The following is a 57671-nucleotide window of genomic DNA, read 5'->3' as shown; positions in this document are numbered from 1 at the left end:
CCCAGGCTGCAGATCTACCTTCGCGAAGCCCTTTAACTCCTTCTCTGGCCGCACCACATTACTGAGTACGTCTTTGACATATAGCTGTACAACTTCTTTGCCTTGCATAGCGCCAGTATTGGTAACTTTCACGCTTACTTGCAGCGTGTCAGTATCTTTCAAAGAGTGCGAACTTACCGAAAGATCAGAGTATGCAAATGTTGTATAGCTGAGACCATAACCAAACGGGAATAAAGGTGAAATTCGCTTAGCATCGTAGTAGCGGTATCCTACAAACAATCCTTCCTTGTATTCAACGGTATCTCCTTCGCCAGAGAAATTTAAGTAGGAAGGATTATGTTCCAGCTGCAAAGGGAAGGTCTCTGCCAGCTTACCTGATGGGCTTACGTTTCCGAATAACAGATCGGAGATGGCACCACCAAGCGCTTGCCCACCTAGATAACCCTCAAGCACAGCTTTGACGTTGCTGATCCAAGGCATTTCAATGGCCGATCCGTTACTCAGCACAACGACAGTGTTAGGCTGAACATCAGCGACTGCTTCGATCAAGCGGATCTGACTCTCTGGAATACGAAGATGAGTCCGGTCGTAGCCTTCAGACTCATAGCGCTCTGGCAATCCGACGAACACAATCGCCGTATCTGCTTGTGAAGCGGCTTCTATGGCTTGCCCAATAAGTTCCAGACTCGGCTCATCGCTATCAGAAACGTAACCTTGAGAATAACTCAATTTCGCATATGAACCCGCTTCTTCTAGAAGGCTGTAATATATATCATCCAACCTAGTTGGCTTGATATGTGAGCTTCCACCACCTTGGTAACGTGGATTACGGGCAAAATCACCGATCACAGCATAGGAGCCTTCACGTTTCAGAGGAAGAAGACCATCCTCATTTTTGAGTAGCACCATACTTTCTCTGGCAGCAACTCTAGCTAATTGGTGATGTGCCTCAGGATCATAAGAAGCATTTTCTTTGTCATTCTCAACAGCTTTGAAAATAATAGAAAGCAAGCGACCCACCGCACGATCCAGTGCTGCTTCAGATAATGTTCCGCTCTGAACCGCATCGATAATCTTCTGATCACCTGCACCATTACTTGATGGCATTTCTAGCTCCAAACCTGCAGCTAAGCCTTTAGCTCGCTCATTCACCGCACCCCAGTCAGAAACTACGAACCCTTCATGTCCCCATTCTTCTTTTAATATATCCGTGAGTAAATACGGATTCTCTGAAGCATACTCACCGTTCACCTGATTGTAGGAGCACATAACGGTCCATGGCTGCGCTTTTTTCACCACGCTTTCGAAGCTCGCCAAATAGATTTCCCTTAGTGTACGCTCATCTACAATTGCATCTACAGACATACGCCGATGCTCTTGATTATTTGCAGCAAAGTGTTTTAACGAAGTTCCTACGCCTTGGCTCTGAACGCCTTCAATATGGCCTATTGCCATCTCGGAGGATAAATACGGATCTTCAGAGAAATATTCAAAATTGCGGCCGCATAAGGGTGAACGTTTAATATTAGCTCCAGGCCCCAGTAAAATAGAGACATCTTCTGCCTGACACTCTTCCCCAATGGCTGCGCCTACCTGCTTGATTAGCTCCCGGTCCCAAGAGCAAGCCATTCCAGCTCCTGCCGGAAAACAAGTAGAAGGGACACTATCGAATATACCCAAATGATCATTCCCAGCTTTTTGCTTACGCAGACCATGTGGACCATCTGTCATCATGATGGATGGAATACCTAGTCGTTCGACGGCTTTTGTCTGCCAGAAATCTAGTCCTGAGCAAAGACCTGCTTTTTCCTCTAAAGTCATTTGTGCAATAATTTCTTGAATGTTAAGTACCATGTTCATTTCACTCCTTATGAATGACTAGTTTCTTTACATAGCGATAGAAGAATTGCGACGTTCCTCGAGTTCACGCATCATAACGGGTTGATCCTTGTCAAGACGATAGAACAACAGCAAAGTAATCATAATAATTTGGCCAATAATCGGTGCCCACAAATAGTTAAATGAAATCGCAGCTAATGCGGATTCTGACTGCGCCGTGGAGTTAGCTACATAACCACCCATCGACAATATCACCCCACCAAGTGCTCCACCGAGTCCCATCCCCACCTTAACACCAAAACTAGCAGCTGAATAAAGTAGGCCTTGTGCCCGAACACCTGATTTCCACTCCCCATAATCAACCGTGTCGGCCATCATTGCAAAAATCAGACCTGCTCCTACTCCCATGCCAAGCCCGCTTATAAGAAGCCCTGCCAACAGCACCGGAACAGAAAGGGCATTCCCCCCAGTAATTGCAATAAGGTAGCCAATGATAGAAACCACTGATCCCATAATAATTGTGTTCCTTTTCCCAATTTTCTTCACTACAAAAGGAGCGATCACCATCGAAAATATCATCAATAATTGCATGGAATTCACGATAGGAATGAGTTCAGGCTTTTTCATATAATAGGTCATATAATAAATGCTGGTCTGTCCTTGTATCGATGTTGTGATCCACAAGAACAAGCTCATCAGAAGCATGATCAACCAAGGTACATTGCCTTTGAGCGCTTTAACACCTTCTCGCATCGGAAGCGGTTTTTCATCAATGGCTTTTACGCGTTCTTTAGTGTTCGCAAACATGTTTAGAAACAGCAGCAGTGCAATGCTTGAGAACAAGATCATGGTGACCAGAAAACCCTTTGCTTGATCGCCACCACCAAAAGCTTTCACAAGCGGCATCGTTCCAGCACTAACTGTAACAACCCCAATCACGGCGAATATCATACGAACCGTATTGATCACTGTACGTTCATTAGAATTACTAGTCAGACTTGGCAGGATTGCAGACAGTGGTAGATTAATACCGGAATACATAATACCGAGCACGGTGTACGAAATGTATGCGTATACAAGTTTGCCCGTATCACCAAAATCCGGCGTCAAAAACATAAGTACTGCAGTCAAGCTGAAAGGAACAGCAAGCCAAAGAAAATAGGGTCTGCATTTCCCCCACTTTGTTTGCGTGCGGTCAATCATGACACCAATGAACGGCTCGACGATCGCGTCGATTACCCGTGCAACAAGAAATACCACAGCTACCGCACCAGGGTTCAGACCAAACACATCCGTATAGAAGTACATGAGGTAAAGTGTTGTCATCTGGAAAATCAGATTTGACGCGGTATCGCCTAGCCCATAACTAATTCGCTCTCTCCATGGCATTTGATTTTCATTCATACTACCATCTCCCCTGCGCCGCATTTTGTTAGCGCTTTCTTAATTGCATTGTACTGAAGCTGATTCTTTTAAACTGTCCGTATTTTAACGAAAATAGGGGGCATTTTTATCTTTTAACAGAGCGGTAGCGTTAGGCTGACTATTAGGATACAGATCAACCTTAAAGAGCTTACAGAACAGCAGCATACAAGTAATTGTAATAAACGCTCCAAATAATACATCCGTTGCAAAATGATCTCCCATAATGACGCGGCTAGTCGAGGTGCTGATTCCCCACACTACCGCACAGACAAGCATGATATTGCGCCATTTATTAGCGAAAGGCATAAACATCATCCACAGCATCATGGTCCAGCCATTGGCAGAGTGACCCGAAGGAAAGGATTTGTATGCTTCCGTTGTGACGCCGTTCTCTTGAATGCCTTGGGGGAGAAACCAGCTTGTAAATAGAGAATAATCGCCCTCCATATTACGAAAACGCATCCTGCCCCAAAAGATTTTGAGGACATTTACAAGCAGAATCTCCGCGAATACGATCACGATAGCTGCCCAAGCAGCACGATTATACTGTCTTAGCGTTTGAACAGTTATACGGTTCAATAGCCATTGACACAACGTTGCAAATAGTACGGTTATAATTAAACTGTTGATCATAACATGATCTCCATCCAGCCCATACCCACGAGTTAAAGTAATCGTTATAATACCAAATCCACTAAGTAGGATGAATAATCCGGACACCAGACGGACCATAATCTTCTTTATCAACCGTTCATTTCTAACCGTACTAAATAGAATACTTCCAGCTGCGAATAACACTAGAAAAGCTGGATGTTCTCCATATACCTCAAAAAACCAACCAAACCGCGATTCATGTTCGTTATACAGAGCTTTGGATAGATTCAGATCATTAAACGTAAAGATCGTCATTAACATGACCCATACTATAAGAAATCCCCATATAAAACGTTTTGTCCCTTTTGTCGTCATCTCCTCATCCCCTTTATAGCCATTTAGGAAACGCTTACATTTGAGATTATAAAGCTCCATTCATGAATTCGGATAGGCGAATAATAACTAAAACTAGGGTAGATTTTAACCCTCCTCTTATGTGAAAAAGTGATCAATACATCAAAAGGATCGTTTATCCTACAATAAGCAAAAAAAGCCTAATCCCTTGTGCACGCTGACAGGAGATTAGGCTTTATGGTACAAACGATTAGAAAAGGAAATAAACTAACACCACACCTTCAACTAACAAAATCAGTGAAACGATATGTTGTTTCGTATGCTTTAAAAATTTCCAATCAATAAATGACTGAAATCCTAGGGAAATAATTATGAATACAATCCAAAACCACTTCATTCCCATCCCCTGTACGCCATCAGCTATCATTATGACAATTACCGAAATTAATCCAATAAGTCCGAGTATTAATTTACCTTTTATATTTAGCTCATTACCGTCGTCAGAAAGTTTTTCTTTATCCGGGCCAACAATCCATATCCTTAGAAAAAAACCAGAAAAAGCAATAATTAATAATAAAAATGGAATGATCAATCCTGTTGCCCTCCTTCTAAGAAGTTATTCATATTTATTTCTTATCATTAGTTCTTTGATTTCTCTTAACTCATTTAATATTTCTTTTGATATTTGCGTACTTCTAGAGTTATCGATGCCTAATTTAATCACGAATACTCCAAGCAAACAATAGATGACTAGCATTACGATAATACTCAACTTATCTCCACTCCCCTCTTTATCGTTTGATTCTTAAAAGATGTAGTTAGTGATAGCGTAATTATCCCTATGATACCATAATAAGGGTGTTTGATTAACGCATGAGAACTTGTTGCTAACTTGACAAAAGATCTGCATTTTCGATAGTATAGATAATATCTCGATTATCAAGATATTCGATTTGCGAGGGTATTTTGAAACTTGAACAATTTAAACTGAAAAGAGGGACCACAATGGCAGTACTTATTCTATACGCTACAAAATCAGGGGCAACAGAGCAATGCGCAAAGGTATTATCAGAAGAGCTTCCTCAGAGTAAGATCTGTAATATTGAAATAGAGAAGCCAAGTCTTGAGGCATTTGATAGCATTATTTTAGGTGCTGGAGTAAGAGACGAGAAAATATATAAAGCGATTCGTGATTTTATCAAAAAAAATAAAGATGAGTTACTAAATAAGAAGATGGGCTACTATATTTGTAACGAAAAACCAAAGACTACTGAGGAGTTAATTGAGAAGAATTTTCCGAATGATCTAAAACAAGCTGCGGTTTGCATCGAATCCTTTGGCGGTTATAAAGCCTATAAGGCTCCCAAAGAGGGTACTGATCAGCTCAAGGGGATTTTTGTAGATAAAATAAAAGAGTTTTCTAAGAATTTTAAATAGGGAATATAGAATTTTCTAATAAAGATCCTGTTATCCAGATATATTATCTGGATAACAGGATCTTTTTTAATAAAATATACTTAAATGGTTTATTACTACTTGATTGTCAATTCAAACTTCGCACCCACATCGCTTACAAATACAATCTTCCCGTTATTCGGAAGTTTAACTTGCGTAAGACCACTGACAGTAGAGAAATTTACACACACACCATTCGCATCATAGACAGCAAAGGAACCTTTAGGTGGTAGCCCTACTGTCATCAACTTGCCTGATGCTGTCTCAGGTACTTCATACCATCTCGCATATCCATCTGCTTGAATGGTTACCAATGATTGCGGGCCGGCATAGATAGGTTTAATGGCATCCTGCGTTATAAATAATTGGTTTCCAATCTTGAGATACTCCACGCCCTCTTTATTTTCAAAAACAATATCCGCAAGATCGCGCCCACCTAAAGTTGGAATTTGCACGGTCATTTCAGCTTTATTCGGCCCAGTTATTTTATTTGAGCCCATATAGCCCGGTGCATCAGGGAACATAGCAATTCCAGCTACTGGCATACTCATGTAAAATTGTGAGCTATACTTCTCACTGACATCAAAATACAATTTCCCTTGACGCTGCTGCCAAGCTGACAAGACCTCATTGGATAAAGCGTTTGCCTCTAGCTTTTCAGCTGAATATTGAGAAAGAGCAGTCTCACCAAGCCCTGGAATGACCCCGTACCCTTGAATCCAAAGGTAGACACGACCATTGCTTTCCTTCACAAAGCTGACTTTATTAGTACCCGTTGCATCTAAGAATTCACCGTTTGTATTATACGAAAATTTCTGAGCTGGAAATGTAGGTGCCATAATCGAAGATATACTCAATTCCCCAGCTTTACTAATCTCAATCTTCATCAGTTGTGTAGAATCAGCATAGACACCAGCATAATCCAGCAATTCCTGCGGCATAACCTCTTTGTTCGAAGCTTTAAATGTAGGTGTAGGTTTTAATTCCTTGATAACTCCCTTTTCTTGTAGCGCACTGAGCAATATTTCGTTAGCAAGCATCTGATCGGTTGTGCTATCCCCACCAGAAGATACCACAGCTGCTGCCATCTGCTGATCAGGCAATACAACAAGTGAAGTATGATACAGAGTTGTATCCCCACCCTTTGTCAGAGCTTTGATCTCGTACTGATTGAATGGATATAAATTTACACTGTCCCAGCCCAATCCATACGCAAACGAATTATCTTTTCCTTTTGGCCACATTCCACGCTTGTACTCCTCTTGCTCCATCGCTTTTACTGATTTTTCTGACAGAAGTTCTTTCGATCCTCCAGTGAAAATAGTTGCAAATCGCACCAAATCTTCAGCCGTAGAATAGATGCCCCCTGTTCCAATCACGTTAATCGTCTCTTGGGGTAAAGCGGCAGGGTAGGTAGCATTGTATACACTTGCCAGTTGTCTAGAATCCACAGAATCTACTGGCGTTTTCGTATGCCCAAGCCCTAAAGGACCTGTAAAATTCTGATGGATGAATGTAGTGAAGTCCATTCCACTGACTTTCTCAACAATCAACTCCGCCAGCGTAAATCCATCATTACAATATACTGAGTAGGCTCCTGGATCTGCCTTTAGGCGTTGAGTTGTCAAAGTCGCCAGCAAATTATCTTTGGCGATAGAATCAGAATCATTGAATAAGAAAGAGTTTGATAAGTTCGAACCCCCAAGACCTGATGAATGATTCAGCAGCATTCGTACGGTGATTTGCTTATAGCGTGAATCTTCCATCGTAAAATTATTCAGATACGATACGACAGGTGCATCCAAATCTACCTTTCCTTGATCAACGAGCTTCATAATAGAAGCGGTCGTATACATTTTACTCGTCGAGCCAATTCCATACATCGTTGTAGTGCTTGGTGCTGTCTTGCTCTCCACATGGCTGTATCCAGCTGTGCCGCTCATAACGATATTATCGCCATCGATAAGAGCATATTGGAGACTTGTCGTTCCTATCTTTTCCGTTAAGAATGCTGCCTTCTCTGCCGCGACCTTCTGAGTGTTCACATATGTTTGCGTTTTGCTGCTATCCGCTGCTAATGCATTCGTAGGAAGATAAACTACTAAAAGTAAAGATACCATCAACAGGGATATTATTTTCTTCTTCATACATTCCCTCCCGCTATGAATTTTCCATTCCTTTAAAGGGTAAATTATCCATATGAGAATGTAAAGGACGTTTATATCATTATCTAATCCATTAATTCTACTTTGTCTCCGATTCTGATTTCCCCTGTCTTAACTACAGAAGCGTACACTCCGAAGTGTAGTTCAAATTCTTGGTTTAGTTTTTTCAATAATTTAGGGTCTCTTTCCTGACTATCCGGGTCCATCGTGATAACCATACATCTCTCACAAAAACTATCTACCTGTAGCTGAACATCTCCTATGGAGAGCTGCCGGCCGATCCAATCCCCTTCGAAAAGAGATTCATCGCTTAGAGCTATAACAAAGTTCCCACGAAACCGGCGCTGATCTAAGGAATGTCCCCACGCAGCCTCTAGCTTCTTCAAACTAGCATCCGTAATGAGTAAAATACTGGCGCCATCCACCGATAACAATTGCGGGTGCTCTGGCTGTGGATGTGAAGCTTTTATACTAGACATGGTAATTCGCGTTTTAGTTTGGCTTTGGATTTCTTCCAATAAATGCTCATCCCACCCAAAGGTTCGTCCATCCGAAGCCCTTACATGAATTTCTCCATTGATAAATTGCGCTTGGTAGGTAAGCATTTTAGGATTATTTCTAGCCGTAAAATACCGCCACCAGCCCTCTTTTGACTCATCATAAAAGGCACAGAAGCGATCCCCTAACATTCCATACGGTTCTATTACACAGGTTTCCAATCGTTCACCTGCAAATGACTTGACTGGATAGCGATTAATTTCTCTGATTTCACCAACGACTGATTGCACGGCACAACGCCTCCACTTTCTAAAAATACAACATATCCTTTAATTCTAACTGAAATCGTTTGACTCTTGCACCCTTATTTTCACAACAACACATAGTTATTTCGAACGATTCTCGATCACATAAAAATTTATATATTTTATTTGATTATATGTTTTATACTATGATTATTACATATAGTGGAAACAATATGAGAGGTGAATAGCAGTGCGGTCCAATGAATTCCAAAGTTTTGATTTTTCTTTTACACATGCTGTAATTGGAATGGCTCTAGTTTCGTTAGATGGAACGTTCCTAAAATGGAATTCAGCCCTAAGTACCCTATTGGGATATGATCATAACGAGTTAATAACACCTTCACCATCCGTCCGAACCCTTCTAAGTCAGATCCATGAAATTGCTGAGCTTGGAAGGTCTCTTTCCTCTATGAACATCCATCCGCATCGATTCCAACACGACTACTACCTACCAACCGGACAGCTGTTATCAATAGAGATCTCCATATCTATCGTTTCGGATGCTAATGGTGCACCCCTATATTATTTTACTCAATTTGAGAACAAGACCTTGATCAGGCATATAGAAACTCAGCTGCAAGAAGCGGAAAGCAGTCTACTAGAAAAAGATAAAGCATTCCTGCAACTCCTGGAGGGATTACCTCTGACCGTTGTTATTACAGCAAAAGGGATTATTCAGTATGTGAATTCAGCGGGCTTACAGTTAATCCATGCGGAGAGCCTGAATCAATTGATGGGTACATCTACTACTAATATTGTAGACCTTACCAATCATGCAATCCTCCAAGAACGAAGGGAAAGATATTATAGTGGTGACACGATTGGCTCTGTTTGCTATTTAATTAATTGCTTAAATGGTCAGCAGAAATTTGTGGATGGATTCACATTACCGATTATCTTCAATGGAAACATGGCATTTATCGGAATATTTAAAGATGTCTCTCAGCAAATGCTGGAAGAAGAACGGCTAATCCAATCCGAGAAATTATCTACCGCAGGGCAATTAGCAGCTGGAATCGCGCATGAAATCAGAAATCCGCTTACCGCCATTAACGGCTTTATGAAGCTGCTTCGCTCTTCCGAGCGCATGAATGATAAATTTTTTTTCATTATTGAGTCAGAATTGAAACGCATCGAATTTATCGTCAACGAGCTGCTGGTTTTATCCAAGCCACAAACGACGCATGTCAGTAAACCAGTGGATTTATTATCGTTACTAGAACAAGTCACCACATTAATGAATGGACAAGCTGCACTGAAAAACCTTCAGATCCTCCCTGTCTGTACAGATCACTCCATATGGATCCATGGTGAGGCTTATCAGCTGAAACAGGTATTTATTAATTTACTTAAAAATGCGATGGAAGCCATGAATAGTGGAGGAAATATATATATTCATGTGCTTACAAATGAAAGCGAAGCCCGAATCAGCGTGCAAGATGAAGGTTGCGGGATGACAGAGGAACAGATTAAAGCACTTGGTAAACCATTTTATACGACAAAAGAAACAGGAACAGGCCTTGGATTTATGATCACGCAGAATATTGTACATAATCATGGCGGAGCGATCACTGTAGAAAGTGTCCCTGAGCAAGGCACAACATTTACGGTAACCATTCCAAAAATTTTAGAGCCAGAGGAAGCTGTCATATAACATAAGAAGTTCCGGATCGCAACATCGTGCAAGAATGCACCTGATTTTCACATTATAATGCTTATACATAACTGGAAAAGAAGGTGCAGCAGTGACTCGTGAAGTTCGGACCATCGTCTTCGATAGCGGCTTGAATTTTGAGGCGTATCGCTTTGAAGGGATCATGCAGAAATTCCCTAACCATTTTCATGACTATTACGTTATAGGTTTTATTGAACAAGGCAAAAGACTTATGATTTGTAACAATGAAGAACATATCCTTAACAGCGGAGATGTTATCATCTTTAATCCGCAGGATACCCACACCTGTGAACCGATGGACGGAAACTCCTTTGATTACCGCGCCTTCAATATTCAGCCTGAGATAATGCGTAAGTATGTGCTTGAAATTACCGGCATGGACTACTTGCCTCGGTTCACACATAATGCGCTATACCAAAGTGAACTGGCAACCTCATTACATGATCTACATCTAATGATATTAGAGGATCAAACTGATTTTCAAAAAGAAGAATTGTTTCTGTTTCTCCTGGAGCAGCTTCTGAGGGAATATTCCGATGCAGAGCCCTTCTATTCTTCACAAGACCTTACCTCTGAAATCAAAACCATTTGCGAATACATAGAGACTCATTATGCGCAGAATATTACCCTCAATCAATTAAGTGAATTGACAAGCTTAAGCAAATATCATTTACTGCGTTTATTTACCAGACAAAAAGGGATATCTCCTTATCGATACTTGGAAACTATTCGGATTAATCAGGCCAAACGACTTTTAGAACAAGGAGTACTCCCCATAGAAGTGGCCTCACTAACCGGATTCAGCGATCAGAGCCATTTCACAAATTTTTTCAAAAAATTGATTGGCTTAACCCCTAAGCAATACATGCGTATATTTAATCAGCAGCCGGGACAAACGCGATCAACGGAACGCATGATATGATGGATCAACGCAAGACCAATACGGGACATCTGCTGGCACTAATTACGATTATCATCTGGGGAACAACCTTTATCTCTTCAAAAATACTATTAACGGATTTTACGCCTGTTGAAATTCTGTTCTTCCGCTTTCTTTTGGGTTACTTTGTATTGTTGCTGATCTATTCACGTCCAGTGCGAACGAAATCCTTTAAGGAAGAATTACTATTTATTTCAGCAGGATTATGTGGAATTACTTTATATTTTCTTCTAGAGAACATTGCCCTAGTCTACACCCTTGCTTCCAATGTAGGCGTGATTGTCTCAATTGCTCCATTCTTCACAGCTGTGATTGCTCACTTCTTTTTGGAGGAAGAGAAATTTCATCGTCAGTTTATACTAGGATTTGTAATTGCGCTGTCAGGAATTATTTTAATCGGGCTAAATGGAAGTTTTCTTCTAAAACTGAACCCGATCGGAGACCTCTTGGCTTTCATAGCCCCTATGGTTTGGGCCATTTACTCTGTATTAATGCGAAAAATAAGCGATTTACAGGTTCATACGATTGGGGCTACCCGTAAAGTATTTTTTTATGGAATCCTATTTATGCTGCCAGCTTTATTTATCTTTGATTTTCATTTAGATCTAAGTAGATTCAAAGACATCCAAAATATTACTAACATCCTCTTTTTAGGACTGGGAGCCTCTGCTTTATGTTTTGTCACCTGGAATCGGGCTGTAGGAATCTTAGGAGCCGTAAAAACAAGTGTGTACATATATATTGTGCCTGTAGTTACGGTGGCAGCCTCTGCCCTTATCCTGAATGAAAAGATCACCTGGGCAACTTTGCTGGGAACCTTTTTGACGCTAACCGGTTCATATATTTCTGAACGCAAACCGAAATAATCATTCATCTCCTAGGATTAAAATACGAAGCTATTCCAATATATGGAGTGGATCTAAAAACTAATTAGGGAAAATTCCCTAATTCATCCTAAACGCGAAAAAAGGGGCGTACCGGAGTAGCTTAATGCTACTTCGGTACGCCCCTTTCATTATGGACGCTGGTAAACGCTGCTGATCAAAAAAGCGAAACAGGAATGAGCTTTCTTCCTCCCTTGACTAGGGTGGATTCTAACATATCCCCTTTAACACCTCCGAAATAGAGCTGCCAGTACACACCAAAGCGAACGCTAACGTCATTCTTCACTAGCTCCGGTGGCGTTACAATCAGCCACTGAAATTTAAGAGCCTTAGAAATTTCAAATACGGGATCAAGCACGTTATTAGAAACCATTTCTCCAAAAGGATTGTCATATAAAAAGACCGTCCACCCTTTGTTCTCACGATTCACACGTTTATGCGTCATGATCATCATGGCTACCAGCAGCTGCACAGATTGGCGCTGTCCACCACTGCCGACAGCCTCATCCAGCGCACCCCGATTGATGATTTCCCAGTCGGAATAATGGTAGTCTTCCGGAGCGGCGTAGAGGAAGTAATTTTCCGTTACTGGTTTATATACCTGAAGAATCGGGAAGCGATTCTGAAGCGCCGCATAGACGATTCGTCCGTCATTAATAACCTCTTTGATTATAAGTGTTGGCACTTGTTCAATCTTTGGATATTTTGAGAGCAATTCATGGATACAACGATTGAAATAGTCGCTGACCATCGGCTCTACCTCATCGCTAGATCTCGGTATATTGATATTCTTATAATTCAGGCGTACCAGCGGGAAGGCATAATTATTCTCATTATGAATAATCATCCGACGTTCCATTCGCTTCATAATATCAATGATTTGTACTACACGATAAGAAGCCCGGGCTACCCACATCTTACGGGACAGATCCATATCCTCCTTATCGCTTTGAATGCTCTCAATCTGATCGCGTGAACTACGTAACATCGAATCTAGAACTTGCTGAGCAATAGCGAAGTTATCCCAATGAACCGTATTTAAACGATCTAGAATCTTGGTCTCCAGTTCAGAATTCCGTTCGTTTTTGGCAAGTTTTCCGGTTAATGAATTTTTCTCTTCCTTCACCTTTCTGGAAACCTCGTCCCGTCTAACTCGGCTATCCTTAATACGAAGAAGCCAGTCAGCAACCAGTGACTCACAGCCTTCTCTTACGCTCAGCATTAATTTTTCTGGCACAGTCCGTAGATTGACCCGATCCTCAATATGTGCATTCATGATCTTGATTTGATTGGATAACGTCTGAATAAGCGCATCCATTCGTTCCAAAGATCGTTTACACTGGTTAAGCATGAGCTCATTCTCTTGGAAACGCTCCTGAATGTCCGCCTCTTTTTGCTCGAGTTGCTCATTCCAAATTTCCACGGCACGCTCATGTTTCTCTTTGATTCCTTTTTCTACCTTACGCAATTCCTTCTGCAAATTCTCCAATTCGGTCTGGCAACGGATGAAAGAATCGTGAACCATCTGATAGTCTTCTTCCAGTGAAGCAGTTTCCGACTTTTGACGGTTTCTTGCAGCCATAATGGATTCAGTAGATTCAGCAGGCTCTGTTACCTTCCGCCAATTCTCATCCACTTGATTCAGGCTGGCTTCAAGCTCCGTTAGATTCTCGCTCGCCGCTTTAATCTGGGCGGCTCTTGTTCGAATTTCAAGCTCATTCTCCGTCAGCGATTGCTGCAGACTTTCAACGGTACTGAGCTGCTGCAACAGAAGGTTCTGCTCTACGGGATCTATTGGTGTGGGTTCCATATCATCCGAAAGTTGATGATATGTCGGAAATACAATTTCAGGGAACCAATGCTGCAGTCTAGGAAACAGAGCATACTTGGCATCTCCCATCCATTTCTCACGCTCTCCGCCAAGGCTTACCATTTGCGCTTCAAGATGCTCGAGTTCCTGGTCCTTACTCGCAAGCTCTTTGCTCACTAGACTCTTACGATCTGTATACTTTTTCTTCTCCTTTTGATCCTGCTCATGTTTCTTCGAACGTTCAATCCAACCTTGCAACGCTGCTGCTCTCTGCTCATGCTCTGCACTAAGCGCTTTATTCTCGATAAGTTCCCGACCGATCCGAGCAAGCGTGCTCTCGTTCTCATTAATCTCGCTGCTCAGACTGATAATGCTCTGCTGAAGTTCACTTTGCAGTTTCATAAGGGTATTGCGTTTGGCTGTAATCGTCACAGTGTTCTCTGTTTGATATAACCGCTCATATTCCTGACGCACAGATTTCAACTTCGATAAATAAGCCTCCGCGTCCTGAAGCACTTGTTCTTGCTCCTTAAGCTTCGCCTGAATACCGCTCTTAAAGTTTAAGAACCGATCTGGCTCCAGTACCATTTGTGGGCCTTGGTTAGCTAGAAGCTTAAAAGATACTGGATCTGAAGCTACCATCTCTTCACGGATAAAGATAGGCACCGCTGATTTGAGCAGTGTGTCCTTCAGCAAATCCGGTTTGATTTTATCAGCTTCGCGCCGGGTAACAATCAGACTATAAGGAAGGAGTGGATAGCGCTCTAGTTCTTCCTCACGTTCAAGGTATGGACGATCATTTAAATAGGAACTGCCCGGTGTAGATTGAATCTTGAGCGAATCGAGTGTATCCTTGACCGCGAGAATATCTGAATTCGGCAGCCAGTAGGATTGCTTCTGAAGTTCCACGTCCATAAGCTGATTGTAGTACTCTCGTCTGGAACGTTTTGTCTGCTGCTCCACTTCATCCATTTTTCGGATAAATCGTAGTTGAATCGTATCCTGCTCTTCAAAAAGGCCAGTAGCTCCCAACCGATTATGTTCATCAAACATTTCCAGTAGAACAACAATCTGTGACCATAATTGTGATTCTTTATAGGTCTGCGAATCAAGCAGTGCCCCGAGCTCGTCTACCTCTCGTTCATAAGAGCGATGCTTCTCGCTGAGCTCGGCATGATTCTTATGCAGTGCCAGCTTTCGGTTCTCTGCCTCTTTATGCTGTTCCTCTAGCACTTCCATATCCAGAAGTATCGTTTTGGCAGCTGAAATCGTACGTTGAAGCGCCGCCACCGGAGCATGTGCAGCGTCCTGACCATGCTGAGCTGCGAATGTTCCCAGTTCTTCTGTATATTGACGGATAGATAGCGTCAATTCATTAATCTGGATATCCAGGCCTGCTAACTCCAACAGGAAGCTTTCCCGCTCCTTGCGCAGACCTTTTTCTTCAGTCGCCAGTGCTCGCTCAGCGTTTCCAAATCCTCTGATCGTTTGTTGCCAGAGGCTTGAGACCACATCCCATTGTTTACGAAGCTTTTCTTTAGCCGTCTGAATGACCTCTTGACGTTCTTTCATCTCCAGAGATCCTTCGATCGCTTGAATTTCTTTCTGCCATTGCTCAATTTGTCGTGTGTGGAGCATACGTTTAGCTAAGAAATGAGCCACTTCAAGCTTTTTCTCCTGAGTCTTGGAATCGTCCAGCCGTCCACGTGCACGTCTCTGATCATCACTAAGCTTTTTGAACTCTTCTTGTTTCAGTTCCATTTCTTCCTTGCTGCGCAAATACTTTAGATTGTCTGTCTCAAATCGCAATTGCTTCGCATCCTGATAATGCCCCGCCAGTTCATTACCAACCTTACTTCGCTCTTCTTCCGCATTTCTCTGTTCTTCATGAATAACCGTAAAGATCTGACGCCCACGAAGTTCCGTTTCTTGAACAACACTCTCTGCCTCTACTCCTAGCTTCACCAGCTCGTATAAAGGTGCAGCCATGCCAAGAAACTCTGTATAGACCTGTTCCCGCTGTTCAAGCATCGGTAGACGTTGAGCTACTGTCGCCGTGTCAATAAACATCCGCTGCAGCGTATTGTCTTCTTCTTTGGGTCCCTCATTTAGACTGGAGCCGATCTCAGGGATAATTAGCTTTTCGAATAAGTTATGGTTGGTAAAGGCGTCATTCTTTTTAAAATAACCTTTAATACCACCCTCTTCCCCATTAATCCGCCGCATATTGCGCCACTCGGCGATATGGATATCCCGGGTAGCCAGGAAATCATAATATCTTTTTAAATCCGAGCTATGGCTACCGAAAGGTACAATTTCTCCCCGCCGATCTCGTATAAATTGCTGGATCGTTTCAAAACTCGTAGGTTCAGCAGTCTCTTCATCGAAGAGTGGCAACGTCGAAAGGGTGAGTTCAGACGCATCGCCATAATCGGTAAGTGCGTATAGAAGGTAATCCACTTTAATATCCTGCTGATCCAGTGAGTTATGTGCCGTCATAGCAATACCAGTCGTCATATATTCATTACGCTCATTGTTGTCCAGATGCCATTCGATAGCTACATGAAAGGTATAAGGTTTAAGTTGTTTTTTATGATTATGAAAAAATGCTTCCACCTGGTTCTCACTGTCTTTTCCCCATGGCGTTTTGGGCATTAATAACTGAAATATGGATTGCAGCAGTACGCCCTTCCCGCCACCATTCATAAGCGTAATAAGCGTATTGCTCGGCCCCTCTTCGTTACAGAGGTCCAGAATCATATCATCATATTTCTTGAGCATTTTCTCATATTTAAGTCCTGTAATCCGTATGCGTTCAATCCGCGGCATTAATAGCACCGTCTTTCTCAGCTAAAGTTCGTCCGATGAGTTTCTTCAATTCCTGATACCGGTCAACATCATGATATAAATACCGCATTCTCTCATAAAGCTCTTCCCGAGGGAATATCCGCTTCTCTGACTCCGAGATGAACACGAGCTTCTCCTCTTCCAGGAGCTTCATGCCTTCATGAATCAGCCCAATTCGTGAGCCTGCGCCTCTTGTCAGAAGATCGCTCTCTTCCTGACTCTTAGTTTGCATATAGAGGTTAGTCCACACCTTCGACATCGCTTGGATATCCAAGCGCCACTGCTGACTAAACCTACCTTCATCATCCATCTGCATCCATGCTTGGAAAAGTGAAGACACCTGATCGGATATCTGTATATAGGACATACTGTCCTGCCCGGACTTAAAGTGAGTCTCGTCCTGATCCATCTCGGCCAGAAACACAAGGATGATGATATTAATGATATGTAAATGAGTTTTGCGCTCAATTCGTGAGTATTTATTCTTCAACTGGGTAAAGTTGGTGGCGAACACTGACCCGAGTGGATTGACCAACAAATGGAGACGGTGTCCCGAATTCATCACTCGACAGCCTGCCTCCTTGGCAACATATTGAAGCGCATCATATGTTCCTGCATCCTGCAGGCATTCCGCTGCCGCAGGATCATCGAGAGGGATTACTTTTTTACGAAGTAATTCAAAAAATAGTCGTGAAGCTTGCTGTACCTGTTCTAATGTATAACTCATGCTAGTAACTTCTCACCTCTCCACGATCGTAATAGTATATGGGCTCATGTCTAGACCAGACCAGCGTACCCTTAGGGCTGATTCTTGCGCAATGCTCGTCCGCAACAGCTTGCCGTGCAAGCTCTCCAGTTGAGGATCATCCGCTAGTACGTACCTGATTAGCAGCTGGCATTCATCAGATCCGTTGCTGTTCTCCGGAGCCTGTTCCTGTACTACAATCTCTGAATGAAAAAACTGCACCCATAGATCAATAGCATCCGGTGTGAGTGCCCATCGAGTTAATTCCTCTGCGGTAAAAGCCTCCTCAGTAAACGTAAAGCTTCCCCGCTCGACTAGCGCACTGAACACAGGCTTCCACAGTTCAACGACTTCCCCCCATGGAATACCTTTAGGAATATATTGAGCATTCTCAGCATAGAGCTCATCTTCAAGTTCATCTATTACTATATCCGGGATAAAACCAACCTCTTGTTCCTCCCAAGCCCAAGGAAGTGGATAGACAAAATCCTGATTCGGAGCGAACAATCCACTTAACAGCAGATCAAGACTGTCACCGCTTGGCAGACCCTCTTCTTTAACCCATTCCTCCCATACATGCGTACGAAAATTAAAGCCGGCGGCTCCCCAGAATAGTTCAGGAAAGTTCAATCTTAAGTTGGTCTCCACCTCGAAAATATTCAAGACTATCTCAGCCAGCTCATCGTGTACACGCCGTGAGAGCTCAACTCGTTCAGAAAGAATACGGATCTCATTAAAGTCGATCACATCCTTCTCATCATTGGCTAGCCGGGCCAGAGAACGATGAATATTATCAAAATGCTTGCGTTCCTCATCGAACTGCAGATGAATTTCTTCGAGTCGCTGATGCCGAGCCACTCCGAATTCACTAAAAATATGCTTCGGGTTACGGCGCAATGCATTCCGGTATTCCTGCTGTTGCTGAGTCATCTTCCTAACCCGGGAGATAAGCTCATTCACATCCTGAAGCGCCCGAGTTACACGTCCATGCTTAATATGCATCTGAATCTCGAGCAGCTTGATGCTGATCTGGAACTCTTCAATAATCTCATGACTCATAAAAATAAGCTCCATGGCATATTCGGAGAGACGATAGATTGTTCTGCCGCTCTCTTCCCAGCTACTGCGGGTCGCATCCTCATCCACCATGAAATACTTATATTTCTGCACAGACATTTGCCGAGCTGCATCATCATAATAATAGGATTCGAAATCCCCACCATTTCCGCTCCAGAGCAGGCCGTCTACTAAACGTTCTACGGATTCGGTAGTCCCGAGATTCGCTATATTGAACCGTTCCAATGCAGTCCAAGCCAACGCTATTATATCTTCCTTGGATCTTCTCTCATTGGATTCTAGCTCCAAATAATAGACTTGCAACAAGATGCTTAAAGATACCATTTCTTTGTACGGTTGGATTTCGCCAAGGTTCATCCCAGCCCCCAGATTCCATAGGGGATTCAATCGTTTATTTCGTTCGCCAAAATCCGACCAATTCATCTTTCTGCCATCCTCACCAAATAAAAATAAAACCCGTATACATCCGTATAGGGTTCTGAAGTACGCGAATATATGTTTCTATTATATCAATTCATCGAAGGTTATGCTATTTATTGTTAAACAAAATAATAGATTCTATCCACGCATTTCTACTCTGCAGAATCTGGAGTACATGCCATGCAATACTGCTCTAATGTACTGTTGGGTAAGGGGATAACCTTAACTGTGCGGAACTGAAAATGCTCATAGATAGGTAGATTGCTTGGCGTCTGTGTCTCTAACGTGCATAATGCATTCTTCTCGCGGCACTCGGCGAGCAGCGGCATCATAATTTTTGATACATATCCTTGCCCACGGTAACGTTCTTGCACTACAAGCATATCCAAATGCATATACTTCTGATCACCAAACATCGATAGCCATAAGGAACTCATACTGCGCAAAGTAGTTAGTCCTCGAATAAATCCTCGCACACCAATGATTCGGCAAATCGGTAAACACTTGAGAATCGCTATCCCAATTTGTTTCATATAGTTGACGTTCGAAATTAATGTCCCGCTCTGACGCTCCGAATGGAACACCAAGGCGACAGCTTCATAATTTGTTGACGTCGTTAGTAAATCCGAATAAGGATACAACATCTCAATATAACGATGAAAAAAAATGTTTAATACGCGGAGTCTGGTTGTTTCATCAGGCAAAATATGCTGATACAATGGATCATCCTTTGCGAAGGCTTCTGCCAGAACGCTGGCGGCTTTCGGAATGCCCTGCCGATGAATTTTAATTAATGAACTACAAATAGTTCCACCTCATTTAGTTTACTTTCGCGATAGGCTCGGTTAGTGAACAAGCCATTCAAGAATATTATAACTGGTTCAGTCAAGCCCTCATTTAAGGCGATGAACTCGATATGGCACGATGGTTCTATTGTCAATTCTTCATTGAATGAGATATGATTAAAAAGATTACAAAAATACTGGGAGGAAAAATGGAAGATATTATACTGTGGCTTAAATACTTGTTTCTAGGGTTTGTTCAAGGGGCAACTGAGCCAATCCCCGTTTCCTCGAGCGGCCATTTAATCATCGCGCAGAAATTGCTAGGCTTAAAACAGAATGGGCTATCATTTGAAATCCTGACAAATACGGCTTCTCTAATTGCGATTTGCTTTATTTTCCGCAAAGATATCGGAAGATTGATCACTGGATTCGTTCAATTTATTCTGACCCGCAAAGAGGAATATAAGTCAGATTTTATGTTCTCTTTGTACATTATCATTGGCACCATGCCTGCGGTTATCGTAGCCTTGTTCTTTAAGGACCAAATTGAGGAGATCTTCTCGTCAGTACACACCGTGTCCATCGCCTTGCTGGTAACCGGGGTTGCTTTATGGTTAATTCGTAATCTTCGCGGTCGTAAACAAGATGGGGATTTAAAAGCGAAGGATGCAGTCATAGTCGGACTTGCCCAAGCTGTAGCTCTTATTCCTGGGATAAGTCGCTCAGGCGCAACGGTCATCTCTTCCATTGCTGTGGGAATGAAGCAAGAAACTGCTTTACGCTTTTCTTTTATGCTGTATATTCCAATCAGTCTGGGCGGACTTGTTATGGGGGCATCTGATATTGCCAGTGACCCGAACCGAGCGCAACTAGCAATTCCATACTTAATTGCATTTATCACTACACTAATCGTTACGTATTTTTCTATGCGCTGGTTTATGGGGATTATGGCTAAAGGTAATTTGAAGTACTTCTCTTATTACTGCTTCTTGGCTGGGATACTACTCCTTATCTTCATGTAAGTACATGATTTCAAACAAAAGCCCTCATGACAATCTCTGGGATTACAGAGAGCATGAGGGCTTTTCATCCTATTTTAACAGGGATATTACTTCACCACTCGACCGAATCTTGCCGATCCTAGGGAAAATGGTTTTACACACATAGTCATGCTCTTCTTTCGTCGAAGCAGTCATTGCATCTTCCACAAAAACTTGGTTGTAACCAAGCTGATAAGCTTCTCTAGCTGTCGTATCCACACCTATGGATGTAGAAATACCACACAAGACAATTGTATCTATACCACGACGCCGTAGCTGTAAATCAAGATCCGTTCCGAAGAATGCCCCCCACTGACGTTTAGATATCACATGTGCGTTTTTGAAGTCTGATAATTCAGGTACCAAGGTATCCCAACCTTCTGGAATGGATCCTGCATTCATCTTCAGATCTGTTTGAGGTCTTAACATATCCTGTCCATCTATCGAGGATACTCTTACAAGTACTACAAACGCCCCCTTTTCCGTGAAGGCTTGAACTAAACTGCATCCCTTCTGAACCACCTGCTCACCTGTATATGGAGCCTTATTCGGCATGTTAACAATTCCATTTTGCAAGTCGATTACAACCAGCGCCGTTTTCTTTGCATCAATACATTCAGTTTCTGATCTCTTTAAGTCTTCCATTGTCTTCTCTCCCATTTAAGCTTAGTTTTTTATATACTTTAAAATAAACCCAGCCTGCATTTATCAATAGCAAAACACTCGTAATAAAGAATACATCTCGGATCCCAAACCAGGCTGCCACTTGCCCACCTAGAACCGAACCCGCAAATGTGCCAAGATAACCTGCCGACATGTTAAATCCAAACACTCTGCCTGTAAGCGCATCTGGTGTTATTTTCTTAACGAGGATATTCACAGAAGGTATTAACCCACCTGCCGCTAATCCTAGTAGAAAACGCAGACCCATTAACTGCCAAGGATTCTGAACAAACGCTTGTGGGATAAACAGAAGTCCTGCCGCTATAAGCGCAACTAGTATAACTTTTTGAGCACCTATTCGGTCAGACAACTTGCCAAGCCTTGGAGCAGCAATGATGTTAGCCAGCCCTGAAGCTGAGAAGGTCATCCCTGCAAGCAGAGCCACATGACTAGCACTCTTGGAGAGCTGAGTAACATATACCGTAATGATTGGTTCTACAGAGTATAAAGCAACAGTTAGAATAAAGAAGGTTACAAACAAGGTTAGCGTTAGGCTTTTCTCTGGAACACTGCTCCAGACCTCCTTGATACTTAGCGTCTTTTTATCTTCACGATGAAAAGATTCCTTCACGAACAAAGCCGTTGTAATGAAGGCAACCAGCATCAGTCCACCCGTAACAAAAAATGAACTTTGTAAACCCATGCTCTCTGCAATGAAACCACCAATCGTTGGGCCAAGTAAAGCTCCAGCAATACTGGCTGTTGAAAGAGTTCCTAAAGCATATCCTGCATGTTCCTTATCCGTCTGAGTCGCGATTAATGTAGTACAAGCTGTACTATAACCCGTTATTGTGCCCTGTAATAATCTTAATGCAATTAATACATACACATTAGGCGCAAAACCCATACAGCTGATCACAATCGCCATCCCAAGACTTGCCCGCAAAAGCATTGGTTTCCGTCCGAACCTGTCTGCCGCCAGTCCCCAAATGGGTGAAAATATGGCTGAAACGATAAAGGTAATCCCAAAAGCAATGCCAGAAAACTGAGCAACGGAATCGGCATTATCCACGCCAAGATGCTTAATGTAAAGTGGCAATACTGGCGCAATCTGGCTCATACCTACACCCGTTACAAACATACCAAACCAGCAAACGATCAAATTCCTTTTCCACATGGACATAAAAAAGCCTTCTTTCTGCTAACAATAACAACCTCATATTAACAGTCAGATTGGCTCTATACCATGCATTATTCTAAACTCCATGGACATTTTTGCTCTGAAATTCCGAAGGGCTGATGCCTGTCATTCTTTTAAAAATTCTGCTGAAATAAAATTCATCCGTAAATCCAAGGGTTTGCGCAACCGCTTTGATTTTTATGTCCCCTTCAAGAATCAGCTCTTTCGCTTTATCGATTTTCATTTTATTAAAGAACACAATAATGGAATAACCTGTAATGTCTTTGAATGCTCTCGACAAATAAGCAGGTGATAGTTGCACCAAATCTGACAATTCGTTCAAGCTAACTTTCTCATTAATCTTTTGATGCATATAATTAATGATTTTTTCTACTTTTAATGAAGTGGAGTAATTTTGACTTTGTTTTTGTGTATTTTGAGCAATCGCAATGATTAACTGTTGTAACAAGGTCTTCGCTACAAATTCATATCCTGGCAGTTTAGTATTCCAGCTCTGAATCATCCTCCCGAAGATATCTTCCACCTGATAATAATCCTTCAATTCAGTTATAGCTTGAAGATGGAGTGTTTCTACCTTGCCATTAATTCCCCAATCCCCCTCGTTCATACTCACCTTTGCATAGTTGAAATGAACGGACAGAAAACATAAAGGATCTTCTGCATCTATTTCTATAGAATGCTTAACATCTGGACAAATGTAGAATAACATCCCAGCTTTAAACAAATGTCGTTTTCGATCGATCATAAAACTACTCTTCCCACCAGTCACTAAGAGGAGCTCATGATGCTGAAGGGTTCGAACGATCTTACTCGAATTTCTCCTGGGCTCATTGAAGTATCTGTAATTACAATACAGAATGTGAAAAAACAAATTACTTATATTCATAAAAGACCTGTCCAAATGTCCACCGAACGTTCGATCGGATCGTATTCTACATCATATCCGAACGTTTCGGATATAAATCGGAGGGGAACATAGGTCGCGTAGCCGTATAGATGAGGTGGGCTATTCATCTGCACAGCTTGTCCATTAATGTAGGCTGTATGATCGTCGATGGTCATCTTCAGAGAAAGTCCATTTTTTTCAGCGGTAATCGTGCGAGTTGCCTTGTTCCATTCTACCCTGGCTCCAAATAACTCAAAGAGATAACGCATAGGCACTTCTGAAATGCCATTCACAATGTTTAGCGGTGGTGCTGATAGAAGTGGCATATCATCAATGTTCAACTGATACAGGAATGGGCTTGTCTTAAAGGTCCACTTTTTCACTAGCGTTTCGCCACCAGATTGAAATGAAACCTCCGCCGTATACTCCCGATCCCCCCTCAATTGACGCTGCGCTGTTAGTACATACCCGTAACCAGAATTGAGTTTCTTAACCTTAAGCGGGATACTAATGTGCCTATTACCTGCTTGTGTGCTCAGTTCAGCCTTAATGTCCGCTACATCCCGTAGACTACTAAAAACCGTAAGTGTTGTAGCTTCTCCTTGAATTAACTGCTGTGCATTCATTTTGTAAATGTTGCCTGACCACACTCGCGTCATTCCATCATAAGGAAATACGCTCGCAGTCGCTGGTGTAGTCATTACGCCTTCTGACTTCAAAGCACCAACAATCACGGTAGACTTACCCACTCGTGCAATGCCAATAGAAGCAACTGCCGGGGTCAGCATCACTTCCCTGCGATCATGCATAACTGCTAGCTCGTTAATCTCTGAAGCCATATCAAATTCATCATAGGCCCGCTCTTTCATATATACGGTTTCCATAATTTCCGGTACTTCTCCGCTAAAACCCGAAGTTAACACTCTCTCTTTAGGCGTTTGTTGGGTAAAGAACTCACGACCTTTCACTTCTATAGATAAATCGCCTTCAGACTTTATCGTAAAATTAGCATTAGCGTAGCGAGCATGATTAATCGCCGCCTTAACGAGAGCAGGATCAAGTTTCACTTCATCCAACCCCATTTGTTGCCGAATTTTATTAATCGAAGCTAGTGCTTTTAGTTGCTCCGCACTACTAGTTCCGTCAAACAATACTTTTGCGGCTTGTACCTTTGTGACATCAATCAATGGAGTGATTGCCATAAGCAGCAAGACGCCTATAAGTATCCATTTTTTACGCATAGTTCCCCTCCTCAAAATTCCATATCTTGTTAGACGACATTCTTCCAGAAAGGTTTCTGTAAAGCAGTTCAAAAACACAAAACAAACCACCCCGTAAATGAACTTCACCTCAATGGTTAGACACACAATCAGAGGCGTATTTCATTATAGAGTGGCTTCTCTGTAATCTCTTATGGTTTCTGAATAAACAGTTGTGTCCAATAATGTTGATATTGACTAGTAGCAGTTCCCCCTACATAACCAACCCCAATATCCGTAAAGCGAGGATCCAAAATATTAGCTCTATGACCAGTACTGTTCATCCACGTTCTCATTACTGCTTCAGGTGTTGCTTGGCCCGCCGCGATATTTTCTGCATAAGCACGCCACTCCACTCCAAATCGATCTAGCATTTGAGAGGGGGTGCCATAAGTTGGAGAGGTATGACTAAAATAGTTATTATCCCTCATATCTCTTGATTTCAAAACCGCAAGATCAGTTAGCCGCGTATTTAGAGTTAAGGCAGCGATTCCTCTACTCGTCCGTTCTTCGTTGACTAATCTAAAAACTTGCAATTCAAATGCGTTAGCTTGTCTAATATGAATCCTTGACTTCCCTACTCTTTTCGTTACGGGACTACGTTTCGTTTTTATTCCTTTACTCAAAGAACTTTTGACTCTTCTTATTGAAGATATTCTTTGCTTCATGATTTGCCCTCCTACAATGTATTTACAACAATATATTGTGGAAGAGGTCTTCACGCTTGTACCAAAGTCTATAATTCTACTATAAATTTTGTTAACCCTATGTACTTGATTTCTCTTTGACTTGACATGCATGTGTTACTTTATGTTAATATAAACAAATCATGAACGTTGATATATCATCTATTTTTCTAATTAGGAGAGATCACATGGATTTCAAAGACCCGCTAGGGTTAGTTATTCGAGATTTACACTTAGAAATAGCCAATTATTTAACAAAATTGCTTGCACCCGTTCGGCTTGCGCCTGAACAACATTTACTTATGGCTTTGTTGCTTGAGAAAGAAGGTCTATCTCAGAACGAGATTGCTAATAAACTTGGGAAGGATAAAGCCAGTGTTGCCCGAATGATCGCTAGCTTAGAGAACAAGGGGTACATTCATAAAGTACCAAGTACGCAAGACCGTCGTTCGGTAAATGTTTTTGTCACAGACGAAGGCAGGAAATTAGAGACTACAATCAATGAGGTGACAATCAAATTAAACGAAATTATAGCGACAGGATTCTCTCCTGCGGAGTACTCAGCGCTAACAACTTTGTTAACTCGTGTGCAGAATAATGTAAGTGAGGCATAAATGCATATCCTCCGCTCTATAGTTGACATATCATCTATTCTTCAAAAATAACACGAATCAATTCTGAAAAGAGGTTTATCCCTATCATGGAATCAACAGCAGCTGTTCAAGTTAAACGTCCCGCCCTAATGGCCTTCTCCCTTATGCTAGGAGCATTCGTCGGACTATTTAGTGAAACCGCCTTAAATATGGCTTTTACCAACTTAATGGATGAATTTTCAATCAACGCCTCAACGGTTCAATGGCTAACCACAGGATATTTACTTGTATTAGGTATCCTCGTTCCGATATCCGCCCTATTAATGCAATGGTTTACCACTAGACAATTATTCACAGCATCCTTGTTATTATCTATCATTGGTACTTTAATTGCTGCCCTCTCCCCCAATTTCACCTCCTTATTAATTGCGCGTTTAGTGCAAGCCTTGGGAACTGGTTTATTGCTGCCCCTAATGACGAACATTATTCTAATAATTTTCCCTGCACATAAACGTGGAACTGTCATGGGGATGATGGGACTTGTTATTATGTGTGCACCGGCCATCGGGCCAACTTTGTCTGGTTTGATCGTGGATCATTTGGGCTGGGAGTTTATCTTTTGGACAAGTTTACCTTTATTATTATTTACATTTGGATTCGGATTAACATTTATCGAAAATGTAGCCAAAATCTCTAAACCTAAAATAGATATTTTATCCATTCTACTTTCTACTTTCGGATTTGGTGGCATCGTATTTGGATTTAGCAACATCGCTGATCATGCTTTAAGTGAAATCATTGTCTATCTGCCTCTTATCGTTGGTGTCATCAGCTTAATCCTGTTTGTATTAAGACAGTTTAAGTTGGAAACGCCGATGCTAAATTTACGAGTGTTTAAATATCCTATGTTTACAATAGGTCTGATAATGGTCTTTTTAGGAATGATGATCATCTTATCCTCTGCCATTTTATTACCGTTATATTTAAAAGGAGGTTTATTATTATCAGCTACAGCTGCAGGAATTCTACTCCTTCCAGGCAGTGTGATTAACGGAGCTATGGCTCCAGTTACGGGTAGAATATTTGATAAATTCGGTCCGAAATTATTGCTGCCGCTTGGATTCTCCATCGCAACCATTGCAGGTTTTCTATTTACAAGCAATTCTACTGAAACCAGTAACCTGACCTTTATTTTAATACACTGCGCTATGTTTATCGGATTAGCTATGGTCATTATGCCCGCTCAAACCAATGGCTTAAATCAGTTACCCGTGAAATACTATCCGGATGGGGCTGCTGTTATGAACACACTTCAACAAATCGCAGGTGCTCTTGGTACAACATTCGCTGTTACGCTAATGTCTAGCGGACAAACACGATTCGCTAATACACATCCAACTGCTGCACAGCCTGAAATTTTAACCGCAGGAATTACACATGCATACTTATTTATCGCAGCGATTGCAGTTATCGGATTAATTTTATCGTTATTTGTGAAGCGTATTAGAGTTTATTAATTTTAATCAAAAAAGACAGTGGACACGAGCTGTCCGCTGTCTATATTTTAATCAATAGTTTTTTCATAAAATACTAAAGTTAATTTATCGTTTATTCGCTTTGTTTCTTCTGTTCGTTTATATCCTACCTTTTCATATAAATAACAGTTCCTCTGCTCTTGCTCAATACTATCCAGCTCCCATTTTTTCGCGTCATTATATCTCTGTTCAATGATTGCAAAAACCTGCTGGGCGATCCCCATCCCCTGGTATTCTGGCATAATAAATATGGGGCTGACACGGTAAGTATTGTTTTCCTTTTTAACGATTCGGACACCGCCCACAGCAATATCAGAAGTCTTAATCATAAAATAATCTGTAAAAGACTGATTAATTCGATCTATCATTTTTTCTACGGACTCATTGGCAGGGCTGGTTTCATAATCCTTATATTTCTCCAGTAATGGCATAAAGGCTTTGACTTGCATTTAATGAATAAATTCCGCATCACTTACGTCTGCTTTATATAAAGAAATCCCCATAAAGATGTACCTCCATTAAAATATATTACTATCAATAAGGTTTATGGTTTGTTTTTAGGTATGATATAGAGTGATCCGTCTTCCTTGTATTCAGCATAAGCAATGTCCTCAACGCATTGATAGCCATGCTCCTTGATCCATTCCTGGATCTGTATCTTATTCATAGTTCTGCCACGCATCGAATCTTCTAGCAGCCTACCTTTATCAATAACTGTAATGGAAAAGGAGGAAGACTGCTCCGATTGCTCCTCTTCAGACTTGCGCATAATCGACAGTGAGCCATTCGTTTCGAGCAGAGCATACTTTACTTCACTTAGAGAAAAAATATTTTGCTGCCGCAGCATAAACAGCAGTTGGGTAAACTCAATATCGTATTTTTCCATCAAATCCTGATTCACTTTACCATCGTCAATAAGCAACACCGTCCGGCCTTCCGCCATGTTCCCGAACTTCACAAAATGGGTCGTTGCCTTTTCAAACAAATAAGACAAAGCGGTCCAGATGAAAAGCGCAAACAGCAGATGCCAGATCTTCACCTCATTATCATATATCGTATTCCCTACAATCTCACTTAAAATCAATGATGACAGGAAATCAAGTGGCGTCAATTGACTAAGCGTCTTGCGGCCAGTAATAAAGGTAATGATCCACAAACCAAAGAAACTAATGATCAGTTTGACACCTATAGTTACAAATATCTCCATTGCTGCACCTCCAGCTGGGACTTCGCACAGGGTCGTTGCCCTTATGACACGAAATCCATTCATGAAAGGTATTACACACTCCTAGTGGGGGATAAACAGCAAACGAGACGCTCTGCAACTTGCCCTTATGTTGGAATGGTGATAAGGAACGTTGTGCCTTTGCCTTTTTCACTATCAACTTCAACAATGCCTTTCACTTTATCAATGGTACTGTAGACCATAAGCATCCCCAGTCCCGTGCCTTCAGCTTTGGTCGAATAATACGGTTTACCGAGACGCGATATTTCTTCCTTTGTCATTCCAATGCCAGTATCGCGAATACTGATAATAATATTTTGTTTTTTTTCCGAAATATCGATGAACAGCGTACCACCGTCCTTTTCCTTCATGGCTTCGATTCCATTTTTATATAGATTAATAAGACATTGCTGTATTTGGTTCCGATCATAATTTTTGAATAGCGAATTATTAAAATTAAATTTGACCTCTACTTTGTGCATAGTGGCATAAGGCATGATGATATTCTTAGTATATTCTGACTCCTCCTGCATGTTGGAATAAACCATATTATCGGATTGCGGCTTAGCAAATGAAAGATAGTCACTCACGATTTTTTCAGCCCTCTGTAATTCTAATAGAGATAACTCTACGTACTGTTTCTCCTCCCTTGTGATCGTCTTAGATTTATTCAACAGCTGCAAAAAACCGCTGGTCACTGTAAGCGGGTTTCTGATTTCATGTGATACACTTGCCGCTAGCTCGCTCACGACATTTAATCTTTCAGATTGCATAATTCGGTCGCGATTCTTAATATTAGTAATAATCTTTTCTATTAAGATCATATTGATACACATCACCCCGACATGCGTCGTAAAGGCATTTAAGGTGAGAAACCAATATTCCCTATTTAAACTCCCCTGTGTAAAACCTAATATAATTAGGTAAAATCCCATCGTCAGAAAAGAAATTATTGTTGCCGCGATGATGCGACTTTTCGAATCTAGCTTTAAGAACCTTTTACTATATAGAGGAACCAGGATTAGGATTGAAGTGGCGAAAAGAAAGGATTGTAACGTACCCTCTCCCCCCACATAGAATCGATAGATATTTAAAAGGATATATAGCGGTAGAACGTTCTTGTATCCACCAAAAAGAGCCACAATGATAAACGGGATATATCTCAAATCAAAAATAAAGCCCATATCGAGTTTAAAAGGTTTGGCTATACAGAGACACATGGTCACTGCCGACAGTAGAACTAGAATCTTACTATTATAAGCAAAAGCACGATTCTCAAAGAAAAGTAGAAAAATTAAGATTGGAAACAATAAAAACAAAAAATTCAAAAGCAAAGTCTCAAACAAGGGATAACTTCCTTTCAGCCTAGTGTTGCTTAAAAGACAGCGTACTGGAAAAATACGCTAAAGTAATATTATAAGTAATGTTCCCCTTATTAACTATGTATTTCTCAACCATTTTTCAAATAATAAAAAAAAGCACCTGACGGCGTCCTTGGAGGTAAAGTTACAAGCTGAGTACATCCGTAATTCCATACTCGTATCCGTGTGAGGTTCCGCTTACCAACCGTATAGCCTTTATTTCGATGAAATAAGCACATATATTAGGGACGGACCATATTGCACTTATTCCCTAATAACAATCCCATTCCGGGTGAATCAGGGCGAATAACGGCACTGGCTCGTTTACGTTACCAGCGGCACATTGTATTCGGTTTTTCGCATACATTTGGCTCGTTTACGTTACCGGCGGCACATTGTATTCGGTTTTTCGCATACATTTAGATCGTTTACGTTACCAGCGGCACATTGTATTCGGTTTTTCGCATACATTTAGCTCGTTACGTTACCGGCGGCACATTGTATTCGATTTTTCGTATACATTTAGATCGTTTACGTTACCGGCGGCACATTGTATTCGGTTTTTCGTATACATTTGTCCGTAAGCTCGACTAAAACATGCATTTCGGAGGATAAAAGGTCCACTCGGTCGTTCTACATCCCAAAGAGGCGTGTGCTTAATAAAAAACAGGGCTCCCCATGGCCAACAGTTGAATATAGGACCATCCATTGAATTTGTTTCACATTTCTCCGCAGTCTCAAAATTTTACAAATTCTATTATTTCAAAAAACATCCAATGGATGCTTTAATGATGCGATGATATTCTTACTCGTAATTTATTTAACGAATCGAATTATGATTATTTTGTCTTTTGTAAACCTCTTATTACGATCGATACAAGCAATATTCCTAAACATCCCCCTGTAATAGGCGAAACCACAAGAATACCAATTATATTCCTGCTCGAACTAAAAAGTAACTTCATACTAGTTACTGCTATCGCTACAACAACTACTGATGTCCAGAAAATATTTTTTTGTATTGTTGTAACTGTTGGTATCATTGTTACCGTTTCTCGATGTCGATACAACGACCTAACTATGATCCAAGTTACCATGAGTAATCCGAATATGGAAAACGAATGCTGCAATATTTTATAAAGAGTGAAATTATAAATCACTATATCCCTTAATGGGGGAAATTGTTCTACAAAGTAACCATTGAAATGTGTAAAACCATCGATGAACACGTGAGTAAAGAAACCAATAATCACAGATATGATGAACACTATCCAGCCCTTAGAAGTCAATCTCCACTTGCTCAAGGTATTGTACGCTCGTTGATCTATATTATAGTTCGAAGGAAGATGTAATACTAATATCTCCTTAACTAAAAAATGGAAAATCAGTGCAATAATCACACATAGGGGAATTGCCTGTAAAAATAATCCTGTTATAGAATGCCCTATACTTTGATGGGGCTCAAGCATAATAAAATATTCAAAATCAGGTGACATACTTCCTAGAATCAAGCCGGTAGCACTAAAGTATTTTGGTTTCACATATTTAAAAGGAAGTGCAAAAATAGGATGAGCAAAAGTGAAAGGCATAACAATCTCCTAGTGTTTATTATATTTTTTTAGCAACAAAGGTTATACAATCTGTTGTCAGTTTTACGGGTTGGCCTTTTCTATCAATTTCATATTCTATTTGTTTTACAAATCGTTGTTTAACTTCCCATTCAGTGTACTGCTGAACTAATAAATCCATCATTCTTACTGTAGGTATATTCACTTCAAACATCGGGTCTAGTTCTTGTCCATTTTCAAGGTTTACCTCTTGTATGTTCGATCCGATAATAATGCAATTGATTCCATTTCTTTTAGTTCCAATAATCATTTCGTTAAGCTTACTTTCCAGAGCTTTTTCCGAACTTATATGTTCCAAGGCAGATACAGCTAAGATAATGTCATATTCCTCTTGATCGATAATGAAATATTCAATGTCAGATAGTCTTGTTACAATAAATGGTTCGACTCCAAATTTTCGACTATAACCTTCCAATTTTTCTATGGCCGACTCCAATAAATCAACACAAACTACCTTCCCATTTCTATTTTTCATGGATTCCGCTATGGGGATACTATTCCTACCAATCCCAGCTCCTAAATCTAATACACTTAAGTATTCTTGATCTCTGTATTCTTCTAATAGATCGATTACCGTCTTTACGGGTCTATGTAGCCAGGAACCTGGCTCGAACAAATTATAACTATCGTAACACAAGTTATGATATCTCTTCTCTTCAGTTCTTATATTCGCTACTCTGTCCATATCACACCTCGAGCTTTCCTTATTACATATTTTCAACTAAGCATTGTACTGCGTTCAAATAAAACCTAAAATACTACATATATAGGATTTTTTTAATATTACACACTATGAACTCCCTATGATAATGAAGGAGATGGTTAACGTAGAGCCTACTCATCTACCACATCATAGCTATATCCACGCGACGGAGCTAGCTATTCAATACATGAAGGAGCATCTTGATGAAGAAGTAACTTCAGAGCAACTCGCTCATCTAGTCGGTTATAGCGCCTATCACTTCACTAGAATATTTAAGAAGGCAACAGGAATTTCACCACGCCAATACTTGTCCGCCTTGCGGATAGAATCTGGTAAACAAGCTCTGCTGAAACAACCTTCGTTGCTAACGAAGATTATGCTCTCGATAGGCTTCCGAAGTGCCGGCTCCTTCCATCATCGGTTCAAGCAATTCGTCGGCCTATCACCTAAGAAGTTTGCAGCCACTTCGTCTGAATTATTCTCCCATATGAATCAATATGAACACACACCCTTAACATCTGATACATTGCCATCCTCACCACAAATGTGCATTCACTGTCAACTAGAGACACCACCGGATTTTCGCGGTCTATTATTTGTAGGTTTATTTCCACGCCCCATTCCCGATCAGAAACCCATCGTCGGTACTGCGCTCAATATGCGCAATCGCGAATGCATATTTACTGATATCTCACCTGGTACGTATTACATACTTGCAGCAGGTATTCCATGGAGTCGTAATCCTGTTGACTATTTTAAGTTAGATACATGTTTGCGAGGGAAATTTGATGAACCTGTTGAAGTGAATATTACAACGAAGTTGCACGTACATCTCCTCTTAAGAGATCCTCTCCCGTATGATCCACCAATCGTCGTTAATTTGCCGCTGTTATTGTTTGAGAAATTTAACCGAAAGCGAGCAAACTAGAAGACTTTACAAGCTGATTAATCACATATACTTAATCAAAATTGACAGTAATCTTCCTGATAAGAGGTGACCAGATGAGTCTAGTATCACAAATCGTCGTTAACAGTAATCTAGAATTGGTATGGAAGGCATGGACTGAAGCGGATCGTCTATCGGAATGGTTTGCACCAGAAGTATTAGTCGAATTGAAGGAAGGCGGGAAATACGAACTTTACTTCGATCCTATCAACAAGCGATCGATGAGTACTGCTGGCTGTAAAATACTTCGGATAGAAGCACCTCATACACTCGTCTTTGAATGGAAAGGTCCTGATCCGTTCACTGAAGTCATGAATAAGCCCGCAAATCTAACACAGATTGAGGTGAAATTGAAAGCTCTTTCCGATGGTACACTTGTTACGATATGTCATTCGGGATGGACAGAATCTGAACCGTCACAAACCGCTAGAAGCTGGCATGAGCAGGCTTGGGCACAGATGCTTTCAAGTCTTAAGAGCAAGTTAGAGGCAGGTCAAGGAATATTGTGCTGTCAATAAATGCTCCTATCCCTTGTTTGTGCATGTATTCTAACCTATTGGAGGAATAATTGTATGCCTAATATCAGTGTTATTTCTATTAACATAGCAGATATGACTGTTGCCATTGATTTCTATTGTAATAAATTAGGATTCGAAATCTCCACCCAATATGATGATTGCCTTGTTAGCTTGAAGCACGAACCTATCCCGATTGTACTCTGTCAAGTGGAGCTCAATACTCAAGTTCAGTATCCAAGAGAATCGCAAGTTGTAATTGGACTCCAAGTCGAGGACCTAGTCGCTTCTATTCAGCAATATAAGCTGCTTGGTATCAAAGTGCTATACGATGAACCTCGCGAGTGTCCTCCAGGCATCTATAACGCCATTGTAGATCCGTTTGGCAATGTAATTGAACTGTTGGAATATAGATAATTAGTATAAACCGTTACTTGCATTTTCGAGTAGCGGTTTCTCTCATTGCTATGAGACATCGATCAATACATGGGAGCCAGTTCCATCTCCGATACGTGAATTGTGATTTGATACTGCTTCAAAGTAACGATGATTTCACGAAACGGTTCGAAATCTCCAAGTATAAAGCAAATCAAAGTCGTAATACGGTTGTTAGCTCTTCTTCAATAATTTCGCCGCTGTCACGGAAACCGAAGCTTTCATAGAGCCTTTTAGCGGGCAAGTTATCAGCCTTATAAGAAATCCAGCAATATTGTGCGGGGCCTGCCGGTAAAGTGCGGATAAATTCTAAAATTTTTGTCATGGCTTCTCGGCCGTAGCCCTGATTCTGGTATCGTTTATCAATCATTAGTCGCAGGATACAATAGCTATCATTTACAAAGGATGGCACTTCATATCCAGTAATACCATAAGTCATCATCACAAAACCAATCGGCTCTTCATCCGCATAAATGGCAAACGGAAATGGATGACCACCATTGGTTACAAGGACATAACACGAAGCCATGCTTGATAAATTGGACGCTACGAAGCGACGTTGATCGTCTGAAACCTCCAAATTGAAAATGGCACGTCGGTTTTCTAGTGTGATCTTTCTGAGAGTAATCATGCTGGGCTTCTCCCTTCATATCTAAATTATTGAGTTTGGATATTATATCATCAATTTCCATGTTTTGTAGCGATAGTCTGCCCACTAGCTAAAAAAGGCTACCGTTCAATCGGTAGCCAGGATGAAGTACTTATGTCTTTTATTTCCCTAGAAATCCACCTTCAGACTTAATCACTTGCCCCGTAATCCACTGCGAATCATCACTCGCTAAGAAACTAATGCCTCTAGCTGCATCTTCTGGCAAACCGATTCTTCCCATTGGAAACATAGGTAAAAAATGAGTTTTCATCTCATCCGTTATCCACCCGGAATCCGTAGGACCCGGATCAAAACCATTAACTGTGATATGTAGCGGAGCTAAACCAACAGAAAGAGGTTCAATTAATCCAATTAATGCACCCTTTGTCAATATATAAGCCAGGTTATCAGGGTCAGGCCCTTTAGAAACCATAAAAATAATTCTACCTGGAGTCCCCTTTGAATGATTCTTTTCGAATCTTCTGGCAAATTCAGTACTGAGTAAAACCGTGCCACGATTGTTCACTACATAGTGTTGATCTAACGAAGTGATGCTCAGGTTCTGATAATTCGTGGGCACGCAATAAGCTGCATTGTTAATCAAAATGGAAGCATTTCCTAAAGTTTGTTCTACCTGATCCATAATCTTTATTGAGATTTCAGGATTGGAAAAATCTGCTTCCATGTGACTCGCCCTGACTCCCAAGCTTTTCAGTTCTGCACAAAGTTGCTCCGGCTATTCCTTTTCTCCACCATTCCCTTCCGTTTCATCAAAAGGATGCCAATGCGTAAAGAAAATATCTGCCCCCTGGCTTGCAAGTGAACGGCATATGGCTGTTCCGATTCCTGTGGATCTGCTTGCTCCAGTAACGATTGCTATTTTATTTTTCAATGAGTTCATCTATACCATCTCCGATCATAAATTAGAAGGATAGATAGGTAGAGATCCATAGACATAAGCAGATTCAGCATCACTAATCTATAAGGGAGATAGTGTACCGTCTTATTAATTATGTGAATTAGTGTAGGAACAGTTACTGTTCTATCCTTTAACAATAGTAGCTGAAATTCTGCTTCAAACATAGATAAACTTTCCAAAACTATTAATGAATTTACATCGCTTGTAAGTCATCCCTTCAGCTTCGTTCCTCTACAAGTTCTAACGCCCTGTTCTTCTCATCAAACTTACTGTTATGTGAGGAGACCTGCGCTCTTGTTGACGCATCCGGCTCGATATACAACTTGGCGCTGTTCACGGCTAACGCTGCATCCGTAAAAGCTCCGGCAATAAGATAAAGCTTGCTGCCGTAATTTGCCGTATCTCCAGCCACGAACACTCCCGGAAGATTGGTTGCCAGCTTCTCGTCCGCATTAAAATTCCAATCCTCTCTCACTAACCCCCAATCTACAATAGGGCCTAAATCCCCGCGTAGCCCATGATTAATTAGGACGGCATCCACCGCAAGACGCTCCTGTTCTGTTTCATCCGTCCATTCCCCGTCCGCATTTAATGGAGCGATTGAAACAGCATCAAGGCGATTGCCATTCCCATATAAATCCTTAATGGCATATGGCGTAAGAACTTGAACGCTCGATGCCTTCATCCGCCTCACATTCCGTTCCATACCACTGAATCGTTCCCGCCTGTGCACGAGCGTAACCGATGAAGCGATTCCTACTAGTTCATTAGCCCAATCGACAGCTGAATCACCGCCTCCGGAGATTAGCACTCTTTTACCGCGAAAGCTTGCCACATCCGTAACGTTATAATGGAGATTATCCTTTTCGTAATTTTCCGCTCCGGGCAGGTTAAGCTTAGCAAGCTTTAGCGCACCATGGCCTATGGCCAAAATCAGCGTCCGGCTCCAATGCTGCTCTCCGGTCGCAGATGTTATACGCATCGTGCCATCAACCAATCTTTCCAACCCGGTAATTTGTTGCCCCAGTACAATGGTCGGATCAAAAGTTTGAGCTTGCTGGATCATGAGCTTTGTCAGCTGTGCTGCGCGATTCGGGGCCATGCCGCCGACATCCCAGACGATCTTCTCCGGATACATTAATGTCCTTCCTCCGAGTTCCTCTCTCGCCTCAATCAGTTTCGTCTTCATGTCGCGCATTCCACTGTAAAAGGCAGCATACAACCCCGCCGGTCCTCCACCGATTATAGTTACGTCAAAAAGCTCCAATTTCTGAACCATTCTTTGCCTCCCTCTGTTCTCATCCTCTTGAAAGAAGATCTAAATCTTCTTGCGCTTAAACAGCAGATACATGAAAAAAGGAGCTCCAATGCCTGCTGTGAACACGCCTGCCGGAACATCTAGCGGTTGAAAAAGCATTCTTCCTGCCAAATCCGCCAACAGTAGAATGATTGCACCTATTAACGCGGATACCGGGATGATCAGCTTGTAAGAATTTCCAACAAGCATTCTGGCGATATGCGGTGCCATCAATCCGATGAACGATATCGTCCCGGCTACGCCAACTGCAGCACCGGCAAGTGCAACGCTATAAAATAAGAGAATCATCCGGCTTAACTGAAGCCTGCTTCCAAGCCCGCGAGCGACATCCTCACCTAAGGATTGCACATTTAATTCCTTCGCGAGTAGTAGCGATAAAGGAATGAATACCGCTACCCACGGCCACAGCACTTCAATATAACTCCAATTGGTGCCGTAGATGCTTCCCGTCATCCAATTCAGCACTTGTGCGGCCAAATAAGCCGGCCCGCTAATTAGCAGAAACGTAGTGAGCGCGCCCATTGCGGTAGAAATGCCAATACCGATCAGCACCAGCCGAAACGGCGAAACACCTTTTTTCCAAGCAAATACATAATTAATAGTTGTCGCAACCAACGCGCCGCCGATGGCAATGAACGGTACCCAGTGGATACTGTAGCCGGTCACGAAAGTCATGAAGGCAACCACAGCTACCGATGCCCCTCCGGTTACACCCAGCAGATCGGGCGAAGCGAGAGGATTGCGGATGACGCCCTGTAATAGCGCACCCGCTACTGCCAATGCTGCGCCAATGAGTATAGCGGCTACTATTCGAGGCAAACGGAACTGCATAATGATCAGGTTACTGGCTTCTGCGTTTCGCCCCGTAAGAGAAGCAAGTACCTCTTTTAATGGTACGCTAACTCCCCCAACGGATAAACTAAGGAGCGACAAGGCGGCAACGATACAAGTTAAACCTAAAAACAACAAGAACGAATGCTTCGCTATACGCGCTTTAAGCATGCTGTTTCCTCCTAGCCACATGGATCAGAAAGGGAACTCCGATAATCGCCGTTGCGACACCAACCGGAACTTCTCTGGATTCCAGAATAAAGCGCGATGCTAAATCCGCAGTCACCAAAAGAATCGCCCCAACTAATGCGGTATAAGGAAGCAGCCATCTAAAATCATGCCCAACGATGTATCTGCATAAGTGAGGGACAATAAGTCCTATGAAAGCAATTGGACCAGCTGCTGCTACCGAGCTTCCCGCCAATAGTACAATTGCCGTAGCCGACAGCACGCGGACCAGCGTTAGACGTTGTCCCAAGCTCTTCGCGCTATCGTCTCCAATCGCCATAATATTTAACGAGCCCGATAGTAATAATGAGATCGTCATTCCTATTGCCATATAAGGCAGAACCATCAGTAAATGCTCCAGATTTCTTCCTTCTACAGAGCCAATCATCCAGAATAGGGCAGATTCCAACGACTGCTTATTAATTAGAATAATGCCGGATGTAATAGAGGAAGCGAAAGCTGCCATACAAGCGCCGGCCAAGGTCAGCTTTACCGGCTCGAAACCGCCTCCTTGCAATCCAAGCGTATAGACGACCACCGATGTTGCGACCGCACCTGCGAAAGCAAGCCAGACCATGCCGCTCATCGTTAACGAGGAACCGAATACGAGTAGCCCGATGACAATAAATAGCACAGCGCCCGCATTTACACCGAAAACAGAGGGCGAAGCCAGCGGATTTCTTGTCAGAACCTGCATAATTGCCCCGGCTACTGCTAAACTTGCCCCCACCAGTGCCGCAATCAGGGTTCGGGGAACACGAACCTTCGTCAGAATAAGATGTTCGTTGGAACCGTTGAATTGACTGTAAGCCAGCCATAGATCTTTCAAGCTGAATTGATGAAGACCGTACAATACACTGCATAACATACTAATTAGAAGCAAAATTGCACCGACAACTAGGCCGGCGAGCTTTCGCTTGCTTCGGAAAGAACCATTCACGTCTGCACCGAGCCTCCTATTCATTGGCAGTCTTAACAACAAAACTGCCGGAATCGTCAACAAGCTGACGCGAATACAGCGCCAGCTTGTTGATTCGATCCGCCTTTATTATTTCACATCAAAGTATTTAACGAGTTCGTCCAGCAACAGATTGGCTGCTTCATATCCGCCTGCCGAGTTCCAGATCGCTTCATCGACTTGAATCACCTTGTTGTTCTTTGAAACGCTCAAATTTTGGAACAAAGGATCTTTTTTCCATTCCTCCACGACCTTCGATGCATCGTCCTTGCCCGGAGTCTCCGACACGAAATAGAAGAGCACATCACCATCCATGCTAGGAATCGTCTCTTTGGTCATAACTTCGATAAAGGAGTCTTTATCCTGCGACTCAGGCCGGGCAATTCCTAATTGGCTCAAGAGCACGCCGGAGAACGTTTGCTTCTGATAAATACGCACTTGTTTCGCGGAGAAGCGCACCACCGACACTTTCGTGTCTGCTTTGCTACCGAGCTTCGCCTTGACTTCCGCAACTCGTTTATCGAAGTCCGCCATCGCCTGCGCTCCTTCTTCCTGCTTGTTTAAAGCTTCGGAGTAGAGCTTGAAATTAATCTTCCAATCTCCTGCCAGGTCATCGGAGAATATCGTCGGAGCTATCTGCTTTAATTGGTCGTAGATTTTCTCTTGTCTGACCTTATTACCGATAATCAGATCCGGCTTGAGGCTCGCGATCAATTCAATATTCGGCTGAAGCTCGTCTCCCACAACCGTAACGCCTTCCATGTCTTTCTTGATATGGTCGTACCAAGGGTCACCAATCCAAGACTGAACGGCTCCGACCGGTTTGATGCCCAGTGCCAAAAGTGCCTCTGTTCCTTCATTGGTCAATATGACAACACGTTCAGGGGCGCCGGTAAGCGTTTCTTCCCCCATCGCATGCTTAATCACTCTTGTGTCATTGCTTACATCCGTCGACGGACTCGCAGCTGGACTTGCGGAAGTTGCAACATTATTAGTAGACGCACTGTTGCTTGTCGGTGTGACATTCGTTCCCCCTGTCGAGCATGCACTCAAAAAGAGAACAAAACAAAATAATAAGGTTGCTGCCATTGTTGTTCTTGACTTACGATACATCGGTATTTCCCCTTCTCTTTTATATTGATAATGATTCTCAAACTCATTACCAATATAACGTTGCTGCCTTCTAGCAACAATGGGAGATCTGAACACGAAGGATGGATTATTTCGACGTTGCTCCTGTTGCAACGCTGCTTCTTTAAAGCTGGTGGGAGAAACACCCTCGTATTTCTTGAAGATACGGCTGAAATAATAGCTGTCGGTATAGCCTACACTCTCGGCAATTTCCTTCAGCGTGAAATCTGTGGATAGAAGCAACTGCTTCGCTTTGCTCATCCGCAATTGAATCAAATAATCGATCGGGCTCGTTCTCACTTGCTTCTTAAAGGCGTGCAGTAGCTGTCTGGAGCTGCAACTAAGATGTTCAAGCAGCGTCTCAAGCGTTATCGGCTCCCGATAGCGTTCATGAATATAACGAACCGCTTGGGCCACCAAGTCAGGCTTAATGGCTATGATATTCTGGCGTTCCATCTGCTCTAGAATTTCATAAACCATATGATAAAATATCGCTTTAACTTGAAGCTTATTGAGTAGATCTGAACGATGCCACTCCTTGCTCATGGAGGTGACATGATGGAAAACGGAAATCGGATAATGGGGCTTAAATACATATTGCATTTGAAACGGATTGTGCTTCTCCATCAGCTTGATCGTTTCTTGACGGGATGGTAGTGCTAGTACCGCTTTATACAAAATAATATAGTATTCCAGCAGCTCATCTGCCGTAATATCAAGGTAGAGACCCTTGCCCCCATGGAGCAAGGAAAACCGGCTGATGCGGTGTGCTATGCCGTCCAGTTGGAGATGTGCGCTACCTCTAGTCACATATAAGAAGACGCTTGAGGGCATTCTGTACGCATGCAGCTCCTCGCCTTGTTCCATTCTTGTATGTCGTATATCTATGATCTTGATGAATGCCTGATTCCATAGCAAAGCTTGATCATTCAATGTCACCGTCTTGCGCTCCCCCTTCTCTATCACTCCATGTTGAGAGATTTATACCCCCATCATATATGATAATGATTATCATTTACAATGATATTCGCAGAACTATTTTCCAGCAGTGTTACTGACAATGGAACGTAAAAAAGACGAGCAACCGTTGATGGTTTGCTCGTCTTTCTATCAATTTAATAAATGTTTTATTTCCTCCCCATAGCTGATGTGTGTTGAAGGATTTTCGACACACATTCATCTAAGGAAAACTTGTCTGTCTCTACGATCACATCCGGGCTAACGGGCTCCTCATATGGAGAATCAATACCCGTAAAATGCTTGATTTGTCCGGCTCTTGCTTGTTTATATAGACCTTTCGGATCTCTCTCCTCACATACTTCCAAAGGACATTGAACATAAACTTCCTTGTAGGAATCCCCTATGAGAGAACGGACCTTATCGCGTGTAGAGCGGTAGGGAGAGATCGAGGCAACGATCACATTCAGGTTCGCATCAAGCAGAATCTTACCAATTTCACCAATTCTTCTACCAACTTCCAATCGATCTTCTTCGCTAAATTGAAGATCCTGATTAATACCTCTCCTCAATGTATCACCATCCAGAATGTAGCAATTCTCAATGTGATTTTTCAGTTCCTCTGCAAGCGTAGATTTACCTGAACCCGATAGTCCAGTTAGCCAGATCATTTGATTCATAGATACGTACCTCTTCCTGCTTGATTCTATTGTTAAAATACTTTGTATAGTTATTCTAGCTTAAACACAATTTCAGTACCTGTCCCATCCTTCTTTAAGGGTGAACTAAATTCCCTGAACTCTAATTTAATACCGGAGATATCGTCGGGGAGGGGCGGAGATACTACGTAGTTATAAGCTGCATGTCCTGATGAACTTCCGCCATTCGTCATTCTACTGTCATACGCTTCTCCTATATACAGCTCAAAATGGTTAAGTTTATTGGCATATAATTCAGAGGTAATATCCCAATCTATACTAAGCGTGACAACACTTGCATTACTGTATTGTCGTATAGAGGTCAGTGTATAGAAGAACTCATCTGCCTCAATAGATTGTAGAACAGCAATATGTTTTCTAAAACCCGTTGGCTCGACCATCGGCTTAAAATGATCTTCACTAAATAATGTCCCAAATACCGTTTTCAAAAAATCCTCGTAGAGTTCAAACTTCGCCGCCCAATCTGAAATATACTCAAAAGATGGGATTCCTGGATTATTATCCGAGCGTTCCTTACGTTGTTTTATCAATGCACAAATCTGCTCATCGATATCAGTTATTCTTTGATCGTAATGCTCGGTTGGGCGTATAAACTGCATCCGTTTCATCTTAGTCCTCCTTATTGCAATTCTTTTCATTCATATGCTCATTAGACTAGCGTTACTTCAACAAACTATTTTATACATTTAAACACGAGAAAAAGTGGGATTCTCATCCTTCTCTTATACTCGCCTTCACTATTAAAAAACTGAGGATTTGGTTTACATTCTCTAATATCCTCTATTTTAAATCCAACATGTTTCAGTGACTGAAAATACTCTTCAAAAGTTCTGTGGTACTTAACTACACTTTCTCCAATCCAAGACTCCATTCTCTTACCCATTTCAAAATAGTTATCGACGATCCAGTCCGACTTTCTTTCTGAAGTTGTTGCACTTTTCATGGATGATGTTAGAACCGGATGCTGTACACTAAAAATAAACTGACCATTAGGGATAAGCGCACTACGGCTACTATCAAAGATTGGTTCTAGGTCTTGTAAATAATGAACAGCCAACCGAGAGATTACCAAATCATATTTCTCTTTTGGGTAATTCCAACTCTCCATAGTAGCATGGTGAATCTCACTTTTAGATGTATTTAACAGTTCTTTTGCCGCTTTGACCATATTACTTGAACCTTCCACACCTTCGTAAAAGTTACATCCCTGCTCAAGCAACTCATATCCGAACTTAGCATCCCCGCATCCTAAATCGAGCACCTTTTTCCCAAGTACATCGCCCATAAGATCATATATAACCGGCTTTTCAATAATGTTATTTGGGCTATCCGCTCTGTTTCTTCTCAATAAATAGTTATAGAAAAAATCTTCATTGTCATACACCGATGACCCTTTGTAATCCAACAGAATACCTCCTTGCTGTAAGAAAATTCTTTTGGGTAATTTTAGCATTTAAAACAACCTTATACTACCGATAATTTCATTTACCTCTTAAACCTATCATTAAAAAAACACCCCAAAGAGTCTCTCTGAGGTGTCCAATTCTTAGTGTTTGATTGGCAACGTATAGTATCCAAAAGCAAGATCAAGTAATGCACTCGCTTCTTGGCGAAGCAAAGGCTTTTTAGAACGAAAATCGACAGTCCCGTCATCATTCACTTTTGTATCAGGATCTATAATGCCTTGTGACACTAATGCTATGATCGAATCCGTGGCCCATGAGTCTGTGTCACCTTTAAGCGTAATTTCTGAAGCTTGCTTAGCTTGTTTTAGATTTTGAATCATAACGGCTGCTACTTGTCTTGTGATGACAGCATTACGATCAAAACCAGGGATTCCTTTTTTCGTTAATTCTTTATTCCCCTCAATTAAATGAGGAAAGCCGTACCATCCATGGGCAAGAATTAGAGCATCCATAAACTCACCTTGCGTCATCGTTCCCTGTGGTTCGAAATTGTTGCCGGATTTAGCACTTATCACATCAAGCGAATACAGATTGTCGATGTAGGATTTATAAGCGCTCTCCTCAGATACATCAGCGAATGCTGGCTTCGTGTGAACCTTACGAGCATCTGAAACAAAGTCTGGGCTATTAGGATTCGTATAATAAAAGTATTCGATCTGATCTTTATGATCTTTTTTAAAAGCCAATTTGTTACCTAATTCATCTTCGAACAATAGCGGATTAATCATTCGTAACGTATGTGTACCGCTTGTTCCAGTCTCCATAATAAGATTGCCATCTGCATAGGTGAAGTTCGATTTCAAGAAATAGAATCTGGTGTTCAAATAAGTTCCAGTATATTTAGTAGCTTCTGATGCAGGCAATGGGAGATACGTTGGCGCCTCTGGTGCTTTCTTTTCAGGAAAATAGTGATCCATCAAGGCTTCATAAATGTCTAAGCTCATCATTGTGTCATTGTTATAGGACATGTAGAAAGCGGTATTCTCCTCAGGCAATAATACGATCAGTGATTGATGACCAGGCATATTTCCACCTTTGAGAACCACATGATAGCCATTCATCAGATCATTACGATACCCTTCAAATCCTCCAACCGTCGTCATCGGAAGCGATTCATTCGCAAATACAGAGTAGGTTTGCATCATCTTCGTGGTTTCTTTACTAATGATTTGCTTCCCATTCACACTACCTTGTTGTTGAAAAAGAGTTAAATATTTAGCCATATCTTCTCCTGTGGAAAGGATGCTGCCCTGGGGCCCATCGGTAGGAGCATGCCCAAAGGTTGGATGAGGTTTACCATCTGGTCCATAATGCGTGGCCATTCTAGATAAAAGCTCTGGGGTAAATCGAGCACTAGTAGAGTTCATTCCTAAAGGTTTAAACACCTGGTTCTCCATATACTTATAAAACGGGATGCCACTTACGTTCTCAATCGCATAGCCCGCAAGTAAAAACGCAAAATTATCATAGGTATACGCTTCACCAGGTGTCCGAACGACCGTCGGCATATGCTCCGTCATAAACTTTTTCATGGGAATGTCTTGATCTACATATTCCGGTGCAACAAAGTTAGCTTTATCCGGGTAATCAAAGCCCGTTGTGTAAGATAACATATTTCTTAAGGTTAACGGAGTTTCCGTTTCATTTGGTACTTTCATACCTCCAAGATACGCATTGATATCGTGATCAAGATCCATCTTTCCTTGTTCCACTAGCTGCAGAGCTGCTAGTGCGGTAAATGTCTTCGACACGGATGCGATCTGAAAGACGGTATTCTTATCGACAAGTGTTTTCTTTTCTTTGTCCGCATATCCGTACCCTTTATTCACGAGCACCTTTCCGTCTTTAACCACGACAAAATTGGATCCGTTCACATTGTATTCCTTCATTTTCTGCGCAAATATTGGGTCCGCGAAAGCCTCGATTTCTTTTCCATTAAAAGATCCTTTCGAACTTGTTGCGTTAGTGGAGACTGGAGCTGAACATGCTGTAAATACAGTTGTTGATAATAGTAGTGCGATGACGCTGAGCCTGCGTGTCTTTTTCTTCATAATCCAATCTCCTCAATTTGGTTATTTGTGATTAGTGAACCTGTTCTGAGTATCACAAACAGATTGTCATTCTAGCTAGAAACGTTCTGTCACCAATTAGCTTTGTTACATGTCATATGACATAACGGTTTAATCAAAAAAAAGACACCAACAAGGAGTCAGTGTCTTTCATTTCGTATATTAGTCTAGAAGAGCTTATAGCCATCTCGAAAAATTTTTATGAGTTACTTTGATCTGATTTCGTTCGGCCCAAGCTTTTAACTGTTTCATTATTTCATCTTCATCTTTTTGTGACAGAAAATTAAAGCATAATTTATAAGGAACAAATTTATTCACTTTAGGTCTAATCCCAACTACAGGACTAAAATATCCTTTTATATATATGTCATTAATCCGCTCTGCTTCTATTCCTAGATCTTCTATTAATATAGATTCCGGTTGAATCTGAATTTCAACAACTCTTCTGATCGTAAATATCCTGTAGACTAAAACAATTGCAACAATGAAACACAAAATAGCCTGACCATAAAGTAAACAAGAAAGCACTAAGTTGTCACTACTTGTATAGCGATAGTTTAGATTATAAATTTGAAATAATTGAATCCCCATTAGCAGACTGATATACACCAGAAGTGGTATTAACGACGGACGCCTCACTCTATAAACCTCTGTATTATCCATGTGCCCCTCCTTTTCTCACGTCCATATAGATTACCATATGTTATAAAAAATGGATATTGCACATTTCTTCACTTCACAGGAATCTCAATCACTTTATTGTATGTCTTCAAATAGTGCATCCCTTCTATTAGTAGTGACTCAGGCTCTGCTTGTGTATCAAATAATAAAGTTCGTTCTTTCATTAGTTTGCCGTCCACTTGCTTTGTCTCTTTTTGATTAATCGTTGTTTTTAAAGGTGTACTCTCGTTGTTCGTTACTATAGACACACCATCCAGCATTACATCATCGTCAGAAGCGATTGTTATTTCGATGCCTTGAGAGGTTTTGGAGACATCTTTTAACCATAATTCTTTATCACCCAACATAAATGGCTTATCACTAAGGGAAGTCAGGGAATACTTTGCGTCCAGCTTTTGATATCCAGGAAACTCTTTAACGACTAGTTGCATGGAATGTAGCTCCTTAGGCAATGTGTCGAAGCGAATATCAAATGTTCTTCCACCTAATGAGGTTTGATTACCACTACCCAGGATCTCAACAGGTGTTCCATCGACAATTAATTGTATCCCATGTAATCTAAGCTTCACTCGATCAAAATTATCGACATCCAGCTTCCCTTTTACTACAGTCATCGTTGGTGTAGCTGTGATTGATTTGAAGGTAATCGTACCTTTGTCGACTTTAATCTTTTTATTGATCGATTGTTTAATCTGAGTTTCCATGGCCTCATTAGGGTTATAAGGGAACGTAACTGTTCCTTCGCTCATCTGGCCGTTCTCTACTAGCTGCTGCCAAAAGTGTAACGTTAGTTTTTTTGAAAATGGATTTACGCTGTCAAACGACATCTGACCTTTAATCTCCGTATGACCTTCATTGATTAACGCAGTCCCACTTACTACGTTTGAATCGGTTAAAAAACCACTTATTTTTGAGGGTCTAAAAGCGTCTACAGACATATCCTCTAGTCCATTTGGGTTATTTAAGGTGTAATACATAATGAATTGATTGGCGTCCGCCATAATTCCGTTAATGGTAAGAGTTGTTCCGTCTAGTAACGTAGTTTTCTTGTTGATGTTTTGACCCAACCCTTTTTCATTTAGCTGTTGTAAAGTTGTGCCATTAAGCAATTCATCAAAGCCAAAAAGCTGTTTGCCATAATATGCAAAAGCATTGTAGTTTTGTCCAGAGATCACTGTTACCAATAAAACAACCGCCGCAACCTTCCAAATCGGTGCTATTCTTTTCGTTCTTTTTGCGGGAGCCGAATTCAAAGCCTTTCTTAATCTCATTTCTAATTCTTCAGGTGCGGTAATGGATGCTATGCGCGTCTTCTCATCAGCTAATTGTTGCTCGACATTATTGTTCATCAACATCACCTCTGTACTGATTTTTGAGCGTTTGTAATCCATGGTAAATTCTTGATTTAACCGTTCCTATCGAAACCTTTGTAATGTCAGCTATCGTTTGATAATCGAGATCATGAAAATACTTTAATTGAATCGCTTCTCTCTGATGTTCATTTACTTGTAACAACAAGGTCTCCATATCCATTTGCTGCTCACTTCTTCGATAAGGATCATTACTACTCACTACTTGGCCTATTTCCCTATCGTCAACCTTACTCCAATCCTCTAACAGCACCAGCTTGCCGCGCTTATGAAGGAGTCGCTTACAGCCATTCACCAAAATCGTCTTACTCCAGCTATAAAATGCTTCCTCTTTCTTTAGTTGACCAATCTTTTCATAAAGTGTGACGATCATTTCGTCCATGGCATCCATGGCATCATGCGCATTCCCCATATAGCTGAACGCTAGCCTATAATAAACGTCTTTTTCAGACATGATTAAGTGGAGCAATGCTTCTTTATTCCCCTTTTTGGCTTTTTTCACCCAACGAGCAACGTCCATGCCTTCACCTCTCTCCCCTATAAGAGTTAGGAGTAACTTAAAAAGTTCATTTCACATAAAAATAATTTTTTATATACTATGTATGGTTTCATTCACCTAAATGTAATATTAAGGAAAATAAGTCTCTTCTATACCCCAATCTAGTTGATTTTAAACACTTCAAGTAATAGAATGAACTAATCTAAAAGAAAAGGATGGGCATAAGAGATGCCGTTTAAAGAACCTCGTACACTCAGTAAAAGATCCCTATTATTTTTCTCTCTCATTATGCTAGTTAAAAGTTATTTTGCTTGGTATTTTCTCTTTGAAGACGGGCCTACGTGGACCACATGGCTTAAAGAAATCCCTTTTGTGCTTCTAGTCTTTTGCTTGATTGAATGGTTCGCAACGAAACGAAAAATTGCCATCTACATGCTGGTCAATGTGTTGATCACTACACTATTTTTCTCACTCATTGTATATCATAATCATTTTGGCATTATTGCTACTTCACAAGTATTAGATCAGGTCAAGCAAGTTGGAGCCGTTAAGAAAAGTATTTTCTCGGTCATGCGTCCGCAATATATGCTCATTTTTGTGGATATCATTGTCATTGGTTTGGTCATGTTGAGAAAACAGAAGGCACTTAATTGGAAAAAAGCCATGTCGCGTAAAAGTAACCGGAAAGCGGTTGCGATCTTATTCTGTATTTCCATCGTCATTTGCGCAATGAATATTTTTCCTAACCGAGCCAGTATGAACGAAACCGTTAAAGCCGAGCAAATGGGCATTCTCAATTATGAAGCTTACTCTCTATTAGCCAATCAAGAAGAAGAACAAATCGACGTCGCTAAGATTACACAAGCAGCGATTAACAAGACCAAAGGAATTCAAGCAACCTCAAATTCGGTTCAATTTGGAGCCGCCAAAGGAAAGAACCTGGTCATTCTTCAGATGGAGTCTTTCCAGAACTTCTTAATCAATCTAAAGATTGATGGAGTAGAAATTACGCCGAATATGAATAAGCTTGCGGCTAGCAGTTATTACTTTCCGCGTTTCTACCAGCAGGTTGGACAAGGAAATACTTCTGACGCCGAATTCATTGTAAATACTTCTTTCTATGTTCCACCTGATGGTCCAGCCACTCAAATGTATGCGCCAAAAGAGCTTCCAAGCTTACCTAAGCTGCTTCAAGCACAAGGTTATGATACGGCAACATTCCATACTAATGAAGTCGACTTTTGGAACCGTGGCGAGCTTTATACTGCCTTAGGATTTAATCGATATTACGATAAGGAATATTATGGTGAAGAGGATACGGTATTTTATGGAGCTTCTGATGAGGTGTTGTATGAGAAAACAGCTGCAGAGCTAGCAAGGATGGATCAGAAGGATCAGCCATTCTACTCCCATGTTATTTCGATGTCAGCGCATAATCCGTTCTCGATCCCTGAGGATAAATACAAAATGGCCCTTCCAGAACGATTCGAAGGAACATTAGTCGGGGATTATATTCGTGCTCAAAATTATGCTGACTATGCACTGGGACTTTTTATTGATGAGCTCAAACAAAATGGGGTATGGGATAACAGCTTGATTGCATTGTACGGAGATCACCGCGGACTTCCTATCTTCTCTCTAAAAGAGGACGATCACGTCTTATTACAGGAAATCCTTGGTCATGAATATACGGAGCGCGAATTAATTAATATTCCATTGATCCTATCAGCGACGGGGATTACAACGCCAAGTGTAAAAGAACAGTTGGGCGGTCAAGTGGATATTTTGCCTACTGTATCTAATTTATTAGGTGTTTCTCTTGCGGATCATATTCATTTCGGACAAGATTTATTGAATCAATCGACTTATAACCTACTTCCTCAGCGCTATTATTTGCCAACAGGATCGTTCGTAAATAATGAAGAGCTCTTCCTATCTGGCAGTGGCTTCGAGGATGGTCAGCATTATACCTTATCTGGCGATGGTAACCACACGCAACAAACGACCGAGGATGAGTTCGATCGTGCTTTAGAGCTTCTCCATCTATCAGATAGTTATGTAACACAGTTACCGGATAGAGTAATTGAGGAAAAATAAGCTTATATATATCAAAAACACTGCACTCACCAAATCGGCGAATGCAGTGTTTTTCTATAGTCATTTACTTATTCTTTTACGACCAGTTTTAGAGGTGCGGCAATCAGCTTCTCAACCGTCTTGCCATCTAATACGTCTTTCGCTGCTTGAATCGCTAACTGCCCAATTAATGCAGGCTGCTGAGCAACGGTTCCTGTGAGTTTACCCGCCTCAATGGATTTAAGTGCATCTTCATTTCCATCAAAACCGATGACAGGAATATTCTTACCTGAACTCTGAATCGCTTCTATAGCACCAAGAGCCATTTCATCATTATGAGCGAAAACCGCTTGTACATCTGGATTTCCTTGGAGAAGGTTCTCCATAACGGTCAACCCTTTCGTACGGTCAAAATCAGCAGTTTGCTTCGCAATCACCTCAAGCTGCGTGTCGGCAATTTCATGGAATCCTTTCCCGCGTTCACGGGTAGCTGATGCTCCCGGTGATCCTTCTAGTTCTATAACCTTTGCACCTTTTCCAAGCTGCTCTACAATATATTCAGCTGCCATTGATCCACCTTTTACATTATCAGAGGCAACAAGGGCTTTAATGTCTCCCTTATCTGCAGAACGGTCCAAAGTAACGACTGGAATATCTAGACTGTTAGCTGTCTGAACAACCGTCGAGATCGCTGAAGAGTCTACTGGATTGATTAACAGCGCATTTACACCTTTTTGCATTAAATCTTCAACGTCATTACTTTGCTTGGCTGAATCATTCTGCGCATCGATAACGAGAACCTCCATACCAAGCTTCTTAGCTTCTGCCAAAACTCCATCTTTAACAGATACAAAGAACGGATTGTTCAAGGTAGATATGGATAATCCAATCTTCATATTCCCTGGGCCCCCGCCGCTGTTCGGCTTTGCCCACTCTGGAGGCTCTAAGGAACAGCCCGTCATAAGAATCAAGAGTAAGGAAGTAAAAATTAATGTGAGCTTTTTCATGTGGAATCCCCCTTATACGGCTTTCTTACGGTCTATGAGTACAGCAATCGCAATAACGATCCCTTTAACTACCATTTGGTAAAATGATGATACGCCGAGCAAGTTCAAGCCATTGTTCAGAATCCCGATAATAAGAGCACCAATTAATGTGCCTACGATACGTCCACGGCCACCTGTTAAGCTCGTCCCCCCTAATACTACTGCCGCGATCGCATCCAACTCATAGGATGTACCTGCTGTTGGTTGCGCTGAGTTCAATCTAGAGGTCAAGATGGCACCAGCCAATGCTGATAACATACCGGTTAAGGAATAGATTATTATTTTGATGCGGTCTACTTTGATCCCTGAAATAATGGAAGCTTTCTCATTACCCCCAATAGCATACGTTTTACGGCCAAATGGCGTTTTATGCAGTACAATCCACAACACAGCGAATACTATAATCATCGTGATAGCAGGTACAGGTATTCCTAGTAAATATCCACGACCAAACAATTGGAACGTCATGCTGTCACCAAGACCTGTGATCGGATTACCGTCCGTGTATACAAGCGTTAATCCGCGGAAAATAGTCATGGTCGCCAGTGTAGCAATAAACGGCGCCATTCTGCCTTTCGTAATCATCAGTCCGTTGACCATCCCCATCAGTCCACCCGCTAAACAACCCACAACAATAGCTAAGATTGGATCCCAGCCTGACAACATCAAGTTGGCTGTGAAGGCACTGGATAAAGCTAGAATAGACCCTACTGATAAATCGATACCACCCGTTAGAATAACAAAAGTCATCCCAAAAGCGATAAGCGCATTAATTGCGACTTGTCTAAGCAAGTTCAGTATATTAAGGGGTTCCATAAAGCTTGGGTTCAGCACGGTTACGATAATAATTAGAATGATTAGCCCTAGTAATGGCCCTAATTTCTGCGTGATTTGCCCAATTTGGAAACCTTTCTTTACACTCTCATCTTTGATAGCAGTCATTACTATTGCCCCCCTGTAGCTAACGTCATGATTTTTTCTTGCGTAGCTTCCTGTTGTGAAAGTTCTCCACTGATTTCCCCTTCATGAACAACTACGATGCGGTCACTCATCCCTAAGACTTCAGGAAGTTCTGAGGATACCATAATAATGGCGACACCTCGTTCAGTTAATTCGTTCATAAGCTGATAAATTTCCCGTTTTGCCCCAACATCGACGCCGCGTGTAGGCTCATCAAGGATAAGAACACTGAGGCCAATACCAATCCATTTGGCGATAACTACTTTTTGTTGATTACCCCCAGATAAATTCCGGACCAAAGTGGATGATGATTGTGTCTTAATGTGTAGCCGTTTAATAAGCATGTCCACGAATTCTTGTTCCTTCTTAGCATTGATTACACCCTTAGGGGCGAAGTCGTATAAATTCGTCAGTACCATATTATCTCGAATAGAGAAATCTAGGATTAACCCCTCATCTTTGCGGTCTTCTGTAACAAAGCCGATTCCAGCTTGCATAGCGTCATTGGGATTCCGAATGGTAATCTTCTGTCCCTTCACCCAAATCTCACCTTGGTCTAATGATTCTAATCCGAATAAGGTTCTCATCATCTCTGTACGTCCAGATCCCATTAATCCAGAGAATCCTATGATTTCGCCAGCTCGCACAGAGAAATTAGCATTTTTAAATTGCCCTTTCTTTGAAGCATTCTTAACTTCAAGAACCACTTCTCCGGGTTTAGAAGTACGCTCAGGGAACCGGTCCGTTAATTCACGACCTACCATCTTCCGAACTACATCGTCAAAATTAGTTTCAGGAATGGGCTTCGTGTCTACGGTTTTCCCATCTCGCATAACGGTGATTCGATCACATATCGTAAAAATCTCTTCCATCCGATGCGAAATATAGACGATAGAGACGCCTTCTTTCTTTAGTGAGGCAATGACTTCAAATAGTTTCTGTATTTCTCTCTCGGTTAATGCAGCGGTAGGTTCGTCCATCACAATAACTTTCGCATGAGTCATAAGCGCTTTAGCGATCTCAATCATCTGTTTTTCACCTACTGAACATTCCCCCGCCTCTTGGTTCAAAGGAATGGTCACAGAGAGCTTAGCAAACTGTTCATTTGCTAACGCTTTCATCTCTTTCCTATTTAACAGGCCGAATTTGGATGTTCGTTCCTTGCCAATGAACAGATTATCCAGAACCGTCATATCTGGCCATACATTCAGCTCCTGATGGATAAATGCGATTCCATATTGTTCTGCCTCTTTGGGATTCGTAAAGTATTTCTCCTGATCATCTATACGAATGGTGCCTTGGTCACGTTGGTGCAGACCGATCAGAATATTCATCAGCGTAGACTTACCTGCGCCATTCTCACCCATCAGGGCATGAACTTCACCATCCTTAAGTTCAAAATCCACACCGGTCAATACACGGTTAGCGCCAAAAGACTTATGAATATCTTTCATCGTAATGTGCATACACTTAGAACCCCCTTTTTATCCAAAATAGACCCCAGCTTGTAGAATACAGTTTGCATACGGCTTAGCTTCACCCGTGCGAATAATAACCTTAGCCTGCATCGTCAGCTGCTTAAATTGCTCATGTGAATACGCTTCTATCGGTATTTCCTTAAATTTATTATTCAAGTATTGAGAGGTGACTTTATTATCAGTCTCTAATTCCTCTGCAACGATCACCTTTTCGATGACCATATCCTCCGAAATGATATCAACGATATCTTGGAAGCTAGGAACCCCTAGTTTAACCGCCAAATCAATCTTCGGAACACCTGGTGGAACTGGAAGCCCCACATCTGCGATGACAATTGTATCAGTGTGGCCTAAGTCAGTAAGCACTTTGGAAATATGACTGTTTAATATCCCTTGTTTCTTCATAACTAAAGATTCGCCTCCACTTCTGCTCTTGTCGGCATGCCACCTTGTGCACCAAATTTAGTAACGGATAAGGAAGCCGCTCGATTGGCAAACTTTACACTATCCAGAATGGAGCTGCCTTCAGCTAAAGCAACTGCAAATGCCGCATTAAAAGTATCTCCAGCACCTGTCGTATCTATAGCGTTAACTTTGTAAGTAGGAACCAGAACTTCTTGTTCTCCATCGTAAAATCGTACGCCATTGCTTCCCTCTGTGATAAACAGCTTGTTTGGATATTTCCTTAAGGCATCTGTAGTACTCACCCCAGGGAATAAAATCGTACATTCATGTTCATTAGGTGTCAGATAGGCGGCATTTTCTATAATCGCGTCACTGATGGGACGCGCAGGTGCCGGATTAAGCAGCATAGGGATATTAAATTTATGACAAAGTTCGCTTACAAAAGACACCGTTTCTTCGGGTATTTCTTGTTGGATTAGCACCATATCAGATCCTTTAATAGCATCAAGTGCTCGCTCAACCAAAGCAGGAGTAACTGAATCATTAGCTCCTTTTACAACGATAATACTATTATCACCTTCTGCTAAAATGATGTGAGCAGTACCGCTTTTGGTATGTGTAACCGGTTCCACATTGGTGGTAAGAACCCGATTTCTCTTAAGATTCTCCATGATCTCCGTACCATAGAAATCTTCACCTACACAACCAACCATCATAACTTCTGCCCCTAAACGCGAAGCAGCTACGGCCTGATTCGCTCCCTTGCCTCCTGGAACGGTAGCGAAGCTCTCTCCAAGAACAGTTTCTCCTGCGTGAGGTCGCTTAGATGAGGTTACCACCAAATCCATTGAACAACTTCCAATTACACAAATCTTAGCCATGTCCATCAACCTTTCTTATGTTGTCATCTATTCTTTACTTCTTGTTGTTTCCCGCTCCACAAAGCTGACGGGTAATTGAATGATTTTATCTTCTACTTTATCTTGCTCAATTAACTTAATAAGTAAACCAGCCGCTTCACGGCCCATGTCATGTGCAGGCTGACGGATAGTGGATAACGAAGGAGACAACAGGCTGCTAAGTGGGATATCATCGAATCCAATGATTTGGAGATCCTGTGGCACTCTTTTACCTAAGCGATGTGCTTCATGAATAACTGCTGTCGCCACGATATCATTACTTGCAATTACGCCGTCTGTGTCTATATATTTATCAAATAACTCTACAGCCCATTGTTCCGCTTCCGTGTGGGAGAAAGATGAAGTCTGGATCACTTGATAAGTGATTCCCATTTCATCAAGTACTTCAATCGCACCTTGAAATCGATCCTGCGCCGGTTTAATATGCGCCGGTCCTTGCATGACTGTAATCTTGGTGCTTCCCCGTGCAATGATTTCTTGAGCAGCAAGGCGTCCGCCTTTTCTGCCATCTGCATATACGGAGGGACTGTCATTAGAAGTACGGTCAAGAAATACAACCGGAATTTTTAAATTAGAATAAATATCTTTCTCAGGAAAATTAGTGGATGAGATCATGCCAATGACATTATTTTGGATAAAGGTTTGAATATAATCCAATTCCTTTTCCTCGTTCTCATCACTATTACCAAAGATTATCCGATAACCATGTTCCTGCATCTGATCTTCTATCCCACGTGCTAATTGCGGGAAGAATGGGTTCGTAATGTCAGGTAATAGAAGTCCGATTAATTTGGATTTCCGTTTATACAAAGACCTTGCAACCTCATTAGGGGTATAATTCATTTCTTTGATTGCTGCCTCAACCTTTTTTCGAGTATCGATATTCACATAACCAGAATCATTTAACACCCTAGAAACGGTTGCCACCGATACTCCAGCTATTTTAGCAACATCTTTAATCGTCATCATCATTCATTTCATCCCCCAATGTGTAACCGGTTACATGTATTACATTAATTAGATTATCATAAAACCGTTTTCATTACAAATCTTTTTTCGTTCCAATATATAACAAAAGATATCGATTGAACTCGATATCCTTAGTGAGGCTAATAAACCAGTTCACAATCATGGTGTTCCCAAACATCAAATAAATTACCATCCAGATCTTCAAATACAAAAAACTTACCATACTCACCTTCGTCACTAATGTTTCCGACTTTCACATCTTCACAACTCAAATTGTTATGAAGTGATACGACATCATTAGTAAAGAAAGTGATCACCCATCTTTTCTTATCGCTTACCTCGAACACCGCTCTAGAATCATGATCACTTTGTGTTAAACATAGGATCGGTCTATTCTCCCTAAATAAGCTTAGGTTGCCTTCTCTTCGATCCCTAATATTAAAACCAAAATGTTTCACAAACCAAGCTGCAGATTTCTCCAAGTCTTTAACTGGGATCACATTATATGCAATACCTAAAATTCTTCCAACCTCCATCGAATACCTCCTTGACCTTAGACTTTTGTCTACTAAAGATCTCTAAAGACTTTTATCAGCAAATCGATTTAATAGTTTGATTGTATTAAAATGCATCCCTTCATGGTAAAGCGTGAAATTTATGAATTCTCCGATTGTATTTAAGGTTAATCCACTACCCGTTGTAAGAGGGGTTACTTGCTCACTTAAGCGATTGTGCATAGCTTCCTGAATACGTTTGGGTTGCTCCGAAAGCATCTCAATTAACACATCAAGTGTTGGTGGTTTCTCGCTCCACTCTGCAGGTTTAGTACCTTTTGCAAATAATCGTTCAAAGCTTTCCGGCAATTGCATAAGCTCCCTAACGGAATGAAAAGCGAACTTCTCTTGCACCAAATAAATATGTCCCAAGTTCCATCTAATGTTGTTATTAAAGCCCTGTGGAATGATATCTAGTAGTTCCTCGGAAAGTACTTCAACTGCACGAACAGTAACACTACGTACAAATTCAATTTGTTTGAACACGATTGGGTCCATCATAGCCCCTCCTATTTTTTATCCATAGTTTACCATGCACGACAACCGAATCCCAGCAGTTAGTACGAATTGTAAAATATCTCTTTACAAAAGAAAACAAATGGTTTATTTTAACATTAAGTAATCATTAAATATTAGTCGTATTATCACAACATTTAAATTCTATAACGAGAAATATCGGAGGTTATGATGGAAGATACCATGAAAGATACCTTACTATCGAACATAAAATTTGCGTACAACGAAGCTTTGGAATTCATTGTTTCTATGGGAATGATTGCTTGTGAAGAGCAGTTGCTTAAGGCAGCTGAGGATTACAAACTTGAAATGGACCCACAAGCGTTGTCTTATCATAAAGATGCACGAGCACGGTTGTCACCTCACTCCTACCGAGAACTTCAGTTTTTTTTCCAGTACAACTTTTTTCATAAAGCACTCGATTTTGCTTTCTATGAATCCATTTGCACTTGTCCAGA

The 57671-nt window shown here is 41.4% G+C and carries 52 protein-coding genes and 1 pseudogene (2 of these 53 only partly in view); 12 read left to right on the top strand and 41 right to left on the bottom strand.

Annotation, left to right across the window (positions count from 1 at the left end; genetic code table 11):
* The 4 genes from PAENI_RS24425 to PAENI_RS24410 form a co-directional block, all read right to left on the bottom strand.
* On the bottom strand, positions 1-1854 hold the 5' portion of the coding sequence (locus PAENI_RS24425) for a beta-glucosidase family protein (RefSeq protein WP_149646962.1). 411 nt of this gene lie to the left of the window's left edge; only the first 1854 of its 2265 coding nucleotides appear in the window; its start codon is at positions 1852-1854; its stop codon lies off the left edge, out of view.
* A 33-nt stretch (positions 1855-1887) separates the two neighbouring features.
* Positions 1888-3243, bottom strand: a complete 1356-nt coding sequence (locus PAENI_RS24420) for an MFS transporter (RefSeq protein ID WP_076286555.1) — start codon at positions 3241-3243, stop codon at positions 1888-1890.
* 84 nt (positions 3244-3327) lie between these two features.
* Positions 3328-4233, bottom strand: coding sequence for a phosphatase PAP2 family protein (locus PAENI_RS24415; protein WP_188114665.1), 906 nt, complete (start codon positions 4231-4233; stop codon positions 3328-3330).
* A 229-nt stretch (positions 4234-4462) separates the two neighbouring features.
* A complete protein-coding gene (locus PAENI_RS24410) occupies positions 4463-4804 on the bottom strand; it encodes a DUF4181 domain-containing protein (protein WP_042189760.1) in 342 nt (113 codons plus the stop codon).
* Between the two features lie 413 nt (positions 4805-5217).
* Between PAENI_RS24410 and PAENI_RS24405 the strand changes: the two genes are divergently transcribed.
* The gene (locus PAENI_RS24405) at positions 5218-5649 is read left to right on the top strand and encodes a flavodoxin domain-containing protein (RefSeq protein WP_076299347.1); all 432 of its coding nucleotides are present in this window, start codon (positions 5218-5220) and stop codon (positions 5647-5649) included.
* Positions 5650-5744: 95 nt separating this feature from the next.
* Here PAENI_RS24405 and PAENI_RS24400 read toward each other — a convergent pair whose 3' ends face one another.
* Together PAENI_RS24400 and PAENI_RS24395 are read right to left on the bottom strand one after the other, a co-directional pair.
* Positions 5745-7814 carry a serine hydrolase domain-containing protein gene (locus PAENI_RS24400; RefSeq protein ID WP_149646960.1) on the bottom strand — a complete coding sequence of 690 codons (2070 nt, stop codon included), beginning with the start codon at positions 7812-7814 and terminating at the stop codon, positions 5745-5747.
* An 83-nt stretch (positions 7815-7897) separates the two neighbouring features.
* The gene (locus PAENI_RS24395) at positions 7898-8620 is read right to left on the bottom strand and encodes an MOSC domain-containing protein (protein WP_149646959.1); all 723 of its coding nucleotides are present in this window, start codon (positions 8618-8620) and stop codon (positions 7898-7900) included.
* Between the two features lie 205 nt (positions 8621-8825).
* Here PAENI_RS24395 and PAENI_RS24390 point away from each other — a divergent pair, with 205 nt between their 5' ends.
* From PAENI_RS24390 to PAENI_RS24380, 3 genes are all read left to right on the top strand, one after another.
* Complete coding sequence (locus PAENI_RS24390) at positions 8826-10289, top strand: ATP-binding protein (RefSeq protein ID WP_262495709.1); 1464 nt, start codon at positions 8826-8828, stop codon at positions 10287-10289.
* Positions 10290-10380: 91 nt separating this feature from the next.
* The gene (locus PAENI_RS24385; protein ID WP_149646958.1) at positions 10381-11232 is read left to right on the top strand and encodes an AraC family ligand binding domain-containing protein; all 852 of its coding nucleotides are present in this window, start codon (positions 10381-10383) and stop codon (positions 11230-11232) included.
* Positions 11232-12116: a DMT family transporter gene (locus PAENI_RS24380; RefSeq protein WP_149647078.1), complete on the top strand. Its 885-nt coding sequence runs from the start codon at positions 11232-11234 to the stop codon at positions 12114-12116. The genes PAENI_RS24385 and PAENI_RS24380 overlap by 1 nt, the downstream gene beginning before the upstream one ends.
* Positions 12117-12291: 175 nt before the next feature.
* Here the strand turns inward: PAENI_RS24380 and PAENI_RS24375 are convergent, their stop codons facing one another.
* The 4 genes from PAENI_RS24375 to PAENI_RS24360 all read right to left on the bottom strand — a co-directional run bounded on the left by PAENI_RS24375 (position 12292) and on the right by PAENI_RS24360 (position 19752).
* The gene (locus PAENI_RS24375) at positions 12292-16773 is read right to left on the bottom strand and encodes a coiled-coil domain-containing protein (RefSeq protein ID WP_149646957.1); all 4482 of its coding nucleotides are present in this window, start codon (positions 16771-16773) and stop codon (positions 12292-12294) included.
* Positions 16760-17518: a DUF6063 family protein gene (locus tag PAENI_RS24370; protein WP_042189773.1), complete on the bottom strand. Its 759-nt coding sequence runs from the start codon at positions 17516-17518 to the stop codon at positions 16760-16762. The genes PAENI_RS24375 and PAENI_RS24370 overlap by 14 nt, the downstream gene beginning before the upstream one ends.
* Before the next feature lie 12 nt (positions 17519-17530).
* A complete protein-coding gene (locus tag PAENI_RS24365; protein ID WP_149646956.1) occupies positions 17531-19036 on the bottom strand; it encodes a hypothetical protein in 1506 nt (501 codons plus the stop codon).
* A gap of 149 nt (positions 19037-19185) precedes the next feature.
* Positions 19186-19752, bottom strand: coding sequence for a GNAT family N-acetyltransferase (locus PAENI_RS24360; RefSeq protein WP_262495708.1), 567 nt, complete (start codon positions 19750-19752; stop codon positions 19186-19188).
* Between the two features lie 275 nt (positions 19753-20027).
* Between PAENI_RS24360 and PAENI_RS24355 the strand changes: the two genes are divergently transcribed.
* On the top strand, positions 20028-20840 hold the full coding sequence (locus PAENI_RS24355; protein ID WP_042189788.1) for an undecaprenyl-diphosphate phosphatase: 813 nt from the start codon (positions 20028-20030) through the stop codon (positions 20838-20840).
* Between the two features lie 69 nt (positions 20841-20909).
* Here PAENI_RS24355 and PAENI_RS24350 read toward each other — a convergent pair whose 3' ends face one another.
* From PAENI_RS24350 to PAENI_RS24330, 5 genes are all read right to left on the bottom strand, one after another.
* Positions 20910-21503 carry a hydrolase gene (locus PAENI_RS24350; RefSeq protein ID WP_149646955.1) on the bottom strand — a complete coding sequence of 198 codons (594 nt, stop codon included), beginning with the start codon at positions 21501-21503 and terminating at the stop codon, positions 20910-20912.
* Positions 21475-22704 carry a multidrug efflux MFS transporter gene (locus PAENI_RS24345; protein ID WP_042189792.1) on the bottom strand — a complete coding sequence of 410 codons (1230 nt, stop codon included), beginning with the start codon at positions 22702-22704 and terminating at the stop codon, positions 21475-21477. The genes PAENI_RS24350 and PAENI_RS24345 overlap by 29 nt, the downstream gene beginning before the upstream one ends.
* 73 nt (positions 22705-22777) lie before the next feature.
* Entirely contained in the window at positions 22778-23608 is an 831-nt protein-coding gene (locus PAENI_RS24340; RefSeq protein ID WP_149646954.1) for an AraC family transcriptional regulator, read from the bottom strand.
* Entirely contained in the window at positions 23605-24849 is a 1245-nt protein-coding gene (locus PAENI_RS24335) for a stalk domain-containing protein (RefSeq protein ID WP_149646953.1), read from the bottom strand. The genes PAENI_RS24340 and PAENI_RS24335 overlap by 4 nt, the downstream gene beginning before the upstream one ends.
* A gap of 170 nt (positions 24850-25019) precedes the next feature.
* Entirely contained in the window at positions 25020-25535 is a 516-nt protein-coding gene (locus PAENI_RS24330; RefSeq protein WP_188114664.1) for a CAP domain-containing protein, read from the bottom strand.
* Between the two features lie 206 nt (positions 25536-25741).
* Between PAENI_RS24330 and PAENI_RS24325 the strand changes: the two genes are divergently transcribed.
* Positions 25742-26167 carry a MarR family winged helix-turn-helix transcriptional regulator gene (locus PAENI_RS24325; RefSeq protein WP_188114663.1) on the top strand — a complete coding sequence of 142 codons (426 nt, stop codon included), beginning with the start codon at positions 25742-25744 and terminating at the stop codon, positions 26165-26167.
* 86 nt (positions 26168-26253) lie between these two features.
* Positions 26254-27663: an MDR family MFS transporter gene (locus PAENI_RS24320; protein WP_149646950.1), complete on the top strand. Its 1410-nt coding sequence runs from the start codon at positions 26254-26256 to the stop codon at positions 27661-27663.
* 47 nt (positions 27664-27710) lie between these two features.
* On the opposite strand, the gene PAENI_RS24315 is transcribed toward PAENI_RS24320, so the two are convergent.
* From PAENI_RS24315 to PAENI_RS24295, 5 genes are all read right to left on the bottom strand, one after another.
* On the bottom strand, positions 27711-28130 hold the full coding sequence (locus PAENI_RS24315; RefSeq protein ID WP_262495707.1) for a GNAT family N-acetyltransferase: 420 nt from the start codon (positions 28128-28130) through the stop codon (positions 27711-27713).
* Positions 28131-28225: 95 nt separating this feature from the next.
* Positions 28226-28888, bottom strand: coding sequence for a DUF421 domain-containing protein (locus tag PAENI_RS24310; RefSeq protein WP_149646949.1), 663 nt, complete (start codon positions 28886-28888; stop codon positions 28226-28228).
* 125 nt (positions 28889-29013) lie between these two features.
* The gene (locus PAENI_RS32715; RefSeq protein WP_262495706.1) at positions 29014-29679 is read right to left on the bottom strand and encodes an ATP-binding protein; all 666 of its coding nucleotides are present in this window, start codon (positions 29677-29679) and stop codon (positions 29014-29016) included.
* A 1427-nt stretch (positions 29680-31106) separates the two neighbouring features.
* Complete coding sequence (locus tag PAENI_RS24300) at positions 31107-31856, bottom strand: DUF4184 family protein (protein ID WP_149646947.1); 750 nt, start codon at positions 31854-31856, stop codon at positions 31107-31109.
* Positions 31857-31875: 19 nt separating this feature from the next.
* Positions 31876-32580 (bottom strand): class I SAM-dependent methyltransferase, encoded by a 705-nt coding sequence (locus tag PAENI_RS24295; protein ID WP_149646946.1) that lies wholly within the window; start codon positions 32578-32580, stop codon positions 31876-31878.
* Between the two features lie 124 nt (positions 32581-32704).
* On the opposite strand from PAENI_RS24295, the gene PAENI_RS24290 reads away from it, so the two are divergent.
* From PAENI_RS24290 to PAENI_RS24280, 3 genes are all read left to right on the top strand, one after another.
* Positions 32705-33526: an AraC family transcriptional regulator gene (locus PAENI_RS24290; protein ID WP_316502905.1), complete on the top strand. Its 822-nt coding sequence runs from the start codon at positions 32705-32707 to the stop codon at positions 33524-33526.
* Between the two features lie 74 nt (positions 33527-33600).
* Positions 33601-34062, top strand: coding sequence for an SRPBCC family protein (locus PAENI_RS24285; RefSeq protein WP_149646945.1), 462 nt, complete (start codon positions 33601-33603; stop codon positions 34060-34062).
* 54 nt (positions 34063-34116) lie between these two features.
* Complete coding sequence (locus PAENI_RS24280; RefSeq protein WP_149646944.1) at positions 34117-34476, top strand: VOC family protein; 360 nt, start codon at positions 34117-34119, stop codon at positions 34474-34476.
* Between the two features lie 172 nt (positions 34477-34648).
* Here PAENI_RS24280 and PAENI_RS24275 read toward each other — a convergent pair whose 3' ends face one another.
* The 13 genes and pseudogenes from PAENI_RS24275 to PAENI_RS24215 form a co-directional block, all read right to left on the bottom strand.
* Positions 34649-35125 (bottom strand): GNAT family N-acetyltransferase, encoded by a 477-nt coding sequence (locus PAENI_RS24275; protein WP_149646943.1) that lies wholly within the window; start codon positions 35123-35125, stop codon positions 34649-34651.
* A gap of 139 nt (positions 35126-35264) precedes the next feature.
* Positions 35265-36044, bottom strand: a pseudogene (locus PAENI_RS24270) (SDR family oxidoreductase).
* Between the two features lie 235 nt (positions 36045-36279).
* On the bottom strand, positions 36280-37341 hold the full coding sequence (locus tag PAENI_RS24265; protein WP_149646942.1) for an NAD(P)/FAD-dependent oxidoreductase: 1062 nt from the start codon (positions 37339-37341) through the stop codon (positions 36280-36282).
* 39 nt (positions 37342-37380) lie between these two features.
* Positions 37381-38382: a FecCD family ABC transporter permease gene (locus PAENI_RS24260; protein ID WP_149646941.1), complete on the bottom strand. Its 1002-nt coding sequence runs from the start codon at positions 38380-38382 to the stop codon at positions 37381-37383.
* Positions 38375-39403 (bottom strand): FecCD family ABC transporter permease, encoded by a 1029-nt coding sequence (locus PAENI_RS24255; protein WP_262495705.1) that lies wholly within the window; start codon positions 39401-39403, stop codon positions 38375-38377. Before PAENI_RS24255 ends, PAENI_RS24260 begins: the two co-directional genes overlap by 8 nt.
* 84 nt (positions 39404-39487) lie before the next feature.
* Positions 39488-41467: an AraC family transcriptional regulator gene (locus PAENI_RS24250; RefSeq protein ID WP_149646939.1), complete on the bottom strand. Its 1980-nt coding sequence runs from the start codon at positions 41465-41467 to the stop codon at positions 39488-39490.
* Positions 41468-41655: 188 nt separating this feature from the next.
* Entirely contained in the window at positions 41656-42195 is a 540-nt protein-coding gene (gene cysC / locus PAENI_RS24245) for an adenylyl-sulfate kinase (protein ID WP_262495725.1), read from the bottom strand.
* Between the two features lie 20 nt (positions 42196-42215).
* Positions 42216-42812 carry a hypothetical protein gene (locus PAENI_RS24240; RefSeq protein ID WP_149646937.1) on the bottom strand — a complete coding sequence of 199 codons (597 nt, stop codon included), beginning with the start codon at positions 42810-42812 and terminating at the stop codon, positions 42216-42218.
* Between the two features lie 65 nt (positions 42813-42877).
* Complete coding sequence (locus tag PAENI_RS24235) at positions 42878-43609, bottom strand: class I SAM-dependent methyltransferase (RefSeq protein ID WP_149646936.1); 732 nt, start codon at positions 43607-43609, stop codon at positions 42878-42880.
* A gap of 141 nt (positions 43610-43750) precedes the next feature.
* Entirely contained in the window at positions 43751-45721 is a 1971-nt protein-coding gene (locus tag PAENI_RS24230) for a serine hydrolase domain-containing protein (RefSeq protein WP_149646935.1), read from the bottom strand.
* A gap of 195 nt (positions 45722-45916) precedes the next feature.
* The gene (locus PAENI_RS24225; protein ID WP_076120707.1) at positions 45917-46402 is read right to left on the bottom strand and encodes a hypothetical protein; all 486 of its coding nucleotides are present in this window, start codon (positions 46400-46402) and stop codon (positions 45917-45919) included.
* Positions 46403-46470: 68 nt separating this feature from the next.
* Complete coding sequence (locus tag PAENI_RS24220) at positions 46471-47811, bottom strand: DUF4179 domain-containing protein (protein WP_262495704.1); 1341 nt, start codon at positions 47809-47811, stop codon at positions 46471-46473.
* A complete protein-coding gene (locus PAENI_RS24215; RefSeq protein WP_149646933.1) occupies positions 47759-48310 on the bottom strand; it encodes a sigma-70 family RNA polymerase sigma factor in 552 nt (183 codons plus the stop codon). The genes PAENI_RS24220 and PAENI_RS24215 overlap by 53 nt, the downstream gene beginning before the upstream one ends.
* 207 nt (positions 48311-48517) lie before the next feature.
* On the opposite strand from PAENI_RS24215, the gene PAENI_RS24210 reads away from it, so the two are divergent.
* A complete protein-coding gene (locus tag PAENI_RS24210) occupies positions 48518-50386 on the top strand; it encodes an LTA synthase family protein (protein ID WP_149646932.1) in 1869 nt (622 codons plus the stop codon).
* 68 nt (positions 50387-50454) lie between these two features.
* Here the strand turns inward: PAENI_RS24210 and rbsB are convergent, their stop codons facing one another.
* The 8 genes from rbsB to PAENI_RS24170 form a co-directional block, all read right to left on the bottom strand.
* Positions 50455-51372: a ribose ABC transporter substrate-binding protein RbsB gene (rbsB, locus tag PAENI_RS24205; RefSeq protein WP_076286607.1), complete on the bottom strand. Its 918-nt coding sequence runs from the start codon at positions 51370-51372 to the stop codon at positions 50455-50457.
* A 12-nt stretch (positions 51373-51384) separates the two neighbouring features.
* Positions 51385-52353, bottom strand: coding sequence for an ABC transporter permease subunit (locus PAENI_RS24200; RefSeq protein WP_149646931.1), 969 nt, complete (start codon positions 52351-52353; stop codon positions 51385-51387).
* A gap of 2 nt (positions 52354-52355) precedes the next feature.
* A complete protein-coding gene (locus tag PAENI_RS24195) occupies positions 52356-53837 on the bottom strand; it encodes a sugar ABC transporter ATP-binding protein (protein WP_076286606.1) in 1482 nt (493 codons plus the stop codon).
* Between the two features lie 18 nt (positions 53838-53855).
* On the bottom strand, positions 53856-54254 hold the full coding sequence (gene rbsD, locus PAENI_RS24190; RefSeq protein WP_076286605.1) for a D-ribose pyranase: 399 nt from the start codon (positions 54252-54254) through the stop codon (positions 53856-53858).
* Between the two features lie 2 nt (positions 54255-54256).
* Positions 54257-55135, bottom strand: coding sequence for a ribokinase (rbsK, locus tag PAENI_RS24185; protein ID WP_149646930.1), 879 nt, complete (start codon positions 55133-55135; stop codon positions 54257-54259).
* Between the two features lie 27 nt (positions 55136-55162).
* Positions 55163-56143, bottom strand: coding sequence for a LacI family DNA-binding transcriptional regulator (locus tag PAENI_RS24180; RefSeq protein ID WP_076300554.1), 981 nt, complete (start codon positions 56141-56143; stop codon positions 55163-55165).
* Positions 56144-56283: 140 nt separating this feature from the next.
* Positions 56284-56679, bottom strand: coding sequence for a VOC family protein (locus PAENI_RS24175; RefSeq protein WP_149646929.1), 396 nt, complete (start codon positions 56677-56679; stop codon positions 56284-56286).
* A gap of 42 nt (positions 56680-56721) precedes the next feature.
* Complete coding sequence (locus PAENI_RS24170; RefSeq protein WP_149647075.1) at positions 56722-57195, bottom strand: DinB family protein; 474 nt, start codon at positions 57193-57195, stop codon at positions 56722-56724.
* A 189-nt stretch (positions 57196-57384) separates the two neighbouring features.
* On the opposite strand from PAENI_RS24170, the gene PAENI_RS24165 reads away from it, so the two are divergent.
* Positions 57385-57671, top strand: the 5' end (the start) of a protein-coding gene (locus tag PAENI_RS24165; RefSeq protein ID WP_223178994.1) for a helix-turn-helix domain-containing protein. 838 nt of this gene lie beyond the right edge of the window; only the first 287 of its 1125 coding nucleotides appear in the window; its start codon is at positions 57385-57387; its stop codon lies beyond the right edge, outside the window.

This window comes from Paenibacillus sp. B2(2019), from assembly GCF_008370385.1.
GTDB lineage: Bacteria > Bacillota > Bacilli > Paenibacillales > Paenibacillaceae > Paenibacillus_AQ.
Note: the sequence above shows the minus strand (reverse complement) of the source record. Positions and strands in the feature narration are given on the sequence as shown.

What these genes read in the sequence shown, in the direction of transcription:
- PAENI_RS24420 (WP_076286555.1), bottom strand. Translation starts at nt 3,243, where the DNA reads ATGAATGAAAATCAAATGCCATGGAGAGAGCGAATTAGTTATGGGCTA.
- PAENI_RS24415 (WP_188114665.1), bottom strand. Translation starts at nt 4,233, where the DNA reads ATGACGACAAAAGGGACAAAACGTTTTATATGGGGATTTCTTATAGTA.
- PAENI_RS24405 (WP_076299347.1), top strand. Translation starts at nt 5,218, where the DNA reads ATGGCAGTACTTATTCTATACGCTACAAAATCAGGGGCAACAGAGCAA.
- PAENI_RS24400 (WP_149646960.1), bottom strand. Translation starts at nt 7,814, where the DNA reads ATGAAGAAGAAAATAATATCCCTGTTGATGGTATCTTTACTTTTAGTA.
- PAENI_RS24380 (WP_149647078.1), top strand. Translation starts at nt 11,232, where the DNA reads ATGGATCAACGCAAGACCAATACGGGACATCTGCTGGCACTAATTACG.
- PAENI_RS24375 (WP_149646957.1), bottom strand. Translation starts at nt 16,773, where the DNA reads ATGCCGCGGATTGAACGCATACGGATTACAGGACTTAAATATGAGAAA.
- PAENI_RS24370 (WP_042189773.1), bottom strand. Translation starts at nt 17,518, where the DNA reads ATGAGTTATACATTAGAACAGGTACAGCAAGCTTCACGACTATTTTTT.
- PAENI_RS24365 (WP_149646956.1), bottom strand. Translation starts at nt 19,036, where the DNA reads ATGAATTGGTCGGATTTTGGCGAACGAAATAAACGATTGAATCCCCTA.
- PAENI_RS24355 (WP_042189788.1), top strand. Translation starts at nt 20,028, where the DNA reads ATGGAAGATATTATACTGTGGCTTAAATACTTGTTTCTAGGGTTTGTT.
- PAENI_RS24350 (WP_149646955.1), bottom strand. Translation starts at nt 21,503, where the DNA reads ATGGAAGACTTAAAGAGATCAGAAACTGAATGTATTGATGCAAAGAAA.
- PAENI_RS24345 (WP_042189792.1), bottom strand. Translation starts at nt 22,704, where the DNA reads ATGTCCATGTGGAAAAGGAATTTGATCGTTTGCTGGTTTGGTATGTTT.
- PAENI_RS24340 (WP_149646954.1), bottom strand. Translation starts at nt 23,608, where the DNA reads ATGAATATAAGTAATTTGTTTTTTCACATTCTGTATTGTAATTACAGA.
- PAENI_RS24335 (WP_149646953.1), bottom strand. Translation starts at nt 24,849, where the DNA reads ATGCGTAAAAAATGGATACTTATAGGCGTCTTGCTGCTTATGGCAATC.
- PAENI_RS24330 (WP_188114664.1), bottom strand. Translation starts at nt 25,535, where the DNA reads ATGAAGCAAAGAATATCTTCAATAAGAAGAGTCAAAAGTTCTTTGAGT.
- PAENI_RS24325 (WP_188114663.1), top strand. Translation starts at nt 25,742, where the DNA reads ATGGATTTCAAAGACCCGCTAGGGTTAGTTATTCGAGATTTACACTTA.
- PAENI_RS24320 (WP_149646950.1), top strand. Translation starts at nt 26,254, where the DNA reads ATGGAATCAACAGCAGCTGTTCAAGTTAAACGTCCCGCCCTAATGGCC.
- PAENI_RS24315 (WP_262495707.1), bottom strand. Translation starts at nt 28,130, where the DNA reads ATGCAAGTCAAAGCCTTTATGCCATTACTGGAGAAATATAAGGATTAT.
- PAENI_RS24310 (WP_149646949.1), bottom strand. Translation starts at nt 28,888, where the DNA reads ATGGAGATATTTGTAACTATAGGTGTCAAACTGATCATTAGTTTCTTT.
- PAENI_RS32715 (WP_262495706.1), bottom strand. Translation starts at nt 29,679, where the DNA reads ATGCAATCTGAAAGATTAAATGTCGTGAGCGAGCTAGCGGCAAGTGTA.
- PAENI_RS24300 (WP_149646947.1), bottom strand. Translation starts at nt 31,856, where the DNA reads ATGCCTTTCACTTTTGCTCATCCTATTTTTGCACTTCCTTTTAAATAT.
- PAENI_RS24295 (WP_149646946.1), bottom strand. Translation starts at nt 32,580, where the DNA reads ATGGACAGAGTAGCGAATATAAGAACTGAAGAGAAGAGATATCATAAC.
- PAENI_RS24290 (WP_316502905.1), top strand. Translation starts at nt 32,705, where the DNA reads ATGAAGGAGATGGTTAACGTAGAGCCTACTCATCTACCACATCATAGC.
- PAENI_RS24285 (WP_149646945.1), top strand. Translation starts at nt 33,601, where the DNA reads ATGAGTCTAGTATCACAAATCGTCGTTAACAGTAATCTAGAATTGGTA.
- PAENI_RS24280 (WP_149646944.1), top strand. Translation starts at nt 34,117, where the DNA reads ATGCCTAATATCAGTGTTATTTCTATTAACATAGCAGATATGACTGTT.
- PAENI_RS24275 (WP_149646943.1), bottom strand. Translation starts at nt 35,125, where the DNA reads ATGATTACTCTCAGAAAGATCACACTAGAAAACCGACGTGCCATTTTC.
- PAENI_RS24265 (WP_149646942.1), bottom strand. Translation starts at nt 37,341, where the DNA reads ATGGTTCAGAAATTGGAGCTTTTTGACGTAACTATAATCGGTGGAGGA.
- PAENI_RS24260 (WP_149646941.1), bottom strand. Translation starts at nt 38,382, where the DNA reads ATGCTTAAAGCGCGTATAGCGAAGCATTCGTTCTTGTTGTTTTTAGGT.
- PAENI_RS24255 (WP_262495705.1), bottom strand. Translation starts at nt 39,403, where the DNA reads ATGAATAGGAGGCTCGGTGCAGACGTGAATGGTTCTTTCCGAAGCAAG.
- PAENI_RS24240 (WP_149646937.1), bottom strand. Translation starts at nt 42,812, where the DNA reads ATGAAACGGATGCAGTTTATACGCCCAACCGAGCATTACGATCAAAGA.
- PAENI_RS24230 (WP_149646935.1), bottom strand. Translation starts at nt 45,721, where the DNA reads ATGAAGAAAAAGACACGCAGGCTCAGCGTCATCGCACTACTATTATCA.
- PAENI_RS24225 (WP_076120707.1), bottom strand. Translation starts at nt 46,402, where the DNA reads ATGGATAATACAGAGGTTTATAGAGTGAGGCGTCCGTCGTTAATACCA.
- PAENI_RS24220 (WP_262495704.1), bottom strand. Translation starts at nt 47,811, where the DNA reads ATGGATTACAAACGCTCAAAAATCAGTACAGAGGTGATGTTGATGAAC.
- PAENI_RS24215 (WP_149646933.1), bottom strand. Translation starts at nt 48,310, where the DNA reads ATGGACGTTGCTCGTTGGGTGAAAAAAGCCAAAAAGGGGAATAAAGAA.
- PAENI_RS24210 (WP_149646932.1), top strand. Translation starts at nt 48,518, where the DNA reads ATGCCGTTTAAAGAACCTCGTACACTCAGTAAAAGATCCCTATTATTT.
- rbsB (WP_076286607.1), bottom strand. Translation starts at nt 51,372, where the DNA reads ATGAAAAAGCTCACATTAATTTTTACTTCCTTACTCTTGATTCTTATG.
- PAENI_RS24200 (WP_149646931.1), bottom strand. Translation starts at nt 52,353, where the DNA reads ATGACTGCTATCAAAGATGAGAGTGTAAAGAAAGGTTTCCAAATTGGG.
- PAENI_RS24195 (WP_076286606.1), bottom strand. Translation starts at nt 53,837, where the DNA reads ATGCACATTACGATGAAAGATATTCATAAGTCTTTTGGCGCTAACCGT.
- rbsD (WP_076286605.1), bottom strand. Translation starts at nt 54,254, where the DNA reads ATGAAGAAACAAGGGATATTAAACAGTCATATTTCCAAAGTGCTTACT.
- rbsK (WP_149646930.1), bottom strand. Translation starts at nt 55,135, where the DNA reads ATGGCTAAGATTTGTGTAATTGGAAGTTGTTCAATGGATTTGGTGGTA.
- PAENI_RS24180 (WP_076300554.1), bottom strand. Translation starts at nt 56,143, where the DNA reads ATGATGACGATTAAAGATGTTGCTAAAATAGCTGGAGTATCGGTGGCA.
- PAENI_RS24175 (WP_149646929.1), bottom strand. Translation starts at nt 56,679, where the DNA reads ATGGAGGTTGGAAGAATTTTAGGTATTGCATATAATGTGATCCCAGTT.
- PAENI_RS24170 (WP_149647075.1), bottom strand. Translation starts at nt 57,195, where the DNA reads ATGGACCCAATCGTGTTCAAACAAATTGAATTTGTACGTAGTGTTACT.